General features: G+C 67.8%; 57 protein-coding genes and 2 pseudogenes (1 of these 59 running past the window's edge). 30 read left to right on the forward strand and 29 right to left on the reverse strand.

Annotated elements, in window-relative coordinates; genetic code table 11:
- The coding region (locus ACIHFD_RS58820) for a universal stress protein (protein ID WP_397374370.1) at window positions 1-456 on the forward strand (456 nt) is incomplete at its 5' end.
- Window positions 457-489: 33 nt separating this feature from the next.
- Here ACIHFD_RS58820 and ACIHFD_RS58825 read toward each other — a convergent pair.
- A complete protein-coding gene (locus ACIHFD_RS58825; RefSeq protein WP_397374371.1) occupies window positions 490-1371 on the reverse strand; it encodes a universal stress protein in 882 nt (293 codons plus the stop codon).
- A 413-nt stretch (window positions 1372-1784) separates the two neighbouring features.
- Here ACIHFD_RS58825 and ACIHFD_RS58830 point away from each other — a divergent pair, with 413 nt between their 5' ends.
- Together ACIHFD_RS58830 and ACIHFD_RS58835 are read left to right on the forward strand one after the other, a co-directional pair.
- Window positions 1785-2636, forward strand: a complete 852-nt coding sequence (locus ACIHFD_RS58830) for a universal stress protein (RefSeq protein WP_397374434.1) — start codon at window positions 1785-1787, stop codon at window positions 2634-2636.
- Between the two features lie 543 nt (window positions 2637-3179).
- Window positions 3180-3467 carry an SHOCT domain-containing protein gene (locus tag ACIHFD_RS58835; RefSeq protein WP_397374372.1) on the forward strand — a complete coding sequence of 96 codons (288 nt, stop codon included), beginning with the start codon at window positions 3180-3182 and terminating at the stop codon, window positions 3465-3467.
- A gap of 63 nt (window positions 3468-3530) precedes the next feature.
- On the opposite strand, the gene ACIHFD_RS58840 is transcribed toward ACIHFD_RS58835, so the two are convergent.
- Window positions 3531-6083, reverse strand: a complete 2553-nt coding sequence (locus ACIHFD_RS58840; RefSeq protein ID WP_397374373.1) for a cation-translocating P-type ATPase — start codon at window positions 6081-6083, stop codon at window positions 3531-3533.
- Between the two features lie 219 nt (window positions 6084-6302).
- Window positions 6303-7640 (reverse strand): phosphoribosyltransferase family protein, encoded by a 1338-nt coding sequence (locus ACIHFD_RS58845; protein ID WP_397374435.1) that lies wholly within the window; start codon window positions 7638-7640, stop codon window positions 6303-6305.
- A gap of 335 nt (window positions 7641-7975) precedes the next feature.
- On the opposite strand from ACIHFD_RS58845, the gene ACIHFD_RS58850 reads away from it, so the two are divergent.
- The 8 genes from ACIHFD_RS58850 to ACIHFD_RS58885 all read left to right on the forward strand — a co-directional run bounded on the left by ACIHFD_RS58850 (window position 7976) and on the right by ACIHFD_RS58885 (window position 14153).
- Window positions 7976-8362, forward strand: coding sequence for an anti-sigma factor antagonist (locus ACIHFD_RS58850; RefSeq protein WP_397374374.1), 387 nt, complete (start codon window positions 7976-7978; stop codon window positions 8360-8362).
- A gap of 863 nt (window positions 8363-9225) precedes the next feature.
- Window positions 9226-10563 (forward strand): RtcB family protein, encoded by a 1338-nt coding sequence (locus tag ACIHFD_RS58855; RefSeq protein WP_397374375.1) that lies wholly within the window; start codon window positions 9226-9228, stop codon window positions 10561-10563.
- Window positions 10564-10566: 3 nt separating this feature from the next.
- Window positions 10567-10968, forward strand: coding sequence for an archease (locus tag ACIHFD_RS58860; RefSeq protein WP_397374376.1), 402 nt, complete (start codon window positions 10567-10569; stop codon window positions 10966-10968).
- A 90-nt stretch (window positions 10969-11058) separates the two neighbouring features.
- On the forward strand, window positions 11059-11253 hold the full coding sequence (locus ACIHFD_RS58865; protein WP_318787210.1) for a DUF1918 domain-containing protein: 195 nt from the start codon (window positions 11059-11061) through the stop codon (window positions 11251-11253).
- A gap of 136 nt (window positions 11254-11389) precedes the next feature.
- Window positions 11390-11824 carry a CBS domain-containing protein gene (locus ACIHFD_RS58870; protein ID WP_350737732.1) on the forward strand — a complete coding sequence of 145 codons (435 nt, stop codon included), beginning with the start codon at window positions 11390-11392 and terminating at the stop codon, window positions 11822-11824.
- Between the two features lie 25 nt (window positions 11825-11849).
- Window positions 11850-12803 carry a ribose-phosphate diphosphokinase gene (locus ACIHFD_RS58875; protein WP_397374377.1) on the forward strand — a complete coding sequence of 318 codons (954 nt, stop codon included), beginning with the start codon at window positions 11850-11852 and terminating at the stop codon, window positions 12801-12803.
- Window positions 12804-12841: 38 nt separating this feature from the next.
- A complete protein-coding gene (locus ACIHFD_RS58880; protein ID WP_397374378.1) occupies window positions 12842-13285 on the forward strand; it encodes a DUF2267 domain-containing protein in 444 nt (147 codons plus the stop codon).
- A gap of 4 nt (window positions 13286-13289) precedes the next feature.
- Window positions 13290-14153 carry a universal stress protein gene (locus tag ACIHFD_RS58885; protein ID WP_397374380.1) on the forward strand — a complete coding sequence of 288 codons (864 nt, stop codon included), beginning with the start codon at window positions 13290-13292 and terminating at the stop codon, window positions 14151-14153.
- Between the two features lie 649 nt (window positions 14154-14802).
- Here ACIHFD_RS58885 and ACIHFD_RS58890 read toward each other — a convergent pair.
- Window positions 14803-15666: an MOSC domain-containing protein gene (locus tag ACIHFD_RS58890; protein ID WP_397374381.1), complete on the reverse strand. Its 864-nt coding sequence runs from the start codon at window positions 15664-15666 to the stop codon at window positions 14803-14805.
- A 19-nt stretch (window positions 15667-15685) separates the two neighbouring features.
- On the reverse strand, window positions 15686-16105 hold the full coding sequence (locus tag ACIHFD_RS58895) for a group 1 truncated hemoglobin (protein WP_397374382.1): 420 nt from the start codon (window positions 16103-16105) through the stop codon (window positions 15686-15688).
- 585 nt (window positions 16106-16690) lie between these two features.
- Here ACIHFD_RS58895 and ACIHFD_RS58900 point away from each other — a divergent pair.
- Window positions 16691-17656: a CDP-diacylglycerol diphosphatase gene (locus ACIHFD_RS58900; protein WP_397374383.1), complete on the forward strand. Its 966-nt coding sequence runs from the start codon at window positions 16691-16693 to the stop codon at window positions 17654-17656.
- A gap of 90 nt (window positions 17657-17746) precedes the next feature.
- Here ACIHFD_RS58900 and ACIHFD_RS58905 read toward each other — a convergent pair.
- Window positions 17747-17905 (reverse strand): annotated as a pseudogene (locus tag ACIHFD_RS58905) (transposase); the annotation flags it as partial.
- A 697-nt stretch (window positions 17906-18602) separates the two neighbouring features.
- On the opposite strand from ACIHFD_RS58905, the gene ACIHFD_RS58910 reads away from it, so the two are divergent.
- Window positions 18603-19490 carry a universal stress protein gene (locus ACIHFD_RS58910; protein ID WP_397374384.1) on the forward strand — a complete coding sequence of 296 codons (888 nt, stop codon included), beginning with the start codon at window positions 18603-18605 and terminating at the stop codon, window positions 19488-19490.
- A gap of 39 nt (window positions 19491-19529) precedes the next feature.
- On the opposite strand, the gene ACIHFD_RS58915 is transcribed toward ACIHFD_RS58910, so the two are convergent.
- A complete protein-coding gene (locus tag ACIHFD_RS58915; RefSeq protein ID WP_397374385.1) occupies window positions 19530-20111 on the reverse strand; it encodes a hypothetical protein in 582 nt (193 codons plus the stop codon).
- Window positions 20112-20364: 253 nt separating this feature from the next.
- Here ACIHFD_RS58915 and ACIHFD_RS58920 point away from each other — a divergent pair, with 253 nt between their 5' ends.
- Window positions 20365-21216 (forward strand): universal stress protein, encoded by an 852-nt coding sequence (locus tag ACIHFD_RS58920; protein ID WP_397374386.1) that lies wholly within the window; start codon window positions 20365-20367, stop codon window positions 21214-21216.
- Here ACIHFD_RS58920 and ACIHFD_RS58925 read toward each other — a convergent pair.
- Both ACIHFD_RS58925 and ACIHFD_RS58930 read right to left on the reverse strand, forming a co-directional pair.
- Window positions 21201-21671, reverse strand: coding sequence for a fructose 1,6-bisphosphatase (locus ACIHFD_RS58925; protein ID WP_397374387.1), 471 nt, complete (start codon window positions 21669-21671; stop codon window positions 21201-21203). The genes ACIHFD_RS58920 and ACIHFD_RS58925 overlap by 16 nt on opposite strands.
- On the reverse strand, window positions 21586-22329 hold the full coding sequence (locus ACIHFD_RS58930) for a fructose 1,6-bisphosphatase (RefSeq protein ID WP_397374388.1): 744 nt from the start codon (window positions 22327-22329) through the stop codon (window positions 21586-21588). Before ACIHFD_RS58930 ends, ACIHFD_RS58925 begins: the two co-directional genes overlap by 86 nt.
- Before the next feature lie 229 nt (window positions 22330-22558).
- Between ACIHFD_RS58930 and pdhA the strand changes: the two genes are divergently transcribed.
- From pdhA to ACIHFD_RS58950, 4 genes are read left to right on the forward strand one after another with little or no spacing between them, the layout of a single operon-like run.
- A complete protein-coding gene (pdhA, locus tag ACIHFD_RS58935; protein WP_397374389.1) occupies window positions 22559-23563 on the forward strand; it encodes a pyruvate dehydrogenase (acetyl-transferring) E1 component subunit alpha in 1005 nt (334 codons plus the stop codon).
- Window positions 23560-24537 carry an alpha-ketoacid dehydrogenase subunit beta gene (locus ACIHFD_RS58940; protein WP_397374390.1) on the forward strand — a complete coding sequence of 326 codons (978 nt, stop codon included), beginning with the start codon at window positions 23560-23562 and terminating at the stop codon, window positions 24535-24537. Before pdhA ends, ACIHFD_RS58940 begins: the two co-directional genes overlap by 4 nt.
- Entirely contained in the window at window positions 24534-25895 is a 1362-nt protein-coding gene (locus ACIHFD_RS58945; protein ID WP_397374391.1) for a 2-oxo acid dehydrogenase subunit E2, read from the forward strand. Before ACIHFD_RS58940 ends, ACIHFD_RS58945 begins: the two co-directional genes overlap by 4 nt.
- Entirely contained in the window at window positions 25892-26143 is a 252-nt protein-coding gene (locus ACIHFD_RS58950) for an acyl carrier protein (protein WP_397374392.1), read from the forward strand. The genes ACIHFD_RS58945 and ACIHFD_RS58950 overlap by 4 nt, the downstream gene beginning before the upstream one ends.
- Window positions 26144-26151: 8 nt before the next feature.
- Here the strand turns inward: ACIHFD_RS58950 and acsA are convergent, their stop codons facing one another.
- Window positions 26152-27930 (reverse strand): acetate--CoA ligase, encoded by a 1779-nt coding sequence (gene acsA / locus ACIHFD_RS58955; protein ID WP_397374393.1) that lies wholly within the window; start codon window positions 27928-27930, stop codon window positions 26152-26154.
- A gap of 144 nt (window positions 27931-28074) precedes the next feature.
- Here acsA and ACIHFD_RS58960 point away from each other — a divergent pair, with 144 nt between their 5' ends.
- Entirely contained in the window at window positions 28075-28500 is a 426-nt protein-coding gene (locus tag ACIHFD_RS58960; protein ID WP_397374394.1) for an Hsp20/alpha crystallin family protein, read from the forward strand.
- A 185-nt stretch (window positions 28501-28685) separates the two neighbouring features.
- Here the strand turns inward: ACIHFD_RS58960 and ACIHFD_RS58965 are convergent, their stop codons facing one another.
- Entirely contained in the window at window positions 28686-30002 is a 1317-nt protein-coding gene (locus tag ACIHFD_RS58965) for a nicotinate phosphoribosyltransferase (RefSeq protein WP_397374395.1), read from the reverse strand.
- Window positions 30003-30213: 211 nt separating this feature from the next.
- Here ACIHFD_RS58965 and ACIHFD_RS58970 point away from each other — a divergent pair, with 211 nt between their 5' ends.
- Window positions 30214-30774 carry a CBS domain-containing protein gene (locus ACIHFD_RS58970; protein WP_397374396.1) on the forward strand — a complete coding sequence of 187 codons (561 nt, stop codon included), beginning with the start codon at window positions 30214-30216 and terminating at the stop codon, window positions 30772-30774.
- Here ACIHFD_RS58970 and ACIHFD_RS58975 read toward each other — a convergent pair.
- From ACIHFD_RS58975 to ACIHFD_RS58990, 4 genes and pseudogenes are all read right to left on the reverse strand, one after another.
- Window positions 30709-30864, reverse strand: a pseudogene (locus tag ACIHFD_RS58975) (PadR family transcriptional regulator); the annotation flags it as partial. The gene ACIHFD_RS58970 and the pseudogene ACIHFD_RS58975 sit on opposite strands and share 66 nt — an antisense overlap.
- 182 nt (window positions 30865-31046) lie before the next feature.
- A complete protein-coding gene (locus ACIHFD_RS58980; RefSeq protein WP_397374397.1) occupies window positions 31047-33674 on the reverse strand; it encodes a heavy metal translocating P-type ATPase in 2628 nt (875 codons plus the stop codon).
- On the reverse strand, window positions 33671-33931 hold the full coding sequence (locus ACIHFD_RS58985) for a hypothetical protein (protein ID WP_397374398.1): 261 nt from the start codon (window positions 33929-33931) through the stop codon (window positions 33671-33673). The genes ACIHFD_RS58980 and ACIHFD_RS58985 overlap by 4 nt, the downstream gene beginning before the upstream one ends.
- A complete protein-coding gene (locus ACIHFD_RS58990; RefSeq protein WP_397374399.1) occupies window positions 33909-34130 on the reverse strand; it encodes an SHOCT domain-containing protein in 222 nt (73 codons plus the stop codon). The genes ACIHFD_RS58985 and ACIHFD_RS58990 overlap by 23 nt, the downstream gene beginning before the upstream one ends.
- A gap of 439 nt (window positions 34131-34569) precedes the next feature.
- On the opposite strand from ACIHFD_RS58990, the gene ACIHFD_RS58995 reads away from it, so the two are divergent.
- On the forward strand, window positions 34570-35301 hold the full coding sequence (locus tag ACIHFD_RS58995) for a DUF305 domain-containing protein (protein WP_397374400.1): 732 nt from the start codon (window positions 34570-34572) through the stop codon (window positions 35299-35301).
- A gap of 1 nt (window position 35302) precedes the next feature.
- Here ACIHFD_RS58995 and ACIHFD_RS59000 read toward each other — a convergent pair whose 3' ends face one another.
- Together ACIHFD_RS59000 and ACIHFD_RS59005 are read right to left on the reverse strand one after the other, a co-directional pair.
- Complete coding sequence (locus ACIHFD_RS59000; RefSeq protein ID WP_397374401.1) at window positions 35303-35743, reverse strand: RtcB family protein; 441 nt, start codon at window positions 35741-35743, stop codon at window positions 35303-35305.
- 173 nt (window positions 35744-35916) lie between these two features.
- Window positions 35917-37254 (reverse strand): phosphoribosyltransferase family protein, encoded by a 1338-nt coding sequence (locus tag ACIHFD_RS59005; protein WP_397374402.1) that lies wholly within the window; start codon window positions 37252-37254, stop codon window positions 35917-35919.
- 1063 nt (window positions 37255-38317) lie between these two features.
- Between ACIHFD_RS59005 and ACIHFD_RS59010 the strand changes: the two genes are divergently transcribed.
- Complete coding sequence (locus ACIHFD_RS59010; protein ID WP_397374403.1) at window positions 38318-38602, forward strand: DUF1540 domain-containing protein; 285 nt, start codon at window positions 38318-38320, stop codon at window positions 38600-38602.
- Between the two features lie 208 nt (window positions 38603-38810).
- On the opposite strand, the gene ACIHFD_RS59015 is transcribed toward ACIHFD_RS59010, so the two are convergent.
- Entirely contained in the window at window positions 38811-39116 is a 306-nt protein-coding gene (locus tag ACIHFD_RS59015; RefSeq protein ID WP_397374404.1) for a Glu/Leu/Phe/Val dehydrogenase dimerization domain-containing protein, read from the reverse strand.
- 344 nt (window positions 39117-39460) lie between these two features.
- On the opposite strand from ACIHFD_RS59015, the gene ACIHFD_RS59020 reads away from it, so the two are divergent.
- From ACIHFD_RS59020 to ACIHFD_RS59050, 7 genes are all read left to right on the forward strand, one after another.
- Entirely contained in the window at window positions 39461-40150 is a 690-nt protein-coding gene (locus ACIHFD_RS59020) for a CBS domain-containing protein (RefSeq protein WP_397374405.1), read from the forward strand.
- Window positions 40151-40167: 17 nt separating this feature from the next.
- Window positions 40168-41547, forward strand: a complete 1380-nt coding sequence (locus ACIHFD_RS59025; protein ID WP_397374406.1) for an MBL fold metallo-hydrolase RNA specificity domain-containing protein — start codon at window positions 40168-40170, stop codon at window positions 41545-41547.
- Between the two features lie 231 nt (window positions 41548-41778).
- Window positions 41779-42114, forward strand: a complete 336-nt coding sequence (locus tag ACIHFD_RS59030) for a hypothetical protein (RefSeq protein ID WP_397374407.1) — start codon at window positions 41779-41781, stop codon at window positions 42112-42114.
- A gap of 87 nt (window positions 42115-42201) precedes the next feature.
- A complete protein-coding gene (locus tag ACIHFD_RS59035; protein ID WP_397374408.1) occupies window positions 42202-42546 on the forward strand; it encodes a hypothetical protein in 345 nt (114 codons plus the stop codon).
- Window positions 42515-43321 (forward strand): sigma 54 modulation/S30EA ribosomal C-terminal domain-containing protein, encoded by an 807-nt coding sequence (locus ACIHFD_RS59040; RefSeq protein WP_397374409.1) that lies wholly within the window; start codon window positions 42515-42517, stop codon window positions 43319-43321. Before ACIHFD_RS59035 ends, ACIHFD_RS59040 begins: the two co-directional genes overlap by 32 nt.
- Window positions 43322-43731: 410 nt before the next feature.
- On the forward strand, window positions 43732-44412 hold the full coding sequence (locus ACIHFD_RS59045; RefSeq protein WP_397374410.1) for a CBS domain-containing protein: 681 nt from the start codon (window positions 43732-43734) through the stop codon (window positions 44410-44412).
- Window positions 44413-44480: 68 nt separating this feature from the next.
- Complete coding sequence (locus ACIHFD_RS59050) at window positions 44481-44957, forward strand: pyridoxamine 5'-phosphate oxidase family protein (RefSeq protein WP_397374411.1); 477 nt, start codon at window positions 44481-44483, stop codon at window positions 44955-44957.
- On the opposite strand, the gene ACIHFD_RS59055 is transcribed toward ACIHFD_RS59050, so the two are convergent.
- The 10 genes from ACIHFD_RS59055 to ACIHFD_RS59100 are packed head-to-tail and all read right to left on the reverse strand — an operon-like array spanning window position 44905 to window position 53244.
- A complete protein-coding gene (locus tag ACIHFD_RS59055; protein ID WP_397374412.1) occupies window positions 44905-45546 on the reverse strand; it encodes a V-type ATP synthase subunit D in 642 nt (213 codons plus the stop codon). The two genes, ACIHFD_RS59050 and ACIHFD_RS59055, sit on opposite strands and share 53 nt — an antisense overlap.
- Window positions 45543-46916, reverse strand: a complete 1374-nt coding sequence (locus tag ACIHFD_RS59060; protein ID WP_397374413.1) for a V-type ATP synthase subunit B — start codon at window positions 46914-46916, stop codon at window positions 45543-45545. Before ACIHFD_RS59060 ends, ACIHFD_RS59055 begins: the two co-directional genes overlap by 4 nt.
- On the reverse strand, window positions 46913-48589 hold the full coding sequence (locus tag ACIHFD_RS59065; RefSeq protein WP_397374414.1) for a V-type ATP synthase subunit A: 1677 nt from the start codon (window positions 48587-48589) through the stop codon (window positions 46913-46915). The genes ACIHFD_RS59060 and ACIHFD_RS59065 overlap by 4 nt, the downstream gene beginning before the upstream one ends.
- On the reverse strand, window positions 48577-49080 hold the full coding sequence (locus tag ACIHFD_RS59070; RefSeq protein WP_397374436.1) for a V-type ATP synthase subunit E family protein: 504 nt from the start codon (window positions 49078-49080) through the stop codon (window positions 48577-48579). The genes ACIHFD_RS59065 and ACIHFD_RS59070 overlap by 13 nt, the downstream gene beginning before the upstream one ends.
- A gap of 5 nt (window positions 49081-49085) precedes the next feature.
- Entirely contained in the window at window positions 49086-49298 is a 213-nt protein-coding gene (locus ACIHFD_RS59075; RefSeq protein WP_397374415.1) for a V-type ATP synthase subunit F, read from the reverse strand.
- 6 nt (window positions 49299-49304) lie between these two features.
- A complete protein-coding gene (locus tag ACIHFD_RS59080; RefSeq protein ID WP_397374416.1) occupies window positions 49305-49646 on the reverse strand; it encodes an ATP synthase subunit C in 342 nt (113 codons plus the stop codon).
- Window positions 49631-50896 (reverse strand): V-type ATPase 116kDa subunit family protein, encoded by a 1266-nt coding sequence (locus ACIHFD_RS59085; protein WP_397374417.1) that lies wholly within the window; start codon window positions 50894-50896, stop codon window positions 49631-49633. The genes ACIHFD_RS59080 and ACIHFD_RS59085 overlap by 16 nt, the downstream gene beginning before the upstream one ends.
- Window positions 50897-50930: 34 nt before the next feature.
- Window positions 50931-51809 (reverse strand): hypothetical protein, encoded by an 879-nt coding sequence (locus tag ACIHFD_RS59090; RefSeq protein ID WP_397374418.1) that lies wholly within the window; start codon window positions 51807-51809, stop codon window positions 50931-50933.
- A complete protein-coding gene (locus ACIHFD_RS59095; RefSeq protein ID WP_397374419.1) occupies window positions 51806-52240 on the reverse strand; it encodes a hypothetical protein in 435 nt (144 codons plus the stop codon). The genes ACIHFD_RS59090 and ACIHFD_RS59095 overlap by 4 nt, the downstream gene beginning before the upstream one ends.
- Before the next feature lie 59 nt (window positions 52241-52299).
- Window positions 52300-53244: a universal stress protein gene (locus ACIHFD_RS59100; RefSeq protein WP_397374420.1), complete on the reverse strand. Its 945-nt coding sequence runs from the start codon at window positions 53242-53244 to the stop codon at window positions 52300-52302.
- A 184-nt stretch (window positions 53245-53428) separates the two neighbouring features.
- On the opposite strand from ACIHFD_RS59100, the gene ACIHFD_RS59105 reads away from it, so the two are divergent.
- Window positions 53429-53698: a DUF1876 domain-containing protein gene (locus ACIHFD_RS59105; protein WP_397374421.1), complete on the forward strand. Its 270-nt coding sequence runs from the start codon at window positions 53429-53431 to the stop codon at window positions 53696-53698.
- An 11-nt stretch (window positions 53699-53709) separates the two neighbouring features.
- Here ACIHFD_RS59105 and ACIHFD_RS59110 read toward each other — a convergent pair whose 3' ends face one another.
- Window positions 53710-54779: the 3' portion of an AAA family ATPase gene (locus ACIHFD_RS59110; protein ID WP_397374422.1), read on the reverse strand. The gene runs 352 nt beyond the window's last position; only the last 1070 of its 1422 coding nucleotides appear in the window; its start codon lies off the right edge, out of view; it ends in the stop codon at window positions 53710-53712.

A 54779-nucleotide genomic window follows, 5' to 3' on the forward strand; every position in this document is an offset into this window, starting at 1 on the left:
AACGGCCTCGCAGGTCCAAGCGAGTACGACGTCAGCGGGCGACGCACCCCAAGTTTCACTTATCCGAGGGCGCCACGAAGTGGCATGGGGTCTTTGGAGGAGGCCGCGCTCCACGGCGCTGCTGTGATCGCCATCTGTTGCTGGCGAGATGACGGGCCGCCGGCCGGGCCGGACTGGCAGCCGTTCGTCGATTCCCATGCGATCCGAAGAGGGGCGGAGGTTCGTTTCCACGAAGTGACGTCCCATCTGACTGCCAAACACCCGAGGGTTCCTGCCACTACAGAATTCGTGGCCGAGCGACCGGAGAAAGCTCTGATCGACGCGACGAAGGGCGCGGCCCTACTCGTGCTCGGCAACCGGGGGAACGATTCGCCCCCTTGTCTTCTGCTGGGACCGGTCACTCAGATCGCGCTGGCCGAAGCCCGATGCCCGGTGGCGGTGACCCCGCCGCCTTGATTTCCGCCGCAACTGGGTGATGTTCCCGCCCGACTATGGACCGCCCGGGGAGAATGAGCGCACCCCGTGACGTGAGGTCCAAGATCCGCTGCTTGTCGGTGGTTGCCATGAGTGAACCGCTGCTACCGAGCAGCGAGCGTGGAACAAGACGCCGCGGCTGACCGAGCTGAACAGCCGCGATCCGAGAGTGCCGAGTCCGTGCGAGCCCACCACCAGTAGGTCCGCCTGTTCGGACGCATCGACCAATGCGTCCACGGGCTGCTCGGATCGAACGTCCTCCATTACCGTCACCTGGGTGTACGGCTTGCGGAGCGCTTCCAGCCGATCGTGGACAATCTGGTGGACCTCGTCCATGTCATAGGCGGCCTCCGGTGCGAGGGCATGCACAGCCCTCAGCGTGGCGCCGCGCAGCCTCGCCTGCTCGAAGGCGTAGGCCAGCGCGGGCTCGCACACCAATGAGGTGTTCACCCCGACCACGACCTCCTCGTACGCAGGTCTCAGCTCGCCGCTCACCACGACAACCGGGCAGGTGGCCTGGCCGGCCAGATCAACGCTGACCGAGCCTGGCAGCAGGCCATTGAACCCACCCAGCCCACACCTGCCGACCACGATCTCGGCCGCGTCCTTCGCCAGCTCGCGCAGGGCCGGGGCAGCCGCGCCCTCAGCCTCCTGTGTGGTGACCTCTACCGCAGGGCAGCACTCCTGGACGAGGGCTTCCGCTTCGCGCAGGATCCTTTGCCCTCTACCGAGCAACTCGTCGGCCAGGTCGGGATTGGTGTTCTTGCCGATCTGACTTGTGGAAGGGTCCATGGCATGCACGATCCTTAGCGGTAGGCGCATCCGGAAGGCGTCGCCGATTGCCCACTTCACAGCGGTCCGCGACGCCGCCGAGCCGTCCACTCCTACGATGATCATCGCGTCTGCTCCTTCGCTCACACCTCCATCGGACCGGCCGCCGGTTCGCGATTGCAGAGCTGGAAGTCAGTCCGGCCAGGGCCGAAAGCCCTCGCCACGTTGTGCGACGGAGTAGTGCTCACGGTTACTGTGCCGAGGGCTACGTAAAGGTCGAGAACTCTGTGACCGTCTGGCACCCGTCACAGGTCCTCATCCGGCTCTATTTCTTCCACGAGATCTTGTATGGATCGATTTCCCACAAAGGGACCAAAGGGCGCGATTTTAGGACCTTTGCCTCACGTCTACGGTCTGGACGCCTCCCAAGCTGAAAGGGACAGAAACGCATCATCCCCTCGAGGGGATTCAGCACCGGAGTGCCGATCGGGGCTGTTGCTCGACTGGCAAGCCTTCCGGCGGATCTCAGGAGGTGTGCCATGATCATAGTTGGGGTCGACGGATCGCAGGCAGGCATGGAGGCCGTCAGCTGGGCGGTGAGAGAGGCCGCACTTCGCCACGTACCGCTCATCGTGGCCCACGCCATGCCCCGATGGATCTGCGAGACCAAAAACGGCCGCCTTGCTGAGGTGGCCACGTGGATGCGCGAAGGCTGCGAGACCGTGCTCGCCGGGGGCAAGTCGCGGGCAGTCCATGAACAGCCGACGGCCGAGGTGAAAACCCTCGTGCTGCCAGGGGATCCGCGTCTGGCCTTGATAGAGGCATCGCAGGACGCCGAACTCCTGGTGGTCGGCAGTCATGGACTCGGAGGCGTACGCGGCATGCTGGTCGGCTCGGTGGCCTACGGCGTCGCCGGCCACGCCGCGTGTGACGTCGTCGTGGTACGCGCGTTGCCGTCGCTCCCCCATGGTGAGGTCGTGGCAGGCGTCGACGGCTCGACCCGATCCCGTGCGGTGCTGGACTTCGCATTCGCCGAGGCGGAGCTGCGAAAGGCGCGGTTGCGTGCCGTACACGCATGGGCCTGGCCACGACTGGGCGGCTTCGCACCCGCGGACCCCGAGAGCGAGCAGAAAGAGTTGCTCGTGCTCAAGGAAGCGCTCGCCGGTCACCAGGGACAACATCCGGACGTCGAGATGATCGCGGAGAACGTGCATGGGCATCCCGTTGAAGTTCTGCGCCAGGCTGCGACCGGAGCCGACCTGCTCGTGGTCGGGTCACGCGGGCACGGAACGCTCACCGGGATGGTCCTCGGGTCAGTGAGTCACGCGCTCCTGCACCATTCGCCATGTCCGCTGGTCGTGGTTCGGGACAGCGGCGGCGGCCAGTGGTGATCGGTCAAGTGTCATGCGTCTCTTCACATGTCCCGTCTGGCTGCACGGTCCATGTCATGGTGTCGCTTGCCTCAGGCGCCTCATACAGTATCCGCCTCGTATGCGACCGGCCATCTGCTCGGCTCCGGCGGATGTGCCGCCCAGCCAGACGGCCGAGGTAGAAGAGAACAACCGCAGAGCACGACGTTCGGAACGTCTGCAGAGAGAACTGGAGGCGTGTTCGTAGACCGGCACGAGATAGGGGTGCTGTTCCAGCCGGAGTTGAGGCTCGCGACGTGATCTGCCCGCCCCTCAACGCCATGGCGGTCGACGTGTCTGGGTGGGCTCAGTCGGTCTTCCTGTACTCCGGTCGAAGGTGACTGCTGACCCGCGATGTCATCACATTGGTCATGCTCGGCCTGGGCATGATCGTCCTTCAGGAGCTTTCACGTGGGTTGAAAGAAAGGCCGAAAGCCTCTCCTGACCTGGGACGTTGGCCGCTATCCGAGCGACGCCGCACGCCGCCACTGTGAAGCATGAAGGGCACTGCGTGAGGAGGACCTTATGGGTATGACGCTTTCCGCCATCGATCCTTGGGACGGCTGGGATCACATGGGGGGCGCTGGATGGGGATGGCTGTGGAGCGGTTTCATGATGCTGTTCTGGCTCGCTCTCATTGCACTGGTTGTCTGGCTGGTCGTCCGGGCTGCTACGGAGCGGCGGCAGAGCTCTCCCGTCGAGCGTTCCGGCGCCGAACGGGCCCGGGATGTGCTGGCCGAGCGGTACGCACGTGGCGAGATCTCCACTGAGGAGTACCAGGACAGGCTCAGCCATCTCGGCGGAGCATCCTAGGCCCCGGATAGCAGGAGCGGCGAACGTCGGCCATGGCACACCTGGTCGATCACCGTGTTGTGATCAATGGGCATGGGCGGCTTTGTCCGTGGGGTGGGTGGGTCGTTGAGGGCGGGGCGGGTGCAGGATCCGGTCGAGGCGGACGGCGGCGTAGCCGAGGACCGACAGTGCGCCGACGATGAGCAGGTCGCCAAGGGCCAGCGGTTGGGTGCCGAGCAGCTCTTGGAGCGGTGGGAGGTACAGCCCGGAGAGTTGCAGGACGAGCGCACCGGCGACGGCGAGCAGGAGCATCGGATTGGCCGGCGTGCCCGGCCGGGTACGGGAGCCGAGCGCGACACCGAGCTGGGTGGCGCCGAGGGCGAAGAAGGCCATGCTCTGCCAGGGGCGACCGGTCTGGTGGGCCCAGACGGCCACTCCGAGCGTGACGGCGGTCAGGACGACGGCGATGCGGATCAGGCGCTGCCACAGTCCCGCGCCCAGGATGCTCTGGCTGGGCGGCCGCGGTGGGTCGGCCATGGCTCCCGGTATGGCGGGCTCGCCGCCGAGGGCCACGCCGGGCAGCCCGTGCGTGAGCAGGTTGATCCACAGGATCTGGGCGGGAAGCAGAGGGAGTGCGAGCCCGGCGAACGGTCCCAGCAACATCACCGCGATCTCGGCTGCCCCACCGGACAGGCCGTAGACCAGGAAGCGGCGGATATTGGCGTAGACGCGGCGGCCCTCCTCGACGGCCGCGATGACGGTGTCCAGGTTGTCGTCGGCGAGTACGAGGTCGGCTGCCTGGCGGGCGACCTCGGTGCCGCGTTCGCCCATGGCGACACCTATGTCGGCGCGTCGGAGCGCTGGGCCGTCGTTGACGCCGTCACCGGTCATAGCGAGTGTTTGTCCGTCGGAGCGGAGGTCTTGGATGATCTGCAGCTTCTGCTCGGGCGTGGCCCGGGCGTACACGCTTACCTTGGCATGGCCTGTCGTCCCGGGATCGCGGAGATCCACCACCGGATCACCGGCATTGATGATGCCCAGATCGGTGGCGATGGCCCGGGCGGTCCCCGGATGATCACCGGTGATGAGGAGCGGCCTGATGCCGGCCTGCTTGCAGGCGGCAATCGCGGCGGCCGCGGCCGGGCGCGGCGGGTCCAGGATCGCGACCAGCCCGAGCAACGACAACCCGTTCTCCGGCGCGGTTTCCGGAACGGCGGGCAGATTGCGGCTCGCGACCGCCAGGACTCGGTAACCGTCCCGGGCTAGTTGCTCGGCGCGTTCGGCGGCGCGGGCCAGGAGCGTCGGATCGTCGGTCAGGACGCTCGAGCTGAGGAGCACATCGGGTGCGCCCTTGCAGATCACGCGGCTATGCCCGCCGGGCAGGCGATGCACGGTGCCCATGCGCTTGCGTTCGCTGTCGAAAGGGCGCTCGGTCACCCGTGGGAATCGCTCCTGCAGGTGCTTGCAGTCCAGACCGAGCTTGGCGGCGGCGGCGAGCAGGGCCGCCTCGGTGGGATCGCCCAGCGCCGTCCAGTCCGCGCGAGGGTCTTGGGGTGGTGACAATCTGGCGTCGTTGCACAGTACGGCCGCCGTCAGCAGGTCGTTGAGGGTCTCGATGCCGAGGGAGTCGTCGCGCACGATCTGGCCGTCGGGTGCGTATCCGGATCCGGTGATCGTGGCCTCTCCCGTAGGAGTCCATAGGCGCCGGGCGACCATCCGGCCCTCGGTGAGGGTACCGGTCTTGTCGGTGGCGAGCACGGTCACCGCGCCGAGGGTCTCCACGGCGGGCAGCCTGCGGACGAGCGCGTTGCGCGCGGCCATCCGGCGAGCTCCCAAGGCCAGGCTCAGGGTCACGACCGCGGGCAGCGACTCGGGTACGGCCGCGACCACCAGGCTGATCGCGGTCACTACCATCAGTTCGGCCGGTTGCCCGTGGACCAGTCCCAGGGCCAGCACCAGCGCGGACAGCGCAACCGCGACGCCGGCCAGCAGGCGGCCGACCCCCACCAGGCGCCGCTGCAATGGCGTCAGGCCGGCCCCCTTGACCATCATGGACGCGATCCGGCCGCTCGCGCTCGCCGTCCCCACGGCGGTGGCCATCGCTCGGCCACGTCCCCGTACCACGACGGTGCCGGAGGAGACCGGGTCGTCGTCGGTCTTGTCCACCGGCACCGACTCTCCCGTCAAGGACGACTCGTCCACGAGCAATGCCGCCGACTCCACCACCGTGGCGTCGGCCACGATGATGTCGCCTTCGGCCAGGACCAGCAGGTCTCCCACGACGACATCGGCCGCCGGGACCTCCGTCTGGGAGCCGTCGCGGATCACGCGTGCTACCGGCGCCGTGAGCTGTGACAACGCCGTGATGGCCCGGTCGGCGCGGACCTCTTGCGCTACGCCGACGAAGGTGTTGACGACGATCACGAGCATGATCACGGCCATGTCGGTCCAGTCGCCGGTGGCGATGGTCAATACCGCCGCCACGAGCAGGACAATGATCAGCGGATCGCGAAGCTGGGCGGCGACCCGCCGCCACAGCGGGACGGGTGGCTTCTGCGGGAGCAGGTTGAGGCCATCCCGCTCCAGGCGCACTGCCGCCTCCGCAGACGACAGTCCGGAGTGTGTGGGGATCACCACGTCTTCCTCCTTGATCCGCGGTCGGCCAAGGTGCCGCATCGTCTCGCCTACCTGTTTTCGCAGGAAACGAACCCGGAGCCCAGGGACGAAGGTCCCGACCGGCAAGGCCGGACGGCAGCCTTGGCAGGCCGCTTACGCCGAGAAGCTCATACGCCACAAACCGGCAGGATCAGCGCTTTCCGTCATGGAGCGCCAAGGCGAAGGGACTGCTCACCACTCTCATCCCACGCGCGTCCTGCTGAAATGGTCGGTGAACCAGTCGCATGCCAGGCCGCCGACGGTCTCCAGCGCTCCGGGCCCTTCGAACAAGTGTGTGGCATCAGTGACGACCTGCAGGTCATTCTCACACTGCAACCGCACCTGCGTCGCCCGATTGAGGCCGAGCACCAGTTCGTCACGATCGCCCACGATCAACAGCGTCGCCGCTCGCACCGCCGACAACCGCGGCCCGGCCAGATCTGGCCGTCCACCTCGTGAGACAACGGCGGCCACCTGGTTGCCCGGCTCCGCGGCGGCCCACAGTGCGGCCGCCGCTCCAGTGCCGGCTCCCAAATAGCCGACCAGCAGTCCCGCAGCCCGAGGCTGCCCCCTCAGCCAGTTCGTCACCTGCGTGAGCCTTCCGGCCAACAACTCGATGTCGAACACGTTGCCACGGTCATACTCCTCCTCGACCGTGAGCAGGTCGAAGAGCAAGGTACCCAGACCCGCACGGTTGAGTACCGAAGCCACGTACCGGTTACGAGGACTGTGCCGGCTGCTACCACTACCGTGCACGAAGATCACTATCCCTTCGGCCTCCTCCGGAATGACGAGCTGCCCCGGCAGCCGGACATGACCCGCATTTACTGTCACCTCGTCGGCAGGTTCCGGCGGATCAGATCTTGCCACTCGCCCCTTTCCAGGCACCGTGCCCTCGGCGGTAGGCGGTGCGGCCCGCTGCAGCAGTTCGACCACCTGCTCGTCGGTGTTCTGGGTGAAGTCGTTGTACCAGGAGCCAATGGCCCACAGAGTGGAAGGCGTCTCCAAGCAGGTCACCTCGTCGGCGTCCTCGCGCAGACCCTCAAGCGTGTCCGGCGTTCCGACAGGGACTGCCAAGATCACTCGCGCGGCCCCGCGCGCACGAGCCACCTGGCAGGCGGCCCGAGCGGTGCTACCCGTGGCGATCCCATCGTCCACCACGACGACCGTACGGCCCGCAAGGGCGACCGGTGCGCGATCGCCGCGAAAGCGGCGAGCACGGCGCGACACCTCTGCCTGCTCGCGCTTCTCCACTTCGGACATCTCCTCATGCGTCACCTCCGCCAATCGGACGACATCCGAATTGATCACGCGTATGCCGCCCTCTCCTACCGCGCCGAATCCCAGCTCGGGCTGGAAAGGCACTCCCAGCTTTCGGACCACGATCACATCCAGCGGCGCGCTCAAGGCCCGAGCCACCTCGAAGGCCACCGGCATGCCACCTCTGGGCAGCCCGAGGACGACCACGTTCTCATCGGTGATGAGTCCAGCCAGCCGTTCGGCCAGACGAACGCCCGCATCATGACGATCAACAAACATCAAGCCTTACACCTCCGCAAAGCCCACAGCGGTTGATCACCTTGCCTAGCCACATCCGCCTCAATCACATATCGTCACTATTCATTACATTTTGTAGTATCACCAGGCTAATCGTCCTGAATCCCGCGTTACCTTCCTAGGTTCGTCAAGGACGCAAGTGCGGCCGACGCCACTCCGGCAGCACCAGTTGGGAGGCCTGACGCCGTTACCGGCCGCCCCTTGGTAACGGCTTCGTGGCAGGCGTGGCGTCCAGGCGGAGGGAGCTCAGCACGGACTAGATCATGCTGCCCACAAGGCATCCGGCCTTTACCCGCGGAAGTTCTATCGTGGAGAGTATGGGTGGGATCACCCTTAGGCGGCAGTACCTGGCTGGGGTCACCATCATCATGGTCAGCGGGGAGCTCGACCTGGCAACTGCCGATGAGCTGGAGGAGTTCGTACGCCGAGTCCGCCGGGCCGGCGATGAGGTCGTCATGGGCCTGGCCGGCACCTCCTTCATGGACTGCACCGGGTTGAACGCGTTGCTGCACCTTCGGCAGGAGATCGGCCGTGATGGCGGCACCCTTCGGCTGGTCGGCCTACAGCGTGAGCCCATTCGTGTCCTGCGGCTCAGCGGAATGGACCGGTGGTTGCCGACGCACGACAGCCTTGAGCAGGCGCTCACCGCGGCCACTGGGCGCAGGCACCGGGGCACGCCAGGCGGCCTCATCGGCAGCACCTAACGCCCCTCACGTCGCGGTGGTGCCACGGCTGGCCACATCGAGAAGGCACCTCGCTCTGATCCCTCCAGGAACCTCAGCTGCACTTTCCGGTGGCGTGGTGGCGAAAGCGGGCTCTACCGATGTCGGCGTCCCGGCCCTGGCCAGGGGGACGCATCCGCCATGCGATCATTCAACGCCCCTTGCTGAGAACCCGGCCATGTGAACTGGCGCCGAGGCGCTTCTCGGAGGGAAGCGCCAGGCGTTCGACCCGCAGCACCTTGCCAACGACCTCTCCGTCGATGGACTCCTCTTCGATCAGAATCGCGGCGAGCCGGTCGAGTGCACCGTGACTCGTGCACGGCCACCGCGTGGCGCTCCTCCGGAAGCAGGGCGTTTGACGTCTCCCAGCGGCCGAGCAGCACCCGATCGCGTGCCGTGTCCAGGTCCGCGGCGGTGATACGCATAGTCATCGCTCCGGCCCCTCCAGCAGCTCCGCGCTTCTCTGTGATGTTCAGCCAAATGTCCAGGTCATGGCAGGGCCGAAGGGCCCAAAGACAAAGGCTGAACGGTCCTGCCCCAGCCCGCTCCAGAAGGAGCGGAGGCGTCAGAGCGTCTGCGTCGAGAAGCGCCGCCCAGCCTCGGTATGGCCCCCACCGAGCCGTCTGCGCCGACCAGATCAGGCCGAACGGGCCGGGGATAAAGGTCTTTCGCCCCTGAGGGGATCAGCCGGCGGGAGGGAGGATGGACATTGCCCGCGAGGCGGGCGAGGGAGTCACTCGCTCCGCGGGGCCTGACAGGTTTGTGTCCTGAGACCCTCATGAGGAGCCCGGATGGAGCTCGTCGAGGAAACCTCCCATCGATTCCGCGTCGACAGGCATGGGGCCATGCGAGTGCCCGGAATCGTGTTCGCCTCCCGCGCGCTGCTGCCTGAGGACGAGGCGCTCCAGCAGGTGATCAACGTGGCTGCCCTGCCAGGGATCGTCGGCGCCTCGTACGGGATGCCCGATCTGCATTGGGGGTACGGCTTCCCGATCGGCGGTGTGGCGGCCACCGACGTGGCGGCGGGTGGTGTCGTCTCGCCTGGTGGGGTCGGGTTCGACATCTCCTGTGGGGTGCGGTTGCTGGCCGCGGACGTGGACAGCGAAGGGCTGCGCCGCGACCGGCTGATGGATCTCCTCGACGTCACGATCCCGCGGGGCCCGAGCAGGGACGCGGTCTGGCACTCGCCCGGCCGTGCCCGGCTCGAGAACATCCTGTACGGCGGCGCCCGCTACGCCGTCGAGCAGGGCCACGGCGTCGCCCGCGATCTGGAGCGCTGCGAGGACCGCGGAGCGGTCGCCGACGCCGACGCCACTCACGTGAGCACGCGGGCCATGGAACGCGGCCAGGGCCAGGTGGGAAGCCTGGGCTCGGGCAACCACTTCCTGGAAGTGCAGGCGGTCGACCAGGTCTACGACGAGAAGGCGGCAGCAGCCTTCGGGCTGCGTGCCGGCCAGGCGTGCGTGATGATCCACTGCGGATCGCGCGGGCTCGGGCACCAGATATGCACCGACCACGTCCGCGCGATGGAGGCGGCCATGCCCCGATATGGCATCGAGGTTCCGGATCGGCAGCTCGCCTGTGCGCCGGTCGGCGCGCCCGAGGGCCGGGCGTACCTGGGGGCGATGGCTGCTGCCGCCAACTATGGCCGGGCCAACCGTCAGCTGCTCGGCCAGGCGGTGAGGCGCGCGTTCGCCGAGGTCACAGGCGCGGAACTGGAGTTGGTGTACGACGTCTCGCACAATCTCGCCAAGATCGAGAAGCACGACGGCAGGCTGCTGTGCGTGCACCGCAAGGGCGCCACCCTCGCCCTGCCGCCCGGCCATCCAGATCTGCCCGCCGACCTGGCGGCCGTCGGGCAGCCGGTGCTGATCCCCGGGACCATGGGCACGGCATCGTACGTGCTGGTCGGCGTCCCCGGCGGCAAGGCGTTCCACTCCACCTGCCACGGCGCGGGCCGTACCCAGAGCCGCCACCGGGCGGCGCGCTCCATCAGCGGCCGTGAACTGCGCGACCGGCTGGAGGCCCGCGGCATCGCCGTACGCGGCTCCACCTGGCGCGGCCTGGCCGAGGAGACCCCGGCCGCGTACAAGGACGTCGACGAGGTGGTGACCGCCACCGAGTGCGCGGGATTGTGCCGCAAGGTGGCCAGGCTGGTGCCGCTGGGCGTGGTCAAGGGGTGAAAGATGACCCGCGGGCACCGTACGCTGCCGCACACGGCCGACACCCGCATCCAGGCCTGGGCGCCGACGATCATGGAGTGCATCGCCGAGGCGGTCCTCGCCATGAGCGACAGCTTCCTGGACACGGCAGGTGGGGTCGCGTGCACCGAGCAGCGCGTGCACCTCGCGCCGGGCCGCCCGGAAGACCGGCTCGTCGCCGCGCTCGAGGAGGTGATCTACCGGATGGACACCACCGGTCAGGTTCCCATCCGCGCCACGCCGGAGGAGGACGGGCTGCTGCTGGCGACGGCATGGGTCGAGACGATGGCGCAGACCGGGGCGGTTCCCAAGGCGGCCACCCTGCACCGGCTGGCTTTCGAGCAGCGCGGAGACCAATGGATGTGCACGGTCACCCTTGACGTGTGACCGCCGGCCGACGCGCGGGTCCTGCCTCCGGAGTCGGCATGCCGAATGTGGGAAGAGCGTCCCTTGAGGGGAGAGGACCAACGGAGGTGCATGATGAAGGCTGTCGTTGGAGACAAGCTGGTCATCGAGGGCCGTCACGAAAGTGATCCGCGCCGGATCGGCGTCATCACCGAGGTGGAGCACACGGACGGCTCGCCACCTTACATGGTGCACTGGTTCGACTCAGAGCACGACACCCTGGTGTTCCCAGGGCCCGATGCGAGGGTCGAGCACGTGAACGCATGAGGCATCCCCAAGAGACGCGGGCTCTGCCGTTCGCCGAACGATTCTTTACATCTTCCGGCGGCACGCCTGCCCATGCTCGGACCAGCACGGGTAGGGGCAGATGAGAGCGCTTCGTACCCTGTTGGGGAGGCGAGCGATGGATATAGGCGAAACCGGAGTGAAAGCCCGGGACGTGATGCACGAGGGGGTCCAGTGCATCGGCGAACACGAAAGTTTGCGCGTCGCCTCGCAGATGATGTGCGATCTCGGCGTCGGCGCGCTGCCCATCTGCGGGGACGACGACCGGCTCAAGGGCATCGTCACTGACCGGGACATCGTGGTCCAGTGCTGCGCCCACGGTGGGGACATCGACCAGACCACCGCCGGGGAGCTGGCTCGTGGGCTGGTATGGGTGGATGCCGATGCCAGCATCGAGGAGGCGCTGTTCAAGATGGAGCAGAACCACGTCAAGCGCCTGCCCGTGATCGAAAGTCACCGCCTTGCCGGCATCATCAGCGAGGCCGATCTCGCGAAAGAACTGCCCGACAACAAGCTTGCCGAGTTCGTTCATCGCGTTTACGCACTCGACTGACACGCCGGCCTGATGGTGGTCAGCGATGAGTCTGCAGATCGTGGCGGGAACGGCCAACCGTGCACTGGCCGATTCCGTCGCCGAGGCCCAGGGCAACGAGTCGGCCCCGGTGACGGTGGAGCGGTTCCCGGACGGTGAGCTACGGCCCGCCGTGGATGGACTGCGGGGCGCGGACGTCTACCTGGTCCAGCCCACGGGCCCGCCGGTCAACGACTACGTGATGGAGTTGCTATTGCTGGTCGATGCCTGTCGGCGAGCAGGTGCAGCACGGATCACCGCGGTCGTGCCGTACTTCGGGTATGCCCGTCAGGACCGTCGTGGCCGGGCCGGACAGGCCATCGGGGTTTGCGTTGTCGCCGAGGCGCTTGCTTCGGTCGGGACGTGGCGCCTGATCGTGGTCGATCCGCAGACGGTCGCGCTGGAGGCCATCTGCGCCGTCGAAGTGGAGATGCTGACCGCCGTGCCGTTGCTCGCCCGGGAACTTGGTACGGGATCACTTGGTGAACAGGAGTTGCTGGACGAGGTCGTGGTGGTCGCGCCCGACCTGGGCGCGGTCAAGCTGGCCGAGCATTACGGCGCGTTGCTGTCGCGTCCCGTGGCGGTGGTGCGCAAGACCCGGCTCAGCGGGAGGAGGGTGGTCGCCGAGGAACTGGTGGGAGACGTCCGCGATCGTCCGGTGGTCATCGTCGACGACATGATCAGTACGGGTGCCACGATCGAGGCCGCGGCGGAGGTGGTCTCCGCCCACGGCGCGGCGCCGGAGATCGTCGTGGCCGCGACTCACGGCTTGTTCGTGGAGGCAGCGGCGGAGCGTCTCGATCGTGCCGGGATCCATCGGGTGCTGGTCACCGACACCGTTGCCCGGCCGCCTACGCCACCGATGCGGCTTGGGGTGTGCTCGGTGGCCCCGCTACCGGCCGATGCCATCGGACGGCTCCATCACGATGAGCCGCTGGACGACCTACTTGCCCGGAGCTGACGGTTTTATGGCGGCGGGCCTGCACAGGGAGGGGAACAATGCCGCACACACGAGTACAGAGCATCGAGCACACTGTCCAGACCACCAACCGATGGCTGGGCGATCTGGCTGACGCGATCGGCACCGAGGACCGGGACTTCACCCAGCGGGTGTTGAAGGCCTGGCTGCACGCGGTCAGGGACGGTTTGACCGTGGACAGCGCGGCCCACTTGGCCGCGCAACTGCCCGATCTGCTCCGTGGGGTGTACTACGCCGGCTGGGACCCCAGTCGCGTACCGATCCGCAGGGGCCGGGAGCAGTTCATCGAGTACTTCGCACGCTCAGCCCGCGTCGCGCTCAGGGATGTGCCCCAGTTCGCTGCCACTGTCACGGAATTCCTGTGCGGGGAACTCTCGGAGGCGTCGGTTACGCACGTGCTCGACCGGCTCCCTCGGGACGTACGTACCGTGTTGCAACCCACCGGGACGGCCGGAGGAGGTTGATCGCATGTCCGAGCCGATCATCGTAGGGGTGGACGGTTCACGGGGAGCGCTGGCCGCGGTGCTGTGGGCGGCCGACGACGCCGCTCGACGCGGCTGCGACCTGCGGATCATCCATGTCGAGGAGCCGCTGGTCTACGGCGGGCAGGCATATGAGCGCTCGCCCGACGACCCGGTACGCAAGGACGGCGAACGGCTGCTGGCAGAGGCCGCCGCGCTGGCGGCCGAGTCCCACGACCACCTCCATGTGAGCACCGAACTGCTCTACGGGGACACCACCGACCTGTTGCGCGCGCAGGCCGGCGAGGGCGCGGCCATCGTGGTGGGCAGTCGCGGGCTGGGCGGGTTCGCCGGGCTCCTGATGGGCTCGGTGGGGCTGGGCCTTGCCGGGCACGCGCCCGGGGCAGTGATCGTGGTCCGCGGCACACCCAGCGTGGTGCAGGGCGAGATCGTGGCCGGTCTGGACCCCGAGGACGCCGTGCACCCGGCCATCGATTACGCCTTCGAGGAGGCGCAGGCCCGCGGGGCTCGGCTGTGGGTCGTACATGCTTGGGATCTGCCGTCGAGCAGGGTGGTCGCGAGCTTCCCGCCCGATCTCGAATTCATCGCCCAAGCGCGGCAAAAGCGTGTTCATGACGTTCTGTCGCCATGGGCGAAGCGGTATCCCCGCGTAGAGGTGACCGAGTCGGTCTTCCGTGGAAATCCCATCGCGGCGCTGTGCGAGACTTCCGCTCGTGCCGACCTGGTCGTCGTGGGCTCGCGGGGCCGGGGGGTGATCCGCTCAGCCATGCTCGGCTCGGTCAGCCACGGTGTCCTGCACTACGCCTCCTGCCCGGTCGCCGTCGTACGGCCACGTGTCCGAGCCGACTGAATCCCTTCGGGAACGACCCGGAAGATGTCATTGCTTTGCTCGATTGCTTTGCTCGGTGACCAGGAGCCCTGGAGTACTCCCGATCTTGTAGACACCCTCCCACCACGGACGGGCACCAGGGAAGAGTGGGAGTAGCAAGCAGACGGAAGTACTCCAGTCGCGGTGGCGCAGCTTGCTGTGGACACGGTGGAGTTGTTGAGAAATCCACAGCTCTTGGTTGTCGAGATCGATGTTGTTCCAGGTCAACCCAAGGACCTCCCCGCGGCGCAGGCCCAGGACCAACATGAGGACAAGACGAAGACCGCGTACAGCGGCTCGTCTACACTGCGAAGGCGCTCGAATAAGGCCCGACCTCCATCGACGCGCTAAACCGTGTGCTTGCGCCTCTGGGTGGTCATCTTGGGCAGCCTGGTCAGGGAGACGACGTTCTTGGAGATCCTCACGTAGGGCGTGCGCGCGAGCGGAACACCCGACAGGCGCTCTGGATGGTGCCTCGTGACAGGTACTCCTCGCAGCAGTCGCCGGTGGAGCAACAGCGACGCCGAAGTCGAGCGCCTGGTCGGCAACGGCGTCACCGTCCTGCACGAGAGGACGGCAGGGGCCGAGCCGGTAGCACGCCATCGCCGACCCCGAGGGCACGAACTCTGCCTCAGCTGATCGAGCCCGTCACGGGCTCCAGCCTGATGGCATCACCGCGCCGGACCTGTCCGCCCCTCAGAACAGAGGCGTACACGCCGACGTTGACCTCGTGGGTCTGGGCGGCCGTGCGCAGGATGCCGGAGTCCTTGGGCAGATCGTCCTGGGCCAGCGTGATCATCACGCATCTGGGACAGGGGCCGGTCACGGCCAGGCGCACCTCGTCCCCGAGGCGCAGCGTCTGTCCGATCCAGGCATCCTCCACGAAATCCTTCACCGGGCTGGACATCTCCACGACCACATTAGGCCGGAACCGCCGGACCTCGAATCGGCCCTGAGGATAGAGCTCACGCAGCCGGTTGAGGGTCGCGGTGGTCAGCACGTGGACGACGGCGCAGTCGAAGAACGTGCCTTCCGGCAGCTCGAAGTCGGTGACAGTGTCCTGGAAGTCGAGGCCTTCGATGCTCGGCCAGTACTCCTCGGCCTGCCGCGCCCGACCCGCCCCTTGGGCCTCGGCTGCCGCCTCGAGCGTCACCTCGCGTTCGAGGGCACGTGAAAGGGCCTCATTTATGCCCGCTTCGTCACTGGCGAGGATGGTGCCGTCCGGCAGGGTGACGCGTACGGCAGGCATCTTCGCGCCGCTACGGGGAGGCTCGACGAACGCGGCACGGTACTGGAGCAGCTGCGGCCACTTGCCAGGGTTCTTCGCGCTGGCCACCTTCCCGTCAGAGGTGTCCAGCAGGGCGTACGCGCGATCTCCCCGTAGGCCGCGTTCACCGACCTCGGCGGCGTTGAGCTCTTCTCCCATCATCGACTTGACGGGATAGCGCCAGAGGGAGACGACCTCTCCGATGATCTCTTGCGCTGGCTGCGGCATGACCGGCTCCTGCGTGTCTCTACGGATTGGGCAAGCCTGCTCCAGGCGCAGGCATCATGACTATGGCGTCCTTGGTGCTCTCAACGATGGCGACGATCTCGCTCTCCTCCGCGGAGGGCACCTGATACTTCGCCAACGACTGGCGCAGGTCATCCACGAAGGACTCCCACTCGTCCTCAGTGATGGCCAGGTGGCGATGGGAATCCCCCATGGTCCGTCCCGAGTACTGTTGCGGGCCGCCCGCTGCCGCGCAGACCATCTCCGTGACGAGAAACTTGAAGCCTGCCGGAGAGACTCGATGGTGCGCCTCGTCCACGGCGGGATTCTTGTTCAGCCGCGGATCGCTCATGACCCGGTCGATCAAGTCGTCGACAACCGTGGCGATGTTGTAGACGCCTCCGAGCCGGTCGTACAGCGACGGACCCTGGGCAGGCTGCATGGGCCCTCCCGTTGCGTTCGCAATGAAGATTCGTCCACTCTGGGCTGGACGACCGGACTTTAGTCTTGATGTCCGGTTTCGGCCGAGTCAACCGGCCACGGCAACAGTTGACCGGCACCATGGCGTGTCGGGAGAACACATGGCCACAAGGAGACCTACGCATAAGATCCACTCACGGCCCCTACGCCATCGGGGTGACTTAAACCGCTCCCAGGACGCCGCCCTTGGCAACACGTCGAGGCGCCGCCTCCAGCCGAGTCGGCCGCTCATTGCCGCCGCCCCGGGCCGCCGTCGCGACAGCGCCGACGTGAACGTCGGGCGCCCTGCCCCTCCCGACGAGAAGCGGCGTTGGAGGGACAAATTGTTGGCCTTTTGACGACCGGCACCGGGCACGCCGCAAGGGCGGAACATCCAGGGCTTCCAATGGCGCAGAGGGCAGCGTGTCGTTCTTTGCTTCCGAAAACTAAAGCCTCGCGCCGGGAGGTTTCGTCGACTGATCGAAAAGGGGAGCATCCTGGTTCGAGCGCACGCTTTCCCGTCGACGGGACAGGCGCGCAGCGAAAAGCACTGTTCGGCTCTCGACCCGTGAGCGCCTTTGACCGCGTCCGCGAGCCCGGACCGCAATTCCCGCGCGACAGATTCGTGCGGACATTATTGGGGGTATCCATGCCTGAGAACGAGCTGACGGACAACGCCGAGAGCGGGTTGTCACGACGCCGTTTCGTGCACTTTTCCGGCCTGGCCGGCGCGAGCGTCGTCCTCGGCAGGCCCGACCCGGCCGCGGCCAAGCCGCCGCCGGTGCCGGAGCCGCCGACTCTCCCCGGCGGGCCCGACCCGGCCGTGTGCGGCAGCCCGACGAGCAACGACCCCCTCTGGCGCGACATGCTGCAGTGCCACAGCACCAACAGCTGCCTGCAGAATGGCACCGACTACGTCGTGATGCCCGGCACCGGGCAGGGTTTCGAGAACTTCATCTTGGTGCCCACCCAACGCGTCAACGGGATCGAGTGCCCCTGGATCTGCGAGAGCCAGGCGCCGAACTACTGGGACGCCGCGAACTACTTCTCCACCAGGCCGCCGACCGTGGTGACGGCACCTGTCGGGCTAGGGATCAACTCGCAGCGAGCCCGGATGTTCGACCAGCTGCACATTCACATGGGCGAGGCGCGAGGGATCTCCAAAGGGGATCTCGAGGCCAACCAGGCGCGCGCCGGCAAAAACTTGACCGAGTGGGCGGACTCGCGGGTGTCGGTCCGGGGTGTAAACGAGCAGGGCGCGACCATACCGCACACCTACCGCGTGCTCATCTGGCCGGGATTCAGCCACGACAATCTCTTCGACATGCTCCGGACCATGCTCGTGCACGCCCTGGGCCAGGGCGCGACGATCATCGACGCCCAGGAGCAGATGCGGTTCCAGACGCTGATCGTGATACCTCGCAATGCCGGCGGCTATTTCATCGTGAACAGCGAGCTCCAACTGAGGGATCCGAGCATGCGCAATCTCACGGGGACCAACACCTGCGACCCGCTGCTTCACCTGACTTCCTGAGGGATGCCCTCGTGACATTCGGACGGGGTCGGCTACGCCGCGGTCTCATGTCGTGAGCGGGCAAGGTTCTCGCGCGTGGAGCACGGTAGCTCACCAGATCATGGCTTCGTGGTGTTCGGGCTTGCGTTCGTAGATCCGGACGAGTCGGCGGTAGCGGGCCAGCCAGGCGAATGTTCGTTCTGCCACCCACCTGCGAGGCAGGGCGGCGAAGCCGCGCAGGCAGTCGGAGCGCTTGACGATGCTGATGGTCAGGCATAGCACGTCGCGAGCCCAGGCCAGCAGGCGTCTGTCGGCGAGCCACGTTGGGCCTTGAGCCGGGAAACAACCTGATCATCGGCTCTACCAATGCCCAGCGGTATCCGAAGCACGCAGCGCATGACAAAGACCTGTGAGGCGCTCTCCCTTCGCCGGTATGGTCCGGGTCAGGTGGCTAGGGGTCGCCGGTCAGTCTTTCGACTTTTCGGCCTCTCAGCCCTTCCTTTGATCCTCTATCGAGGCTCTCAGGTCGGACTCCCTCGCTCGTCTCACAGGCCTAAAACCAACCTCCCGCCGTCCGGTTCGTCGTGCTAGGGACGAAAGTCCTGCTCTTTGAGGGCCAACGGCCCTAGCACGGCGGGACATACGCGTCAAAGCCCGCGGCTGGCCGAGAACGCCTCCGGGATGGTAATGCACCCGCCGATCTGGGCATCAGGGCTAGCGATCCGGGCTTTCCGGAGAGGACTCCCACATTGCCTTCTCCAATCTCGAGGGGGATCGCCGTCTGCACATGGACGACCCTTCCGTTCCCTCATTGGCGGGTGCGCTCATTCATAGACTCCCCCGACCCCGGGCCGTGACAGCAGAGCCGTCCGTCCCTGGCGGATGGGTCTTTCGTCCCATGCGCTGGGCGACCAGGCCGGGAAGCACATGGAGAGACGCACAATCCGGCCGTCCCCAGTGCGATCGGATGAGGGATGCGGCACGCCGTCGAGACGGGGCAGGGGAATGGCAAGGAGCCTGGGAGGATATCGTGATCGTGGTTGGTGTGGACGGTTCGCAGGCGAGCCTCATGGCGGTGGAATGGGCTGCGCACGAGGCCGCCATGCGAGGTGTCGCGGTACATCTCGTACATGTCATACCGGCCCTGGATCTGCCCGCCGGTGCCGCCTCCGAGGAGGTTCGGCAATGTGTCCACAAGCACGCCCTGTTCGTGCTGGAGGACGCTCTGCAGCATGTACGGACGGGCGAAGCGCAAACACAGATCCTGACCGGTGATCCCCGGCTCGGGCTGATCAAGGCCTCCAAGGACGCGGAGCTCCTGGTCGTGGGAAGCCACGGAACGGGCGGATTCTGGCAGCAGTTGGCCGGCTCGGTGGCGCTCGGCACCCCTGGCCAGGCCACCTGCCCAGTGGTCGTGGCGCGACCTCTCCCCGAACATCCGCGCAACGAGGTGGTCGTCGGCGTGGACGGCTCATCCGGCGCCGAGACCGCGATGGAGTTCGCCTACGCAGAAGCCTCTCTACGCGGCGCCGAACTGTACGCGGTCCACGCCTGGAACCCGGTGAGCGGCGGCCAGACTACGGGCCTCGTAGGAGAACCGGACGCTCATCGGCAACTCCTGGAGGCAGCGATCGCGGATTTCCGCGATCGCCGTCCAGCGGTCAAGCTGGTGCCGCGGCTGGTCCGCGGGCATCCCGTCGACGTTCTGCTGAGGGCGTCCGCGGAGGCCGGTCTGCTGGTGGTGGGGTCACGTGGGCACGGCCCTGTCAGCGCGTTCTTCGGATCGGTCAGCCATGCCCTCGTCCAGTACGCCAAGGGCCCGCTGGTCGTGATCGCCGTGGCGGGCAAAACCTGATCTTCGGCTCTCGCTGTACGCCGAGTGAGATGTAACGGGCTACCCGTCAGGTTTGCGGCGACGCCACCGCGCGCATGCCTCCGCCCAGGAGGCATCCCACGCCGCGTACCGGCGTCTGTCGAGCGCCGCTCTGAAGACCCGGAAGGCCAACGACAGCGTGGCCGCCGATCCCACGACGACCAGGAAGGCCGCGACCAGGGCGCCCGTTAGTGTTTCCGCGTGGCTCGTCGGAGGAGTGGTCAACTCGCCGTGACCGTCGATCCATACCTTTACGGACGTACCCGCTCTGGTGCCCGCGGGCACAGCCACCTCGCCCATCTTCCGCTCACCGGACGGAGCCGTCCACCGCGCAGGAGCGCGTGATCCCGGCTCCGCGCCATCCCCCGAAGGAAGAATGTACGGCGCATCCCGGACCAGGGTCGCCGCCACCGACTGGCGGATGCCCGGGCCGGCTTGCTCGGCCTGCAGGCCTCTGTCATAGACCGACCGTCCCACGACGACGGCCGGCCAGACGCTGAACAGCAGCAGAACCAACGTGACGACCACACCTGCCGCTTCCAGCCGATCGGAGCGACGACGGAGCGCATTGCGCCCCAGCCAGTACCGGCGCGCGCGAAGCATCACCCACTGACCCCCGAGCCTCATCACGTACCTCCCCCCATCCTTCAGCCTGCGGCGGAGGCAGCGGTTCACGACAGGGGCATACGACCCGGCCTCAGCGGGGCCTTGGACCTTCTCTCTCCACAGGGCTCGGCTCACCGGAGGCGAACGACTCCGGATGAGCGGCCAGCCTTGAGGATCTTTGCCGTGGTTTTGCCACACTTCGGGCAGAGGGCCGGTACGACGTCCTCAACGGCCAGCGAAAGGCGCAACCATGAACGACGTCATTGTCGTGGGGACTGACGACTCGCCGGGCGCCGATGCCGCCATCGCGTGGGCGGCTGTCGACGCCGCACGCAAAGGGCTTCGGCTTGAGCTCGTGCATGTGATCGAACACGGCTCATACGATCTCCCGCGTTACCCGATCCCTGGCCTGATGGAGAGCCTCAGGGAGGCCGCCGAGGCGATGCTGGAGAAGAAGGCCCAGACTGTCACGGCCCGCTGGCCCGGCATCGAGGTCGCCACCACAGTGAAGATCGGATCGCCGGTGGCGGAGCTGCGGGCGCAGGCGAAACCGGCCGCCGAACTGGTGGTCGGCTCGCGCGGCCGGGGCAGATTCGCGAGCGCGTTGCTCGGCTCGGTGAGCCTGCGGGTGGCGGGCCATGCCCCCGGCACGGTCGTCGTCGTACGCTCGGTCGAGGCTGACCATGGGCGGCTCTTGGTCGGCCTGGACGAGACCGACTCCTCCGAGCCCGCCCTGGCCCACGCCTTCGCCGAAGCGTCCCTGCGCGGAGTGCCGCTGCGCGTCCTCTACGCCTACGCCGTCCCCATTCACGCGGCCACGCTCGACCTGGACCGGCTACAACGAGCCCAGTACGACTTTGTCCACGATCGGCTCACCCCTTGGCGGGCCAGACACCCTGAGGTCGACGCGATCGTGGACATCACCTCCGTGCATCCGGTCGCGGCACTCACTGAGGCGTCCAAAGACGCGGACCTGCTCGTGGTGGGCACTCGCAGGCATGGGATAGCCGTGCTCGGCTCCGTCAGCCACGGCGTGCTGCACCACGCTCACTGCCCGGTGGCCGTGGTCCGCCGCCGTGGCGACGATCAACCTGGCCGCTGACCTGCTGTGGCCAGCTCGGTCGTCATGGGAGTCCAGCGGCCGGCGAGCCTCTCCCTGAGGACCGTCATCGTGGTGTACTCCAGGTCGTCCAGCGGCAGCCGGTGCGGCTCGAACGGACCATGGCGGCGGAAGTAGTCCATCTCTTCGTTCGCCTGCTCGCGCGCCCGGTCGAAGGCCGGGTCGGCGAACAGCTCGCGCGGACCGATCAGCTTGCTGTCGTGGATCTGGAAGCCCAACGCCACCACGCGCGGTGGACCGTCGAAACGCGACGGGTGTGCGTCATCGCTGGGGACGGGCATGAGCGGTGCGTGGTGCGAGCCGCGCATGCAGCCGGCGACCCCGTAGGCGAACGTGAACGGCTCCAGCACCTCACCCACGGCAGGCAGCCCTGACTGGCAGCGAACGATCATCACGGGATCGTCCTTGCCGACATACTTGCCCGCGATGAGCGACAACCGCTGGGTGCTGGTAGCGGCCGCGGTCTCGCCGAGCGTCTTGGAACGGACGGTGTGGATCACAATAGCGAGCCGGGGCGCCGATGTACATGAGCATCTCGTACAGCTCGGCGGGGCAGTCGAAGATGATGCGCTTCTCCTCGTACAGGTCGTAGACCTCGAAGGTGAAACCGGCGTGCATCTTCTGATCGATGACAAGCCCAGCGGTGTTGAACGGGTCGGCGAAGATCTTGTACAGCGGCAGGTTCCACGCTCCGGGCTCGGTCTTGTCGGCCAGGAAGCAGATCACCGGCTCCGAAGGGCGTTCCTCGAACTCGAGCTCGGCATAGCCGGGCCCCATGCCGCGTAGGTTGCCGGAGAAGGCGTCCGACAGCAAATCCTGGCCAGCGCCGTAGAGACCGAGTTCCTTGGCGATGTGCGTCGTAGCCTGGAAGGTGTCCCAGGCGAAGGAGTGGATGAGATCCGCGTCGGGACCGTAGGTGTGGGTCATGATGAGCGAGACGTCGTCGCCGCAACTGGCCACGTGGCCGTCGATGAGCAGCCCTGACTCGATGGCTCGGGTCATTTCACGACGAGCCTCGGCCATCATGTCCGGATGCACGGCCGAGTGACCGACGAACCCTCCGGTGTCGGCCTTGATGATACTGAGAGTGATCACCTTGATCGCCTCCTGATGATTCCTTCTCTCAGTCTTTGTTTGTGGCAATTTGTCCGGTTAGAGGATTTGGTCCCTCGCCGTGCGGGACTTTCGTATCGGGTCATAGGCGGGCCACGTGGGGATGGTTATCGCCGTACGGGGAACTGGGGTTTGTGAAGTACTCATGACGCCGTTCTGAGCAGGCCGTATCACCTGGGCGGTCTGGGTCATGAGAGGCGAGGGAAGACTCATGGGACGCAAGGGCAGAACGGGGACCGATCAGCACAGCGAGTTGCTGCGCCAGATGCTGCGCATCCGCCGGTTCGAGGAACGCTGCGTCGAGCTTTACAGCAGCGAGAAGATCCGCGGGTTCATGCACCTGTACATCGGCGAGGAGGCCGTGGCCGCCGGGGTCTGCCAGGCCCTGGCCCCGGACGACGTGGTCGTGTCGACGTACCGGGAGCACGGGCACGCGCTTGCCCGCGGGGTGCCGGCCACGGCGATCATGGCCGAGATGTACGGCAAGGCCGCGGGATGCAGCAGGGGGCGGGGCGGCTCCATGCACCTCTTCGACACCGCCCACGGCTTCTACGGCGGGAACGCGATCGTCGGCGGCGGCCTTCCCCTCGCGGTCGGGCTCGCCCTGGCCGACAAATTCCACGGGCGCGACCGTGTGACCACGTGCTTCTTCGGCGACGGGGCGATGGCCGAAGGCGAGTTCCACGAGTGCCTCAACCTGGCCGCGCTCTGGGGGCTGCCGGTGCTGTTCGCCTGCGAGAACAACCTGTACGCGATGGGTACCGCACTGGCGAAGACACACGCCCAGACCGACCTGGCGCTGCGCGCCGCGGGCTACGGCGTCGTGGCCTGGCCGGTGGACGGCATGGACGCACCGGCGGTCGCCGAGGCAGCGGCCAGAGCCGCGGAGTCGATCCGGGCAGGTGCGGGTCCGCACTTCCTGGAGCTGCGCACCTATCGCTTCCGTGCGCACTCGATGTACGACCCGGAGCGCTACCGAGACAAGGCCGAGGTCGAGGAGTGGAAGAAACGTGATCCGATCGAAGCGCTCATCGCACGGATGACGGCGGCGCAGGAGCTCACCGGCGACGATCTCGCTCTGCTCGAGAAGGAGGTGGCCGAAGAGATCGATCAGGCCGTCGCCTTCGCTGAGCAGGCGCCGGTCGAGCAACAGGAGGACCTCACCAGGTTCGTCTACAGCGAGATCCCGACGAGGCGCCCGGAGGTGACGTCTTGACCGAGGGCACGACCACCTACCGCGAGGCCATGAGAGAGGCGATCCGCGAGGCGATGCGCCGCGATGAGCGCGTCTTCCTCATGGGCGAGGACGTCGGAGCCTACGGCGGTTGCTTTGCCGTGAGCCTGGGCCTGCTGGAGGAGTTCGGCCCCGAACGAATCCGGGACACCCCGTTGTCCGAGGCGGCCTTCGTCGGCGCTGGGATCGGGGCGGCACTTGGCGGGATGCGGCCGATCGTGGAGGTCATGACGGTCAACTTCTCGCTGCTGGCCCTTGACCAGATCCTCAACAACGCCGCGACGCTCCTGCATATGTCCGGTGGGCAGCTCAACGTCCCGTTGGTGATCCGGATGACCACCGGAGCCGGAAGGCAACTGGCCGCGCAGCATTCGCACAGCCTGGAGGGCTGGTATGCCCACATCCCCGGCCTGAAGATCCTCGCCCCCGCGACCTTGGAGGACGCCCGCGGCATGCTCTGGCCGGCGCTGGAGGACCCCGATCCTGTTCTGATCTTCGAGCACGGCTCGCTGTACAACCTGTCGGGGGTGCCGCGCCCCGGGCCGGTGGACATCTCCCATGCGGCACTGAGACGGTCCGGCGAACACGTCACGCTGATCGGCTACGGCGGCACAGCGGGAAAGACGCTGTCGGCGGCCGATGTCCTGGCCGCCGAGGGCATCGAGGCAGACGTGATCGACCTGCGCACCCTGCGTCCCCTCGACGACGCCACTCTCATGGAGTCGGTCAGCCGGACCCACCGCGTCGTCATCGTGGACGAGGGCTGGCGCTCGAGCAGTCTGTCGGCGGAGATCAGCGCCCGCATCGTAGAACAGGCCTTCTACCAGCTCGACGCGCCGATCGCGCGGGTGTGCACCGCCGAGATCCCCATCCCCTACGCGCGCCATCTGGAAGAGGCCGCCATTCCCCAGGTGCCCGCGATCGTCGCGGCGGCGCAAGAGGTGATCGCCGCATGACGGGCGAACCGGCGGAGTTCCGGATGCCCTCGCTCGGCGCCGACATGGAGTCGGGCAGCGTCGCCGAATGGCTGATCCATCCCGGAGACCTCGTCCGCAAGGGCGACGTCATCGCGGTCATCGACACCGACAAAGCCCTGATCGAGGTCGAGTCATTCCATGCGGGTGTGGTGGACAGCCTGCTGGTGGACGTCGGAGAGCGGGTCCCAATCGGTACGCCCCTCGCCCTCATCGCCGGCACCGCGGCCCCGGCCGAGCCTCGTGTCGCCGCCGAGCCGAGACCGGCCGTCCGGAAACGGCCGCCGGCACGGGCCAGGGGGAAGCGGCCGCGTCCGGAGCCCGCAGCCAAGGTTTCGGAACCAGTCCCGCAACTCACGCCGCCCGTCACGTCCCCGATCGTGCGCCACCTCGCCGAGAAGCGGGGGCTCGACCTGACGGCCGTGCACGGCACCGGCCCGGGCGGACGGGTGACCCGGGCGGACGTCGAACGCGCCGAGCCCCGGGCGAGGGCTTCGCCCCTCGCCCGCAGGATCGCCTTGGACCTCGGCATCGACCTCGGCTCCGTCCAGGGCACGGGCCGCTCAGGGACGATTCGCGCCGATGACGTCCGCGAGGCGGCGGCGCGAGCCGGCGTACCGCAGGAAGCGCCAGCCGTAGAGGCGGCTCCAGTCGGAGAGCCTGGGATGGAAGACCGCCGGGACGCGATGCGCCAGGCGATCGCACGTGCGATGGCCAGGTCGAAACGGGAGATCCCGCATTACTACCTGAGCACGACCGTGGACATGAGCGCCGCGTTGGAGTGGCTACGCCAACGTAACCGCAACTTGCCGGTCTCCCAGCGACTGCTGCCCGCGGTTCTGCTCCTCAAGGCCGCCGCACGCGCCGCCGAGGAGATCCCGCAGCTCAACGGCTTCTGGGTCGACGACGCCTTCGTTTCCGGCGAATCGGTGAACCTGGGTGTGGCGATCTCGCTCAAGGGCGGCGGCCTGATCGCGCCCGCCCTGCACGATGTCACCGGCCGCGATCTCGGCGATCTCATGGCCGGGTTGAAGGACCTGGTGGCACGATCGCGTGCCGGCCGGCTGCGCGGCTCGGAGATGACCGAGGCCACCATCACCGTCACCAACCTCGGCAACCAGGGCGTGGAGGCCGTTCACGGTGTCATCTACCCCCCGCAGGTGGCTCTTGTCGGCTTCGGCAAGATTCTCGACCGTCCCTGGGCGGTCGACGGGCTGCTCGGGGTTCGGCCGGTGGTCACCGTCACGCTCGCGGCCGATCATCGTGCCACTGACGGCTTCACCGGGGGCCGGTTCCTCACCGCCGTCGACCGGCTGCTCAACCATCCGGAGGTGCTATGACACCGCAGGAGGCGCGTGAGCTCATCGAGCGCGCGCTGGCCCAGGTGGCGCCGGAATCGGACCTTACGGCGCTTCCGCCGGACGCCGACTTCCGCGACGCCCTCGAACTGGACTCGCTGGATTTCCTCAGCTTCGTCGAAGCGCTGAGCGATGCCAGCGATTACCGCATCGAAGAGGACGACTACCCCGCGCTTACCAGCGTGGCGGAAGGGGCTGAATTCCTGGCTGCCCGCACCGGACCTGGATGACGCGGCGTTCACTGGGCGGGGTGCTCCAGCGTCGAGATGTCGCCCTCGGGAAGGCCGAGATCACGGGCCTTCAGGAGACGGCGCATGACCTTGCCGCTACGGGTGTGCGGCAGGTTCTGATCGAAGGCGATCTCCTTCGGTGCGACCGCGCCCAGCCTGCGGCGGCCGAAGGCGACCAGTTCGCGCCGGAGCGCCTCGGCGGGCTCGTAGCCGGAGTTCAGCGTGACGAACGCCTTCACCAGTTCGCCCGCCACCGGGTCGGGCCTGCCTATCACTCCGGCCTCGGCGACGGCAGGATGCTCCATCAGCACCGATTCCACCTCGAACGGCCCGATGAGGTGACCTGCCGACTTGATCACGTCGTCGGCGCGCGCCACGAACCAGAAATACCCGTCCTGATCTCTGCGGGCGATGTCGCCGGACAGATACCAGCCTCCAGCGAACGCCTTGGCGTACCGCTCGGGCTCGCCCAGGTAACCGCGGAACATCGAGGGCCAGCCAGGTCGCAGCGCGAGCTCCCCGTCGACATCGGGATCCTCGATCACCCGTACCTGACCGTCGACGACGCGGGCGCGACCGTCCTCACCTCGCTCCAGCAGCGCCGCCTCGATCCCGGGCAGGGGACGCCCCATGGAGCCCGGCTTGATGTCCATCGAGGCATAGTTGCTGATCATGATGGCGCCGGTCTCCGTCTGCCACCAGTTGTCATGGACCGGCAGGCCGAGCGTCCGCAGACCCCAGACCGTCACTTCGGGGTTGAGCGGTTCACCGACGCTGGCGATGAACCGCAGCCGGGACAGATCGTACTCACGGGGCAGGGCATCGCCGCTGCGCATGAGCATGCGCAGGGCGGTCGGGGCGGTGTACCAGACGGTCACCCGCTGGTCCCGTAGCACGCGATACCAGCGGCGGGCGTCGAATTCCCCCGCGTCCACGACGAGGGTGAGCCCGAGGCTGAGGGGCGCAATCACGCCATAAGACATACCGGTGACCCAGCCGGGATCGGCGGTGCACCAGAAGACGTCCGACGGTCGCAGGTCGAGGGCGTAGACCGCGGTCACGTGGTGGGCGAGCACGGCCTGGTGCACGTGCACCGCGCCTTTGGGCTTGCCTGTGGTGCCGCTGGTGAAGTGGAGCAGCGCCATGTCCTCCGGGTCGGTGGGCGGTATCTCGAAATCCTCGCCGGCGCCCGCCATCAGGTCGTTCAGGAGCAAGGTGCCTTCAGGCGCGGGCCCGCCACCGGTCACCAGCACGTGTTTCAGGCCCGGCAGGGACTCTCGAACGGCCGCGATCTTCCGCGCGTACAGCTCAGGGGTGGTGACCAGCACACGCCCGTCCCCGAGACGCAGCCGCTCGCGAATCGGTTCGGGGCCGAACGCGGAGAACAGCGGGGAGAGCACGCCGACGTTCTTGAGCGTCCCCAGCACCGTCACGTAGAGCTCGGGCGTCCTGCCGAGGAGGGTGAACACTCTCTCACCCTTGCCGACGCCCAGGCCGCGCAGCACGTTGGCGAAGCGGTTCGTCGCGACATGAAGATCCCGGTAGGTCAGATCGACGATCTGATCATCTTTGCTCACACACCGCAGCGCCACGTGGTCGCGCCGAGGCCCATCCAGGTGGCGGTCGACGGCCTCGTACGCGATGTTCAGCCCCCGGCCACCGGGCAGCCCGCAGAGGAAGGCCCGCTGAGCCGTCTCCCAGGAAAACGTGCGGCATTCCTTCCCATAGTCGGCCAGGTTGGGCGCGGCAGTCTGGCGGCCGGCTTTGTGGATGAGATCCCACGTCATCACGAATCCCCTCCCATCGGCTGGACCGCACCGGCGACACGGCGGGCCGAAAGACCCCGGCACCCAGGACCTCCGCCCCTGCACCGAAGCCTCTACAAATGGGATTAATACCCATATAGCACCCGAAAGGACATGGAGGTATCCATGGACACGCTGATGCGTAGGGAGCGCTTCCTACCCGATCTGTTCGACTGGTTCGAAGAGCCGCTGGCCGCTATGCGGTCGCGCACATGGCAGTCCATGCGGTTCGAGGACTACGTCAGGGATGGCAGGTACGTTCTCCGCGTCGAACTGCCAGGGATCGATCCCGAGAAGGATGTCGAGATCGACTTGACCAATGGGGTCCTCACCATCCACGCGGAGCGGCGCGAGGAGCACCGGGAGCAGTACCGCACCGAATTCCGGTACGGGGCCTTCACCCGCTCCATCTCGCTGCCTCAGGGAGCAGACGAGAACGACGTCAAGGCCGTCTACGACCAGGGGATCCTCGAAGTGAGCGTGGGGCTGGCCGAAAAGAGGCCAGAAGGACGGCACATCCCCATCGAGGGAGCCACCCAGCCGAAGGAGTGATCAGCCCAGGACGACGAACGACCAGGCCGATGGCGTCGCCGTGTAACCACGCGACCCATCGGTCTTGATCGTGCCCGGGACAGAACATCGTCATGACGTAGGACGGCGGTGATGCCGATGCGGCGAGGCTCGCCCTACTGGGCGCTAGGCACTTCACGAGCTCGGAAAGCCGGCTCTGCTGTGCTCTACGCCGCGGCGAGTGCTGCTCGCACCTGAGTGCACAGCCGGGTAAGGGAGGGGCTCTGACGCACCGGGGGCGGTACGGGCTCATGCAGTGCGCGGGCGGCTTCGGGAAGCCGGGCCAGAGCGGCGGCGCACCGCTTCGACACTTCGGCCAGCGGTTCGGCAGGCGTGAGCCGATGCCCTTCACGCATCACGGCAACGAGCAGCGGCACATGGCCTGGAGGTGCCTTCTCGGAGCGCAGTCCCACGACATCGGCGTATAGACCGCGAAAAACCTGCTTCTTGCCTGGAGCAGTGATCTTGCCAGGCGACAGCTTCATCACCGGGCAATCGTCGTACTCGACCAGTTTGTAGGCGCTATCGAGATATGGAGCATCAGCGGATACGCCCACTTTGGTGCCCACGGCGTAGGCGTCGATGGGGGCGTTCTGGGCGACGAGGTCGGCAATGGCGTATTCGTCAAGGCCGCCGCTGGCCAGGATGCGGGCTTCTTGCAGACCGCTCCCGTCGAGCAGCTGCCGGGCCTTCCGGGCAAGCTGGGCCAGGTCGCCCGAGTCGAGCCGGACGCCGACCGTGCCCGGCAGACGTAGCCGTCTGACCACGTCGATGACAGCTCGTACTCCCGCCACAGTGTCGTAAGTGTCGACGAGGAAGGTGGTTATGCCGCCGTGATCGAGGGCGAAGGTCTCGAAGGCGGTCCGTTCGTCGCCGAACGCCTCGATGTACGAGTGCGCCATGGTGCCCACGGCCTGCAGGCCGTATCTACGCGCCGCCTCGACATTGCTGGTGGCCGAGAAGCCTGCGATGGCGGTCGTACGGGCCACGGCCATCGCGGCATCGATTCCCTGCGTGCGGCGGAAGGCGAAATCGATCAGGTCGGCGCCACCGGCGGCGAGGACACAGCGCGCCGCCTTGGTGGCCACACTGGTCTGGAAGGTCATGTGGTTGAGCAAAACGGTCTCGACCAGCTGCGCTTCGGCGATCGGCGCCGTCACCTCCAGCAGCGGCTCCCCCGCGTACACGACCTGCCCCTCCGGCATCGCCCACACGTCCCCGGTGAAGCGCAGTTTCCTGAACAACTCCACGGTCTCCGGCGGAAGCTTCTCGACATCGGCAAGGTAGGCAAGATCGTCCCGGTCGAAGGAGAACGACTCCAAGAAGTCGAGGCACGCGGCCAGCCCCGCAGTGACCAGGAACCCGCGGCTTGGCGGCAGCTTGCGTGCGAAGAGGCTGAAGGTGGCCTGGCCGGTCATGTCGTGGCGCAGGTAGCTTGCGGCCATCTTGAGCTCGTACAGATCCGTCAGCAGAGCACCGCTCATAGCGCAAGTATCTGTCCGGCAGCCGGTGTGAACAGCGGCCGATCGGCCTGGTCAGGCGGGTCGAAAGTCCCGGATAGGACTCAGAGTGTCGCGATGGCCATCACCGCTCGGGACTTCCGGCCCTGTTTCCCGCCCTTCGCCTGGAGCTGTGATGAAAGCGACTTGGAAGTACGAGGTGTGCTCGTACGGAGCAGGAGGGAGCTGACCGGCCATGAGCATGACCGATGAGGACGTGATGACGAACAAGGTTGTCTCCGTCACCGCCGCCACCCCGTTCAAGGAGCTCGCCGAAACGCTCGTCAGCAACGGCGTCAGCGCCGTTCCGGTCCTGGACGACGACAACCACGTGATCGGCGTGGTCTCCGAAGCCGACCTGCTGTGCAAAGAGGAGTTTCGCGAGCAGTTCTACGGTGAGGGCTACCGCCCGCCGCTGCGCACCCGGCTGCGCCATCCCAAGAGCCGCCAGAAGGCAAGGGGCGACACCGCCGCCAACCTGATGACCAGTCCCGCCGTCACCGTCCCGCTTGAGGCAGTCCCACGCCCAGGGGCTCAGACAGTCCCCGGCGGCCGGTCCGCTTCGGGCAGCACCTCACGCGCCAGCTCCAGCAACGCCCTGCGGTCCTCGGCCAGCGCCGCCACCCCCGCCTCGGTAGACCCGCCGCACCCGGCCCTGAACCACCTCCTGCCGCGAGGACAGCAATCCGTCGGCTTCCAGCCGGTGCAGCGTCGGATACAGCGTGCCGGGACTGATCGCATAGCCGTGCCGCTTTAGCTCCTCGGTCATCCACGCCCCGTGAATGTCCTGCTCGGCGGCATGGTGCAGGATGTGCAGCCGCACCGCCCCGCGCTGGAACTCCCTCATCCCCGCCCCCTATCCCCATTCGGGTCCCAGCACATGACGAAACCGATATCGGCCACCGATGCTAGGCCTCCCCCATGGAACGGCGCGGTCACCCGTTGTTTGAGCAGTGCAGGGCCGGGCGAGCAGCGAGCTGGGCGCACATGCGGCCCACAGACGTACTGTCACATTTGCATCGCGTCCGACTACCGTGATCGGTCTCGTTCGACGGACCCGGTGGCGGTGTCGACCTGCATGCCACAGGCCGGATCGGCTGCCTGCTCCGGTTCGCTCCCGGTCTCGACGGTGGCGGCCAGACCGGCCGGGATCTGCGGCGTAGGGGGCAGGCCCGGCGGGGTGAAGCGGCGCAGCCGGTTGGCGTTGCCGACGACCGACAGTGAGGACAGGGCCATCGCGCCGGCGGCGATGATGGGCGAGAGCCGCAGTCCCAGGAACGGATACAGGACGCCAGCCGCGATGGGAATGCCGACCACGTTGTAGACGAAGGCCAGGAACAGGTTCTGGCGGATGTTGCGCATGGTGGCGCGGGAAAGCCGGACTGCGGTGACGATGCCCTCCAGTGCCCCGGAGATCAGGGTGACATCCGATGCCTCGATCGCTACGTCGGTGCCGGTGCCGATGGCGAAGCCGACGTCGGCCTGGGCGAGGGCGGGCGCGTCGTTGACGCCGTCGCCCACCATGCCGACCCGGCGGCCCTCGCCCTGCAGCCGGGCGATCTCGGCGGCCTTGTGCGCGGGGAGCACCTCGGCCAGCACACGGGTGATGCCGACCTGGCGGGCGATGGCCTCGGCGGTGCGCCGGTTGTCGCCGGTGATCATCACGACGTTCAGGCCGAGCCACTGGAGCGCGGCCACGGCGTCGCGGGAGTCACCCTTGACGGTGTCGGCGACGCCGAGCACCCCGGCGGGCTCGCCACCGACGGCGACCATGATCGGGCTCCGGCCCGCTGCGGCGAGCCGGTCCGTGGTCGCCTCCAGAGGCGCCACCTCGACTCCTTCGGCGGACAGCAGTCGGTGGCCACCGATCAGCACGCGGTGGCCCTCAACGGTGGCGAAGACGCCTTGGCCGGTCACCGACCCAAAGACGGAGGGGTCGGTCAGAACCAGACCGCGTTCGGCCGCTCCGGTGACCACCGCTTGGCCGAGCGGGTGCTCGGAGACGCGTTCGGCGGAGGCGGCCAATCGGAGCAGGTCGTTCTCGGTCCGGGTGCCGGCGGGGAGCACGTCGGTCAAGGCGGGCCGGCCGCAGGTGATGGTGCCGGTCTTGTCCAGGACGATCGTGTCGAGCCGGTGCGCGCTCTCCAGCGCGGCGGCGTCGCGGATCAGGATGCCGGCTTGGGCCCCCTTGCCGGTGCCCACCATAATCGACAGCGGGGTGGCCAGGCCGAGCGCGCAGGGGCAGGCGATGATGAGCACCGCGACCGCCGCCACCAGGGCGAGCGTGAACGCGGGTGCCGGCCCGGCGACGTACCAGAGCGCGAACGTGACCACGGCGATGGCCATGACCGCCGGGACGAAGTAGCCGGACACCAGGTCGGCCAGGCGCTGAATGGGCGCCCTGGACGCCTGCGCCGCCTGCACCAGGCGGATGATCTGGGCCAGCACCGTCTGGGCGCCGACCTTCTCGGCTCGGAAAGCGAAGGCGCCGGTCTGGTTGACGGTCGCGCCCACCACCCGGTCGCCGGGCTCCTTCTCCACCGGGATGGACTCGCCGGTGACCATGGACTCATCCAGCGTCGAGCGACCCTGGACGATCACGCCGTCCACCGGAACCTTTTCGCCAGGCCGGACGATCACCAGGTCGCCGGGCAGGACCTCGGCGATGGGGATCTCCCGTTCGGCGCCGTCGCGGCGCACGCGGGCGGTCCTGGCCTGCAGCCCGATCAGCTTGCGGATCGCCTCGCCGGTGCCGGCCTTGGCGCGGGCCTCCAGCAGGCGGCCGAGCAGGATCAGCGTCAGGATGACGCCGACGGCCTCGTAGTAGACGTCCCGCAGCGCCGGCGGCAGCAGCCCTGGGGCGACGGTGGCCAGCAGGCTGTAGCTGTAGGCGGCACTCGTGCCGAGCGTGATGAGACTGTTCATCTCGGCCGCCCGGTGGCGCAGGCTCAGCCAGCCCACCCGGTGGATGGGCCATCCGGTGTAAAACATCACCGGTGTGATCAGCACCAACTGCACCCAGCGCTCCAACAGGAACGCCGGCACCCAGGCGGCGCCGAAGAACTCGTGCGCCATCACCGCCAGCGCCACCGGTGCGGTCAGCACCGTGCCGATCAGCACCCGGCGCGACAGGTCCCGGATCTCCGCCCGCCGCTCGGCCGCCTCGGCATCGTCTCCGCCTTCCGCATTCGCGAGGTTCGGTACGCCGACACGTTTCCGGTCCGCGGTGTTCTCGGAGTGCGGGTTCACGGTCGTCTCACCATGTGCGGGCTGATCGTCGGTGCCGGGTTCGACGATCAGGTGGCCGCGCACCATGTTCATGCCACACGCGAAGCCGTACTCGCCGGCCTCGGACGGGGTCAACTCGACAGCGGTGCGCTGGAACGCGGGCAGCACCCGGTCGACCCCGAAGTCAGGGAAGACCACGTGCGAGGTGCACTCACCGCCTTCCCGGCGGTCGAAAACCAGGCGCAGCGGAACACCCTGGCGGGCGCGGATGACGTCGGGCGAATACCCGCCCTTGATGGTGACCTCGATCTCCTGCACTCCCTCGTGCAGGTCCGCGAGATGGCTCTTTCTCGGGCCGAAGAAGTGCCAGGCGATGAAGGCGAGCAGCCCCGCTGAAACCGCGATGACCATCCAGTCGGATGCGGTCATGACGCATCGGTTCCCTTCACGTTCCGGGCTTGGCCGTCCTCAGGCATCGGGTCGCGCTCAAGCGTCTGGTGGCGCTGGCGGCCGGCCTGCTCGCCGCCCATGGACCGCATCGTCATCGGGCACGCCAGAACAAGTGCCGCCAGGAGGACCGTGGTCACCGGCGCGCCGGCGAACAGCACCATGTGGTCGCATCGCCTGGCCCCGTCCCGGACGTTGATCACAGGCGTTCCGCGGTCAGCCGCGAACCGGGTGGTCATGCTGGCCCCGCAGGGTGTCCAGCCGGGAGTGGTAGTCGTCTGTGTCGATCTCGCCTCGTGCGTAGCGCTGCGCCAGCAACTCCTCCGCCGTCGGCAGCGGGGCAGCGGGCCCCGTGCTGGTGGTCCTGCCCACGTGACGGGCGGCCAGCGCGATCGCCGTGATCACCAATCCCCAGAACACCACGGTGCCCAGTCCCATGAGTGCATATCCCCAGCCACCCATGCCATTGTCGCCCCACCACATCATCGTCATCACCTCGGATGCGTTCGGTTCCTTCATCCTGTGCGGGCGACCGATCGTGGACACAGAGACCTTCGTCCCTGATCCGAGAGCAATTAGTCGGAAAACGCCGAGGCCTGAGCCGAAGCAATACACAAACGACGACGGGTGACGCGTTCTCGTGGGCGCGCCGGGGTAGCCCCGGCCGATCCTGCGGTGTCGCCCACCTCGTCGGCGCCAGACGGACGTGGACCGCCTTGAGCCCCTGGGAGCGGTGCTCGCGTCAGCGGAGCGCGCGGCTCCGGGCAGGCAGTCCGGTCAGGGGCCGGCGGACCTCCCATCGGCCGGTCAGAGCAGTGAGGCTACCGTGGGTGTAGGTGTCGGATCGGCGTTAGGGGGACGCATGAAGCGACGCTCTATGAAGACCGGAATCGCCGCGGGGGCATTGCTGGCCGCCATCACCGCAGTCTCGGGGGCCACAGCGGCGGCCATGACGTCTCCGCCGATGCCGTCCCCAAGTCCTTCTCCTACGGGTATGCAGCCGACCTGCCCGGGCATGGGGCGAATGCATCCCATCACCAGCGAGTACGACTACCTGTCGCAGATGGTGCCGCACCACGAGGATGCCATTACCGCGGCGCGGCAACTGCAGCGTTCCGAGCGGCCCGAGATGCGACGGCTCGGGCAGTCGATCGTCACGACGCAGACTGCCGAGGTCGGCAAGATGAGGGGTTGGCTGGAGCGGTGGTACCGGCAGAGCCCGACGCCGAGCCCGAGCGCGACCACGATGCCCGACCTGTCGGCGCTTTCGGGAGATCAGCTCGACAAGACGTTCCTGCAGCACATGATCCCACACCACATGATGGCGATCATGATGTCGCAGCAGCTCCTCATGCACGGTGAGGCGCAGCATTCCGAGGTCGCCGGCTTCGCCCGCACGGTGCGTAACGACCAGTGGGCGGAGGTCCGCACGATGCGGCGATACCTGGTCCAGTGGTTCGGAGAACAGAACATGCCCTGTATCTCGCAAGTGCCTGGCATGCCCGGTATGACGCCAGGGCCTCACATGCCGGACATGACGCCGGGCCCGCAAATGCCGGGAACGCCCGGCCAGTCGACGCCCACGGAGCCCTCGCCGACGGGCACCTGATTCAGCGGACGCCCTGCAATCGCAGGAAGCCAACGACCGCGCTCCAGATCCCACGCCACAGCGTGGCCCTGCTCGACCGCGTACCGGGCGCCGCCGTACAGGACCTTTCCAGCTGTGTCCGCCCAGCCAGGTGCCAGACGGCCTCACGCGCGGCACCCTGCGGGATGACGTGATCGAGGCGATCCAGGAGCCGGTGGTTCATCCGAGTCGCCAGCCGGTCGCGATCGATGTCGGCCGCGAGCAGGTGCACTCCGCAGGAGATGTCGAAACCGGCCCCACCCGGGGAGACCACATCGCCGATCGGGAATCCGTATCCCCAGTGCAGGTCAGGCCTTGCGTAGGAGGCACGGACGATACCTGGCAGGGCGGCCACGTTGACGATCTGCTGCAGCGCCTGGTCCTCCGGAAGCAGTTCTCGGGAGGCCAGTATGACGCCGGGCACACGCATCGACCCGTACCGCTCGATGCGGAAGCGATAGGGCGTCTCCTCAACGAGTTGTATTGCGTGCCCCACTTTCGCCCCAATGGCGCAGATGCGATGAGGCTCTTCTCAAGAGCCATGTGTGCATGGCCCAGGCCCTGGCCCGGCGCTGGCGGAGACAGCGCCGGAAGCTCTCATCCCACGCGCGTCCTGCTGAAATGGTCGGTGAACCAGTTTCGTGCCAGGTCGGCGACGGCTTCCAGAGCCCCGGGCTCTTCAAACAGGTGTGTGGCATCAGGGATGCTCTCGAGCCGGTTCTCACAGGTCAACCGCTCTTGTGCTGCCTGATTGAGCTCGATCACCACTTCGTCGCAGCTACCCACGATCAGCAGCGTCGCCGCCCGCACCGCCGCCAGTCGCGCTCCGGCCAGATCTGGCCGTCCGCCTCGTGAGACAACGGCGGCCACCCGGCTGCCCGGTTCCGCCGCAGCCCACAGTGCGGCCGCCGCTCCGGTGCTGGCTCCGAAATAGCCGATCGGTAGCACCGCGGCCCAAGGCTGATCACTGAGCCAGTTCGTCACCTGCGCGAGCCTTCCGGCCAGCAGCTCGATGTCGAACACGTTGCCGCGGTCGTACTCCTCCTCGACCGTGAGCAGGTCGAAGAGCAAAGTACCCAGACCCGCACGGTTGAGTACCGAGGCCACGTAACGGTTACGAGGACTGTGCCGACTGCTACCACTACCGTGCACGAAGATCACTATCCCTTCGGCCCCCTGCGGAATGACGAGCTGCCCCGGCAGCCGGACGGGACCGGCACCCACCGTCACCTCGTCGGCAGGCTCCGGCGGATCAGATTTCACCGCCCGCTCTTTCCCGGGCACTGCGCCCTTGGCGGCTGGAGGTGCGGCCCGCTGCAGCAGCTCGACCACCCGTTCGTCGGCGCTCTGGGTGAAATCGACGTACCAGGTGCCAATGCCCCAAAGAACGGTAGGTGTCTCCAAACAGATCACCTCGTCGGCGTCCTCACGCAGGCTCGCGATCGTGTCCGGCGTTCCGACGGGGACCGCCAAGATCACTCGTGCGGCCCCGCGTGCACGGGCCACCTGGCAGGCGGCGCGAGCGCTGCTGCCCGTGGCGATCCCGTCGTCCACCACGACGACCGTACGGCCCGCAAGGGCGACCGGTGCGCGACCGCCGCGAAAGCGGCGAACACGGCGCAGCACCTCGGCCCGCTCGCGCTCCTCCACCTCGGACATCTCCTCGCGCGTCACATCCACCAACCGGACGACATCCGCATTGATCACACGCACGCCACCCTCTCCGACGGCACCGAATCCCAGCTCGGGCTGGAAAGGCACTCCCAGCTTTCGGACCACGATCACATCCAGCGGCGCACCCAACGCCTGGGCCACCTCGAAGGCCACCGGCATGCCACCTCTGGGCAGCCCGAGGACGACCACATCCTCATCGGTGACGAGTCCAGCCAGCCGTTGGCCCAGACGAACACCCGCATCATGACGATCAACGAACATGACGCCTCACACCTCCCCAAGCCCTCTGCAGCGGTGAAGGAACACCCCTTTCCACCATCTGGGGGTAGGAGAGTGCGGAGGTAGGGCCTAAGGTCCCTTTCCATGAATCCGCGCTGAGCCGTGGCCGCCACTACCTGCCCGCTTGGACGACTCGGCTCATCGCCCTCGCCGACGACGGCGGCTTGTAGCCGGTCGGCGCGGAACACCTCAAGAGCCATGTGAGGATCGTTGGCGTGCCTGAGCGTCACCGAATCGAGGGGTTATCGCTTGGCCGGCCGAAAAGCCCTCGTCGGCATGGCGGATGGTCGGTAAGGCAGCAGACCACGAGATGCCCGAGCAAGAGTGGCCATCCATCGCCGAACCTGTGCGAATCTTCGCCGTGGAGCGAGCTCCACCGGTCGGCATACCGGCCGGGCCCTGCCCGTGGAACGACTCGTAGACATCGATCAGCACTCGCCGCTGCCGTTTGCTGAGGGTGGCTGCCCGAGGACCGTAGATCCCAGGGCACTCGCGTCCCTCGGCAGTGGAATCTGTCTACTTCCTCTTGTCTCGCGCACACTGCCCTACGACGTGCACAAAGTTCGGCTGCCGCGCGCAAGAACCCCGCCTGGGGAGATGAGCGAGATCAAGCCCAGGCGAGGCCGTCGCCTCCTGCCCGGGTCAAAACTGGATATGCCTCTGCCGAACCCTCGCCATGATGCTTCACATCGGCGGCCCCGAACCGCATGCTGACATCTGCGGCCTTCAACAGACCCACAGGAAGGCCGACCGGCACGATCCAGAAGCACCTTCGCCGGTTTCCTCTGGACGGTAGCCGAGGGTGGGTCCAACCGGGGACGGCACTCGGGGGGATGTCGTCCCCGCACGGCAGCCCCAGACCCACCCCTGGCACGACGACCCGCTCCACATGTGGCCGGAACTGCGCGACCACCGTCAATGTCAAGACTTCACCATGCTCGATGACAGCACAGAGTCAACCCTCGGAAACCGGGGCAGCATCACTGAGCGGCTCTTAGGAGCCGCCCACTGGCCTCGGCCTTACGCCACGTTCGGGGGACTATCGATGGAGATGCCTGTTGTCAACACATGCCAAGCGGAAGCATGCGCGTACAACACCGACCGCCGCTGCCACGCACTGGCCATCACCATAGGTGACGTCCGTCATGCTCACTGCGACACCTTCTTCAGCGCTCCGGCCAAAGGAGGCGATCCCACCGCCGTAGGCCACGTCGGCGCATGCAAGATGTCCGATTGTCAGCACAACAGTCAGTTTGAATGCAAGGCCCCCAACATCACGGTCGGTTACGTGGAGAACGCGGCGGACTGCCTCACCTACTCGCCCGCCTGAGCAGCAGCTCGGGCCGAGCGAGACAGCGCCAGCGAAGACTCGAGCGAACCCGCCGGCGACGTCATCGATGATGTCTTCCGGGACTCTCCGGCCGCGTCACGTACGGCGGCGGAACCGCCCGATGCTGCGTGAGCGCGTGGTGCGATCGCCCGGATGACCGAGGCAAGGTCAGGAAGTCGAACCCTCCCTATCTGGATGTCAAGAACGGCTATCGTGAGGGCACGCCGACGAGGGAACGATGCGGAAGCCAAAGCCTTGCGCCTGATGAGCCGCTCAATTCCCAGCATGATCCCGGCCTTCCTCCACCGTATGGCAGGCCCGCGACCGCGTTCTTCAGGGTCATCGCCCTGGCCAGGCGGACCGCCTCGGCCGGCTCCACCGAACGGGGTGAGCCGCACCCCACCCAGCGCCTGTCCACCACCATGACCGCTTGCATTCGTGGCATGGGGCGCAGATCTACCACCGTCACCGGCCCAAGATTGTCGGCCGCCCATCTGGTATGGATTTCATGCATGACAGTCGCTTCCTTCCCTGGTCCGTTCTCACGTCATCGGCTGCTCTGGCACGGCGCCTCATAAGCGACTGCCTGCGATAAGCGATGATCGTTCGGCTCACGCGAAGGCGGACGTCATAGTCGGGCTACTTCATGTCGAAGGCCGCGTCACCGGGCGTGACCTAGGCCAGCTAGTAAGCCCTGTACCGACGACCTCACATTCCCCAGCGGGCCAGGGGCCGCTGGGGACGGTCGCTGAAGCACGCCTGACGAACGGCTTCACTATGCGGGACCTCCGCCCCTGCCTGCGAGGACGCGTCCCGAGCTGGGATGAGGGCAGGGATGTCTCGAAGGGAGGAGCGGCCATGCGAGTCAAAGTTCAGGACATCATGACCACCGAGGTCGCCTCGGTCAACGGCAGCACGCCGTTCAAGGACATCGCCGAAGTGCTCATAGCGCACGGCGTCAGCGCCGTGCCGGTGGTTGATGCTGAGAACCACGTTCTGGGTGTGGTCTCTGAGGCGGATCTGCTGCGCAAGGAGGAGTTTCGCGAAGCTTACTACGCGGAGGGCTACAAACCACCGCTGCGCGCCCGCCTGCGCCACCGCCTGTCCGAAGAAGGACCCGACCTCCAGCGCAAGGCCACTGGGAACACGGCAGCGCAGCTGATGACCGCGCCCGCCGTGACCGTGCCCGCCACCGCCTCGGCCGTGATGGCCGCCCGCCGGATGGACGAGCACGGCATCAAACGCCTGATCGTCGTCGACGACGACGGCACGCTGCAAGGCGTCGTCAGCCGACGCGACCTGCTCAAAGCGTTCGTGCGCGCCGACGCCGACATCGCGCACGAGCTCCGCGAGGACGTCCTGAATCGCTCGCTACTGGTGGAGACCGCGGACGTCAACGTCGAGGTGCATCAGGGAGTGGTGACGCTGAGCGGCTGTATGGACCGCCGCAGCCGGGCGCTGCTCGCCGTACGGCTGATCGCACGCGTTGACGGAGTGGTCGATGTGATCGACCAACTCCAGTGGAAACACGACGACGCACAGGCATGACAAGCGGGAGGAGCGGTATGGGGTCGCCGAAGCTGACCTTCCTCGGCGGCGTCGGCACCGTGACGGGGAGCAAGTCCCTGCTCGAACTGCCCGACGGGAACCGTGTGCTGCTCGACTGCGGGCTGTTCCAGGGCCAGCGGGAGCTGCGGCGCAGGAACTGGGCCACGTTCCCGGTCCCGGCGGCGTCCGTGTCGGCGGTGGTGCTCAGTCACGCGCATTTGGATCACTGCGGTTATCTGCCCGCGCTGGTGCGGCAGGGTTTCAGCGGTACGGTCCGCACCACGCAGGACACGGCGCGGCTGGCGGCGATCGTGCTGCGCGACAGCGCCCGGCTGATGGCCGACGAGGCCGAACACGCCAACGCCTACGGCTGGTCCAGTCACCGTCCGGCCCTGCCGCTTTACAACGAGAAGGACGTCGAGAAGACCCTGGAGCTGTTCGTACCCCTGGCGCACGAGGAGCCTGCCGAACTGGACGGCATCGGGCTCCGCCTGCACCGGGCCGGGCACATCCTCGGCTCCTCGTGGAGCGAGATCACCCTGCCCGCAGGCGCGACGCTGGTCCACACCGGAGATCTGGGTCGCGCCGCCCATCCGCTGCTCCAGCCACCGGAGCCGCTCCAGGGGGCCGACATCCTGCTCGTCGAGTCGACATACGGCAACCGCCGCCACGACGACTCCCGCACGCTGTGGAACCTGGCCGTGGCCATCAACCGGACGGTGCGCCGCGGCGGTTCGGTCCTCATCCCCGCCTTCGCCGTCGACCGTACCGAGGTCATCGTCTACCGGCTGCACGAGCTGCGGCAGAAGGGCATGATCGCCAAGGTTCCGGTCTACGTGGACAGCCCCATGGGACTGGCCGCCCGTGACGTGTACCTGCAGGCGATCGCCGCCGGCTCGCCAGAGTTTCGGCCCGGGCTCACCCGCGATGTCCTGGACCCTGGCTGGCTGCGGGAGCTGCGCACCGTCGAAGAGTCGATGAGCGTCAACGAACCCGACCAGCCGTCGATCATCATCTCAGCTTCCGGCATGGCCACCGGCGGCCGAGTCCTGCATCACCTACGCCACCTGCTGCCGGACCCGCGCATGACCGTGCTCATCGTGGGCTTCGCCGCGCTCGGCACCCGCTCACGAGCCCTCGCGGACGGCGCCACCGCACTCAAGATCCACGGCCGCTACGTGTCCGTACGAGCCGAGATCGTGAACCTGCCGGGATTCTCCGTACACTCCGACGCCGACGAGACCATCGCGTGGTTGCGCACCACCCACCGGCCGCCCCAGGTGACCTACGTCATCCACGGCGAGCCTGACGCGGCCGCCACGCTGCGGGGCAGGATCCACGATGAGCTCGGCTGGCACGCGATCGTCCCCGCTCCGGACGAGCACGTTCTGCTCTAAGTCTTTCTGGTCTGGCGGATCAAGAAGAACCAAGTGCCGTGATCGGCAATGCGAGCGCAGACAGAAGCCGCCGAAGAACACCTTGTGATGATCGCGGCCCATATTCCCGGCATCCCCCTTATTGCCTCCTCGGCGCCACAGGGAAAGGCGAAGAGCGTTGTGACGAAACGACAATAATTGCATCTGTTAAATTGCAGATATGTTTGACTTTGTGTGTTTTGTCGGATATATGTGCTGATCGCGATGCTTTCCAAGGGTTCCACGGATGCGCATCTGGGCCTGGGTGACAAGAGCAGTGCCGCGCCCGTTCGCCTCATGTATGGCGCCCCCGCAGTGGAAGTGGTGCGAGCCGAGATTTGGCGATGGGCTGCTGCGCGGCAAGCTGTGCCGCGCAGCAGCCACTCGGCCGTGTATCGGCCGTCTTGGCGGTTCCGCCGGGCATTGCGTGTGGTCCTGGTCGACCGGCGCGATGGCCTGGCGATGCAGATGCCTGTGCGTATCGAATGTTCCGAAGACGCCGTTCAAGCGGCCAAGCGCGGAGCGGGCGATCGTCGACTGCAGACGTGAATGCGGGAGACCTCGGGGCACCGGAGCGGTCCTTGTCGATGGGGACCATGGACCTGCCACCGAAGGACGTAAGCCCCTGTGATACAAATGCCGACCCTGGCAAGGGTAGGAAAGGAGAACGCTTCCTGGGAGATGGTCCTGATGCCTCAACCCAAGCCCGATGCGGTTCCCGCAACCGAGGAGACGCATCCGCTCGAGCTCGAACTGAACCTTGTCAAGGTTCGGGTCAGCAAAGCCGAAAAGCAGATCCAAGCGTTGGCCGAAGCCACTCTCGCTCTCGCGCACGGTCTGGAAGCCAGACCGATGGAGGAGCCCGGGCAAGTGCACCCCGAGCAGGCCGCGCGGCTCGCCCACGAACTTCTGCTTGCTGTCGGCTTCATCAGAAGGGACGTGACACAGCATGAGCAATCGACACGCCTCCGTGACGCTTGACCCCCGCGAGGTGCAGGTGGAAACACGCGGCGCCATTTCGCCCGGTGCGGTCGACGATGCCCGCGTGGTGGTGGCGGCAGCGACATCGTTCGCCCACGAGCCGGTGCTCTTTGCCCGGGTCAAGCTCAGTGCCACGGCCGATCCAGTTGTGTTCTGTCCGTGCACCGCGCAGGCGAACATCAACGTCAGCGGGCAGTTCGTCCGTGCTCAGGCGGTCGCCGAGTCCATGGACCAAGCCATCCGGCTGCTCGGCGACCGGCTCCGAGTCCGGTTGCGCCATGCTGGCAGGGACGGGGAGAACCTGCGTGGGCGACGCCCGGAGGACGTCGACCACGAGTGGCGGCGCTCCAGTCCTCACCGTCGCCCGCTGCCCTACTCCCCCCGGATCGGAGGAGAACGCGAGATCGTCCGGCACAAGGCCTACGAGCTGACTTGGGCTACGCCCGATGAGGCGGCCTTCGACATGGAACAGTTCGACTACGACTTCTACCTGTTCACCGAGGCGGAGACCGGCCAGGACAGCGTCATCTACCACAGCCGGGACGGTTACCGGCTCGCACAGATCGCCCCCATGCCCCACAAACTCGGCCCGGTGTCGATCCCACTCACGGTCAGCCCTGTTCCAGCACCCGTCCTCTCCGTCAGTGAAGCGGTCGAGCGTCTGGAAACCACCGGTATGCCGTTCGTCTTCTTCGCCGACGCCAGCACTGGGCGGGGCAGCCTCGCCTACCATCGTTACGGCGGCCACTACGGCCTCATCATGCCCAGCAGGTGATCAGCCGGGCCTCCTCGACGCTGGTCACGCCTGCTGTCGGAAGGTCTACCGGCTACAGAGATCGGTCACGAACTCGCCACTGCGCACTCCGATGCACAAGCAGCCGGAGCCTTTCAAAGGTCGCCCTGCTACCTGGCCACGCCAGCCAGTCCTTCCGTGAATACCTGTGCGACCGCCTGAGCAATCGAGGCACGTGGCCAGGCCCGCAGTGACCAGGAACCTGCGGCTTGGCGGCAGCTTGCGCGCGTCGAAAGTCCCAGCAAGGGCTCCGGTGTCGCGATGGTCATGGACGCTGGTCACCACCCCTAGGGACTTCTGGCCCTGTTTCCCGCCTTCGCCTGGAGCTGTGATGAAAGCAACCGGGAAGTACGAGGCGTCTTCGTACAGGAGCAGGAAAGAGTTGACCGGCCATGAGCATGACCGTTGAGGACGTGATGACGAGCAAGGTCGTCTCCGTCACCGCCGCCACCCCGTTCAAGGAGCTCGCCGAAATGCTCGTCAGCAACGGCGTCAGCGCCGTTCCGGTTCTGGACGACGACAACCACGTGATCGGCGTGGTCTCCGAAGCCGACCTGCTGTGCAAAGAGGAGTTTCGCGAGCAGTTCTACCACGAGGGCTACCGCCCGCCGCTGCGCACCCGGCTGCTCCATCCCAAGAGCCGTCAGAAGGCGAGGGGCGACACCGCCGCCGACCTGATGACCAGTCCCGCCGTCACCGTCCCTCTTGAGGCGTCGGCGGTGGCGGCCGCTCGCATCATGGAGGCCCACGGTGTCAAACGACTGCCGGTCATCGATTACAACGGCCGGCTGCAGGGCATTGTCAGCCGCTGCGACCTCGTCAAGCTGTTCCTGCGTGGCGACGAGGAGATCGCCGCCGAGGTCCGCGACGACATCCTTGGCCGCACCCTGTGGTTCGACACCTCCGGCGTGACCGTCTCGGTGAACGAAGGCGTGGTCACGTTGTCCGGCCGGCTGGAACGCCGCGCCGAGGCCGCCATTGCCGTCCGCGTGGTCGGAAACGTCAACGGCGTCATCAGCGTGGCCGACGAACTGGCCTGGAAGATCGACGACTCCGCGTGGCAGGCCGAATAGCCATGCCCGGTGCGCGACTTCCTGGCGCGGGCCAGCGGGAATACGAGACATTTTCACCTCCCACGCGGATGATCCCGAGCGGGGATGTTGAGGGTACGCAACTCAACTCGTTCGGGCTTGAGGAGCTCTCTCCGGAAGAGTGCCTGAGCCTGCTGTCCACGGCACCGATCGGGCGGATCGTGTTCACCGACAACGCCCTTCCAGCCGTGCAGCCGGTCAACTTCCATCTCGACGGCCATTCCATCGTGATCCGGACCTCGATCGGGTCGAAGCTGGCGATCGCCACCCGGCACGCCGTAGTTGCCTTCGAGGTCGACCAGTTCGATCCCGAACTCCGTACCGGCTGGTCTGTCACCACAGTGGGACGTGCGCGGGCCGTGACCGACCTGGAGGAGATCAACCGCCTGATGGCGCTGCCATTGACGGCCTGGGCGCCGGGGAGCCGGGACCACTACATCGTGGTCGATGCCGAGCAGGTGTCCGGCCGCCGCATCATCGATGGTCACGGTTCAGACGGTCCGGTAGCTGTGGTCTGGAGCCGCTGATGCGGCGTGCGCGGTCGGTGTCGGCTCGCTCCATCTCGTCCAGCGACAGTTCGACGGCGGCCAGCAACTCCTCCAGCAGGGGAAGGAGGCGATCTTTGAGTGCGCGGATCCTGCGGTTCGTCGAAGCTGTCTCGGCCGTCATGATTCGTGCGCCCTCCGCGGCGATCGCGTGTTCCAGCCCGGCGAGCAAGGCAGCGCGGTAGGCGTGTCTGGCGGGGACGAGAGCGGTAGTGATCGGAAGGGGAACCGCCGCGTCGAGGTCGGGGAGCATGCAGGAGACCCGGGCCGGATAGCTCGTTCCCACGGCGTCGGCCCAGTGCACCTGCACCTCGGCGAGGCGGGCGGCGGCCGCCAGGCGTACAGCGCGCTGGCCACCGAGGCGGGTCACGCGGAGGAGCCACTCGTCGGCGGCCCGGCATGCGTCGGACCATTCAGCCTGGGTCCGTGCCGCGTTCTTGGCGAGCCGGTCCTGTTCCCGCCGCAAGATCCGCAGCTTCCTGTCGAGTACGTCGAGCCCGTGCCGGACCGCGGTCAAGCGGCGGCGGAGCCACATCCGCCCCGCCCGGCCAGGCGGGATCCGTAGTCTCATGGCGCTCCCTTGTATCCGGCTTCCAGTGCTTCCTCGCTGAGCATCGACAGTTCGTTTCTCGGCAGCGCGGAGACCACGTGCCAGGCCCGCTCGAAGGTCTCCTCCAGAGTGCGGGCCTCGTCGGGCCTCTGGGCCAGCAGGCGTGTCCGGAAGGCCTCGGCCATGGCCAGGTAGCGGCGGTCGGCCGGACTCAGCGCACTCTCCCCCACCAGGTCGGCGAGCTCACCGGCCTGCCGGGCGCGAGACAGCCCTGCCTGGATCTGCGCGGCCAGGTCCAGATGCTCGGGCCGGGTCCGTCCCGCGCCGACTCCCGCGCGCATCATGCGGGAGAGGGACGACAGCGGGTCGATGTGCGGGTACGAGGTCACCTCGCGGCTCAGCAGGATCTGGCCTTCGGTGATGTATCCGGTGAGGTCGGGCACTGGATGGGTGATGTCTCCGGCGGGCATGCTCAGCACGGGCAGCACGGTGATGGAGCCGGGTTGTCCCCGGATGCGGCCGCACCGCTCGTAGATGGAGGCCAGGTCGCTGTAGAGGTAGCCGGGGTAGGCCCGGCGGGCCGGAATTTCGCCGCGGGCGGCGGAGACCTCGCGCAGGGCTTCGCAGTAGCTCGTCATGTCGGCCAGCACGACGAGAACGTGACGCCGCAGGACGAACGCCAGATGCTCGGCGACGGTCAGCGCTATCCGCGGCGTGAGCAGCCGTTCGATCACGGGGTCGTCGGCGAGGTTGAGCAGCAGCGTCAGCTCCGCAGCCGACGAACGCCTCTCCAGGATGTCGCGCACCGTGCCCGCGTCACCGTGGGTCAGCCCCATGGCGGCGAAGATGACGCTGAACGGCGTGCCACCGGCGTGGGCCTGGGCGGCCACCTGGGCGGCGAGCTCCAGGTGGGGCAGGCCGCTTTCGGCGAAGACGGCGATCTTCTGGCCGCGGACCAGGGTGGTCAGCGCGTCGATGGCGGAGACGCCGGTGATCACGGGTTCGGCGGGAGGTTCTCGCACCGTGGGATTCATCGGGAAGCCGGCCACCAGGGCGCTGTGGTCGCCGAAGATCGGAGGACCGCCGTCCAGTGGCCGGCCGCGCCCGTTGCAGACGCGCCCCTGCCATCCGGCGCCGACCGGGATGCGCAGCGGGCTTCCGGTGAAGGTGACCCGGGTCGTCTCCGCCCTGAGCCCTCCGGTGCCCTCGAGGACCTGCACGACGGCGAGGTCCCGGTCGACGTCCAGGACCAAGCCGTGCCTGCGCTCGCCGGACTCCAGCACGATCGTGGCGTACTCGTCCCAGCCGACGTTGTGGATTCCCTGGACGACGATGAGGGGCCCGCGTAGCTCCGCCACGCCGGTGTGCTCGACCGGAGCCCACGCGGTCACCGCAGCGTCTCCAGATCGTTCAGCACGATGTCGCGCCGTGCCGCGATCTCCTCCTCCGGCGCCTCTTTGGCACGCAGGATGGGAGAGAAGTCGCGAGCTTCGACCGCGGCGGCGGGCGCGCCGTGCTCGACCAGGTCCTGGCAGCGCGCCAGGATCGCCAGGAGCGCGTCGGCGATGAGGGCGGTCCGTTCGGGCCGGCAGTACGCGTCCAGCCTGCTCAGCGAGCTCTGCCGCAGGAAGCCCTCCCGCAGCAGGCGCCCGGCCAGCAGGCCGATCCGCTCGCGGGCGGGCAGAGCGCCTGCTCCGACCAGCTCGGCCAGCGCGGTCAACCGGTCGGCCTCAGCCAGCAGACCGCCCACGCGCGCGCGGCGGGCCGCGTTCTCGGGAGCGCCTCGCGTCAAGGCATCGGCGTCGCGGGAGAAGGATTCGCGCCAGGAGATCGCCGGATAGTGCCGTGCGTAGGCGAGATCGCGGTCCAGGGCCCACAGCGTCCGCACGAACCGCTCCGTGTGCGCCGTGACGGGTTCGGTCAGATCGCCGCCCGGGGGCGAGACGGCACCGATGATCGTCACCGACCCGGTGGCGCCGCCCAGCGTGACGACCCGACCGGCTCGCTCGTAGAACGCCGCCAGGGCGGAGGCGAGGTCCGCCGGATAGCCCTCCTCAGCCGGGAGGGTCCCGCTGCGGGAGGCGAATTCCCGGCGGGCCTCGGCCCAGCGTGAGGTCGAGTCGGCGATGACCACCGCGGCGTAGCCCATGTCGCGGAAATGTTCGGCGACAGTGACTCCCGTGTAGATGCTGGTCTCGCGCGCCATCATCGGCATGTTGGAGGTGTTGGCGATCACCACCGTCCGGTCGGACAGCCGCCCGCCGGTACGCGGGTCCGGCAACTCGGCCAGCTCGGCAACGACATCCGCCATCTCGTTGCCGCGCTCCCCGCAGCCGATGTAGATCACCACATCGGCGTCGCACCACTTGGCGATCTGCTGGAGGAGCACGGTCTTGCCCGTGCCGAACCCTCCGGGCACAGCCGCGGTGCCCCCGAGGCACACGGGCAGGAGCAGGTCGATGACCCGCTGCCCCGTGACCAGCGGCACCGTCTCCTCCAGCCGCGACGCGTACGGCAGCGCGCGACGCACCGGCTGCCGGCGGGTCAGCCGGACCTCGGTTCCGCCGACGACGGCGACCGCGGCATCGTGTGGATAGCGGCCCGTCTGCCGGATGGCGGAGACCTCGCCTCCCGGCGACAGGACCAGGTAGGCCAGCGAGCCTGCGCCTTCGACGCGCCCGATGGCCGTGCCCGGCGGCGCCTTTCGTCCCTGCTCGACGAGCGGCGTGAACCGCCATGAGCGAGCGACGGATGCGAGCGTGGGCGAGGCCGGGTCCAGCCAAGGGCCCGCGCCGGTGAGCGGCCGGAGCAGGCCGTCGTAGACCGCGCCCAGCAGATGAGGCCCCAGCACGGCCGAGACGGGAGATCCGCCCCGGTCGACGGGATCTCCAGGGGCCAGGCCTCCCGTGTACTCATATGCCTGCACTGTGGCGCGGCCACCTCTCAGCGTGACGATCTCACCCGGCAGCTTGTGGGGTCCGAGCAGGACCAGCTCGAACATGGCCGCGCCGGCGAGGTCCTCGACTTCGACCAAGGGGCCGTTGACCCGGGTCACGGTGCCCACAGCCGCTCCACCTCCGCTCCGAGCGCGTCCACGGCTCGTACGGCCAGCGCGCTGAGCGTGCAGTCGACGCGCCGGCCGTGCCCCTCTGCCAGCACGCCCCCGTCAGGCTGCTCCTTGACGGTCAGGTCCGCTCCCCCGGCGGCGCGGGCCAGGGCGCTCAGCCGATCGAGAAGCCTGGGGTAGCAGGGATCGTCACGCAGGGCCCTGACCGCGGCGGCCGACTGTGCGCGCAGTTCGTCCAGGGCCTCCCGTCGAGCGGCGAGTTCCATGCCGCGGGCTCGGCGCTCAGCGTGGATCCGTTCGGTGACCGCATCCGCCTTGGCCTGGGCGGCTCCGTCGGCACGGGCGTCGGCGAGGATGGTCCGGGCCTCCTGGCGGGCAGCCGTGATCAGCTCGGCGGCCTCTTCCTCAGCTCTGGCCGTGATCGCCCGGGCGTCGATCTGGGCCTGCCTGGACAGGGCTTCGGTCAGCGGCGCCAGCGCATCCCGCATGGTCGTCACGGCGGCATCACCACCGTCAGCCGCTCACCGGCCTTCTCGCTGACGGCCTCGGCCGCCTCCGGAGTGAGGATCACCACGGCGACGTCGTCACCGAGGGAGGCCCACGCCGCACGAGCGGCGTCGGGGGTTTCGGCCGGAAGGACGACCGCTCCGGCGAGCCGGAAGCCCGCCACGCGGACGGTCTCACCGATGACGGCGACGGTCGCCATGGCCGGTCAAGCCCGTCCGATGAGGATGATGCCGATGACGAGCCCGTAGATGGCGATCCCTTCCGCCAGGCCCACGATGACGATGGCCCGTCCGAACAGCTCGGGCCTCTCGCTCATCGCGGCGAGCGCAGCCGCTCCGGTGTAGGCGACGGCGATGCCCGCGCCGATCGCCGAGCTGGCGACCGCGATGGCCGCGCCGAGCAGGGCCGCCCAGTTGCCGCCGGCCGGGTCGACGGTCGCCGTTCCTTGAGCGGAGCCCGCGGTCACGGCGCAGATGAGGAGGATGATCGCGGCGAGCGCGATGGCCGCGTTGAGTGCGTGCAGTCCTCGTTTCACCCAGACGAACATGGGGCGGCCTCCTTGGACGTCGGCGGCAGGTGCCAGGGGCGGAAGGGCCGTCCCTCGGCTTGGAAGACCCTGGAGAACAGCTCGTAGTACTCCAGACGGAGCGCCTGGACACCGGCCACGAGCCCCTCGATCGTCAGCGCCAGCACGTTGCCCAGCAGGAATATCGCCGCTGCGGCGACGGGGGTGGCGGCCCACAGCCCGGTGGTCGCGCTCCAGACGATCGAGCCGATGGCGGCGTGGGTGAGGCCGAAGGCGGCGAGGCGGGCGAAGGAGGCGACGTTGGCGCCCAGCCGGACGACCGCGTCGAAGAGCTGGATCATCGCTTGGGCGGTTCCGCTCGCGCCGCCTCCCGCTCCGGCGTAGAACCCGGTGAAAGCCAAGCCCAGGCCCACCACTGCGATCACGCTGCCGGCGGCGGCCAGCCAAGCGAGCCTCGCGTACCACCCGAGCAAGGCGAGCGCCAGCCCGAAGAACAGTGCTGAACCTGCGACCCCTGCCGGAGAGTACAGCGCGGCCGGCCAGCCGCCCTCCCGCCACCGGTTCACGACGCCCAGCAGGTAGGCGGCGGCGAGCAGCAGCGCACCGCCCGCCAGAGCAGCAGCGAGGAGGGCGATCGGGTCGGCCAGCGGCCGGACCCAGAGCACGGGGACGACGCCTGTGGGGCCGAAGAACTCGCCGTAGAGCAGGCCGAAGACCATGCTCGCCAGTCCCGCGCCGACGACGAACGGCCACGCCCGATGGAGGCGGGACAGCCATCGCGGGCGCTTACGATACAGCCCGACCGCCGCAACGAGCAGCAGCAAACCGTGCCCGACGTCGCCGAACATCATGCCGAACATCAGGACGTACGCGCCGACCGCCAGCGGGGTCGGGTCGATGTCGGCGTACGGCGTCGTCCCGTAGGTGTTGACGAGCGGGGCCAGGTTGCCGTGCAGCCCTTCGGAGCGCAGCAGGGACGGGGCCTCTTTGCCCCGGGGGCGGGCGAGCGGCACCACGGCCCCGCCTTCGGGTGCCACCTGGCCCGCGAGTTCGGAGACGACTTTGGCGGGCATCCAGCCGGCGAGCGCTGCCACCTCACCACGGACGACGGCGGTCTTCGAGACCGCCTGCAGCTGGGCATCAGGGGGTGTGGACAGCTCGATGACCCCGGCTGTGCCCACGATCCTCAGCACGTCGTCCAGCGAGCAGACGGGGGCGACGATCGCCACCCGCTCCATGCGGACGGGTCGCAGCGCCTCTCGCCAGCTCATGGCGCCAGTCCCCGATCGGGTGAGCGCATCACGGTCACCGCCATGCGGCCTGTTCCAGGGCGGCGCGCACCCGCCTGGCGTCCGCCGCCAGGACGGCGACCGCGCCGAGGGCCGGTCCTGCCGTGAATCCCGCCCCGGCCAGGAGGTCGCGCCCGTCGTCTTCCACGCGCTGCCACCAGCGCTCCTCACCTCGCCAGAGCTCACGCGGATCCTCGATCTCGTGGAGCACCCAGCGTGCCGCCGTGGGAAGCCGCTCGGCCATCTCGCGTATCGAGGACGCGTCAAGCGCGCCTTGCCCGACGAGCACGCGGCAGCGTTCGGCCAGCCTGGCACCTTCTGCCTGATGCGTACGGGCGAGCAGCAGCGCGGTCGCTCCCAAAGCCCACGGCCTGGCCTGCGGAACGGTCTCGATGACCCGTTCGGCCCAGGCCAGGCGCATGCTCAATTGGATCTCACGAGGGCTTGCACCGCCCGGGTCTCCCCACGGGGAAGCGGCCAGGGCCGCCCGTACCTCGCTAAGGGATCCGCACAACCGCAGTCTCTGCCACGCGGTGCCCAGCGAGCCCAAAGCGAACTCGGGTTCTGCCTCGCCTCCCGTAAGTCGGCAGATCAGCTCGTCCACGTTGGCAAGCTCGAACCAGCGCGCCAGCCCGCGGACCATCTGCCCGCCCTCCCGTGGCAGCCAACCGGCCAGAACGCGCAGATGCCACAGCAGAGTCGCCAGGACCGCCCACTGGGCCTCCGCCAGGCTGTGCCCACGCCGCACGTCATGTCCATACGGCGTGTCGCCCAGCAGAGCCACCGCCTCGCGTACGGACCCGCACGCCGCGATGCGCCGAGCACACGCCGTCCCCGCCCTCCGCCGGACGAGAGCCCTGGCACGTGTCGCCCCCGCGACCCACGAAGCGGTCATGGCCGGTCATCGGCCAAGGACCTGACCATATCGGTCACCCGGGCCACCATCTCCGGCATCCGGCCGGCCGAGCGCGTGCGGACACCCTCAGCGGCGGCTGAGGCCTCCCGCAGGAACTCCGCAACCGCCTGAGCGTGGCTCTGACGGGCAAGAGCCGATGACCGTGCACGCTCCGCATCCGCCTCCGCGTGGGCCGAGGCGACGATGGCCGCAGCCTGATCGTGAGCGCGCGCCCGCATGCAGTCGGCACGGCGCTGGGCGTGTTCTCGCTCGTTCACGCACGCGGCCTGGCAGTCGGTGAGCGCCGAAAAGACCGGCGCCAGTTCCTCGGCTTGGTCGGCCACATAGTCGGCGGGGACACCTGCGGGTGCCGCGGCCCCGGGCACGCCGGAGGGACGGAATCGTGCCAGGAAATCGCCCAGCCGGACCATCACTCACCTCCCCACGTCCCCTCACCTTGGGTAATGCCCCCGGCAAAGCCAAAAGTCGGTCAGTTCACGGCCGAATGTCCGCCAACCGACGGGTCAGCACACGGGGGTGGTGTCACAGCGACGGGACATCCGGCTGCTGCGAGCGCAGCCTGGGTGACCGGCCCCACGAGCGTCGTGGGCGTCGAGCCGATGCCACGACTCCCCAGAACCAGGAGCGTCGCGTCCCGCGCTGCGTCGATAACGGCGCGTTCGGGGCGCCCGGCTACGAACTCCGTCGTGACCGGCACGTCCGGGTACCGGCAGATCAGCGCTGCGACCGCGCCCCGGAAGCAGGCTTCCGCGTTGACCCGGAGCGCTCTGCGATCCACGAAGGGCAGACCGTCCTGCCCGGACAAATCACCGGCATCCTGCCAGCAGCACACCACCGTCACCGAGCCGTCACGCAGCTCCGCCTCCTCGAAGGCGAACTCCAGGGCTCCCTGCCCAGCGGGAGACCCGTCGGCACCGACCACGATCCGCGCCTTGCCCTCCCTCTCCGGCACTTTTCCAGGACCGACGATGACGACAGGCCTGACGCTGTGCGCAGGCACCTGTACGGCCGCCGATCCCACCCGCAGTTCTTCGAAGCCGCCTTGCCCCCGCGATCCGAGCACCGCCAGCTCGGCGTTGCGCGCCGCCTGCAGGAGTACCGCCGTAGCTACGCCCTTCCCCAACAAGGGCCGGACATCGAGAGCAGGCGCCAGTTCTCGCACGCGACGTATGCCTTCCTCCACCACAGCGGTGCCGGTGGCCCTCAACTGGCCCAGAACCTCTTTGTCGACGGGACGCCGAAGATAAGGCCAATGCCAGGCATGGCACACCGCCAGGGGAAGCTTGCGCAATTGCGCTTCCTCCACCGCCCAGCGCAGCGCTTGCTCGCTGCCCGGCGATTCGTCATAGCCGACAACGATGACCCGCTCTTCCGCCCTGACCACTGGGACCTCTGTTTCGGACCACGTCGACATGGTGAACGCCTTTCCCGCCGAGGACGTACAAGACCCGGCAGACGGCCAAACCTTGGGAAAGGAAGATCAACACGTCCGAGGGAGCCCCTGATCAGGGGCCTTCGTCCAGCCGGATCGCGGACCTTCGCCTCTGCCGTTCGTCGCGAGAAGCCGATGAGATGGAGCCGTGAAGGAGGTTGCGATCATGGAAGCCAAGCAGTGGACCGTGCAGGTCTACATCAGCGAGGAAGGCGACAACACCTGCGCACGAGCCGTACTGACCACCAGGGACGGCACAGGGCTGACCGGCACCGGTCGCGCCCACCGCAACCCTGCGGATCCGTCAGTGCCCGAGATCGGAGACGAGTTGGCGGCTTCGCGGGCGTTGGCCGATCTGGCCGGGAAGCTCGCCGTCGTCACGCAACGAGACATCGCTGAGATCGCCAGTTCCCCGGCCCCGGGCCGCTCATGGTGAACCGGCCGCTTTTAGTCAGGTTCCATTTGAGGTCTCTGGAAACGCCAGCGCATGTTGAGCTCAGGGGGATGAACGGCGCTCAGCGCGCGCATCAGTGCCTGTTCCAGGGGGATGCCCGTGTCGATTTCGATCGCGTCCGGCCACGGCGACATGGCCGGGGCAGACGACGGTGTCTCACGGGTGGCGAGCCGTGTGGCGGCGAGTTGCGGCATGACAGTGCACAGCAGTGAGACCCGATTACTCGAGGTCCGGTCGGCCGCCTGCGTGGCCATCGCGCGATATTGCTCATCGGCCCAGGAAGCGTCCAGAACGACCGACTCGCCCTGGCCGAGCAATCGCTCGGCACGCGAAACTAGTTCGGCATAGACCTCGGATTCGGGCGGAACGTCCGAGCTGCGCAGCAAGGTGAAGCCGAGCCGGTCGGCCAGCGCGCGGGCCAGGGTCGTCTTCCCGCTCGCGACCGGGCCTCCGACCAGGACCAGCGTGACGGTGGCGGCGTGCAGATGGCGCAGCGCCAGCTCCGCGAGCCGCCGCGCCTCCCACGCGGCGTCCACGTCACCCTGCGAATGGCGCACACAGGCGTTCTCGGCTCGAACAAAGGCCCGGTACGCGACATAGTGGTGCCACAGGGCCGTGGGTGCCTGATCGCCGCTGAATTCGACGTACCACCGCAAAAATAGGTCGGCCAGCCGCGGCGCGCCCAGCCATTCCAGGTCCATGGCGAGAAAGGCGGAGTCGTCCAGCCCGTCGAGGAAACGCAGCCGCTCGTCATAGTCCAGGCAGCTGAGGATTCGCGGCCCGTCGTCGAGGCAGAAGATGTCCTCGGCCACCAGGTCGCCGTGGCCCTCGACGATGCGGCCCTCAGCTGTTCGCGCCTCGAACAGGGAGCTCCTGCCGTCCAGGAAACGCAGCACGAGGCGCTCGATCTCATCCAGCATGGCCGGCTCGATCGTGGCGCCGGCAATGCCGCGTACCCGCTCGACGGCAGCCGTCCATCGAGATCTTATGCCGCATTCCTGATCGATCTGCGAGCCGCGTCGGGCCTTCGTATGCAGCTCGGCGAGCTGCCGGGCGACCGCGC

This window comes from Nonomuraea sp. NPDC051941 (assembly GCF_044593615.1).

Excerpts from the sequence above, each read along its gene's own strand:
- ACIHFD_RS58825 (WP_397374371.1), bottom strand. The coding sequence starts at position 1,371 with ATGATCATCGTAGGAGTGGACGGCTCGGCGGCGTCGCGGACCGCTGTG.
- ACIHFD_RS58830 (WP_397374434.1), top strand. The coding sequence starts at position 1,785 with ATGATCATAGTTGGGGTCGACGGATCGCAGGCAGGCATGGAGGCCGTC.
- ACIHFD_RS58835 (WP_397374372.1), top strand. The coding sequence starts at position 3,180 with ATGGGTATGACGCTTTCCGCCATCGATCCTTGGGACGGCTGGGATCAC.
- ACIHFD_RS58845 (WP_397374435.1), bottom strand. The coding sequence starts at position 7,640 with ATGTTTGTTGATCGTCATGATGCGGGCGTTCGTCTGGCCGAACGGCTG.
- ACIHFD_RS58850 (WP_397374374.1), top strand. The coding sequence starts at position 7,976 with ATGGGTGGGATCACCCTTAGGCGGCAGTACCTGGCTGGGGTCACCATC.
- ACIHFD_RS58855 (WP_397374375.1), top strand. The coding sequence starts at position 9,226 with ATGCGAGTGCCCGGAATCGTGTTCGCCTCCCGCGCGCTGCTGCCTGAG.
- ACIHFD_RS58860 (WP_397374376.1), top strand. The coding sequence starts at position 10,567 with ATGACCCGCGGGCACCGTACGCTGCCGCACACGGCCGACACCCGCATC.
- ACIHFD_RS58865 (WP_318787210.1), top strand. The coding sequence starts at position 11,059 with ATGATGAAGGCTGTCGTTGGAGACAAGCTGGTCATCGAGGGCCGTCAC.
- ACIHFD_RS58870 (WP_350737732.1), top strand. The coding sequence starts at position 11,390 with ATGGATATAGGCGAAACCGGAGTGAAAGCCCGGGACGTGATGCACGAG.
- ACIHFD_RS58875 (WP_397374377.1), top strand. The coding sequence starts at position 11,850 with ATGAGTCTGCAGATCGTGGCGGGAACGGCCAACCGTGCACTGGCCGAT.
- ACIHFD_RS58880 (WP_397374378.1), top strand. The coding sequence starts at position 12,842 with ATGCCGCACACACGAGTACAGAGCATCGAGCACACTGTCCAGACCACC.
- ACIHFD_RS58885 (WP_397374380.1), top strand. The coding sequence starts at position 13,290 with ATGTCCGAGCCGATCATCGTAGGGGTGGACGGTTCACGGGGAGCGCTG.
- ACIHFD_RS58890 (WP_397374381.1), bottom strand. The coding sequence starts at position 15,666 with ATGCCGCAGCCAGCGCAAGAGATCATCGGAGAGGTCGTCTCCCTCTGG.
- ACIHFD_RS58895 (WP_397374382.1), bottom strand. The coding sequence starts at position 16,105 with ATGCAGCCTGCCCAGGGTCCGTCGCTGTACGACCGGCTCGGAGGCGTC.
- ACIHFD_RS58910 (WP_397374384.1), top strand. The coding sequence starts at position 18,603 with ATGAGGGATGCGGCACGCCGTCGAGACGGGGCAGGGGAATGGCAAGGA.
- ACIHFD_RS58915 (WP_397374385.1), bottom strand. The coding sequence starts at position 20,111 with ATGCTTCGCGCGCGCCGGTACTGGCTGGGGCGCAATGCGCTCCGTCGT.
- ACIHFD_RS58920 (WP_397374386.1), top strand. The coding sequence starts at position 20,365 with ATGAACGACGTCATTGTCGTGGGGACTGACGACTCGCCGGGCGCCGAT.
- pdhA (WP_397374389.1), top strand. The coding sequence starts at position 22,559 with ATGGGACGCAAGGGCAGAACGGGGACCGATCAGCACAGCGAGTTGCTG.
- ACIHFD_RS58945 (WP_397374391.1), top strand. The coding sequence starts at position 24,534 with ATGACGGGCGAACCGGCGGAGTTCCGGATGCCCTCGCTCGGCGCCGAC.
- ACIHFD_RS58950 (WP_397374392.1), top strand. The coding sequence starts at position 25,892 with ATGACACCGCAGGAGGCGCGTGAGCTCATCGAGCGCGCGCTGGCCCAG.
- acsA (WP_397374393.1), bottom strand. The coding sequence starts at position 27,930 with ATGACGTGGGATCTCATCCACAAAGCCGGCCGCCAGACTGCCGCGCCC.
- ACIHFD_RS58960 (WP_397374394.1), top strand. The coding sequence starts at position 28,075 with ATGGACACGCTGATGCGTAGGGAGCGCTTCCTACCCGATCTGTTCGAC.
- ACIHFD_RS58965 (WP_397374395.1), bottom strand. The coding sequence starts at position 30,002 with ATGAGCGGTGCTCTGCTGACGGATCTGTACGAGCTCAAGATGGCCGCA.
- ACIHFD_RS58970 (WP_397374396.1), top strand. The coding sequence starts at position 30,214 with ATGAGCATGACCGATGAGGACGTGATGACGAACAAGGTTGTCTCCGTC.
- ACIHFD_RS58980 (WP_397374397.1), bottom strand. The coding sequence starts at position 33,674 with ATGACCGCATCCGACTGGATGGTCATCGCGGTTTCAGCGGGGCTGCTC.
- ACIHFD_RS58985 (WP_397374398.1), bottom strand. The coding sequence starts at position 33,931 with ATGACCACCCGGTTCGCGGCTGACCGCGGAACGCCTGTGATCAACGTC.
- ACIHFD_RS58990 (WP_397374399.1), bottom strand. The coding sequence starts at position 34,130 with ATGGGACTGGGCACCGTGGTGTTCTGGGGATTGGTGATCACGGCGATC.
- ACIHFD_RS58995 (WP_397374400.1), top strand. The coding sequence starts at position 34,570 with ATGAAGACCGGAATCGCCGCGGGGGCATTGCTGGCCGCCATCACCGCA.
- ACIHFD_RS59005 (WP_397374402.1), bottom strand. The coding sequence starts at position 37,254 with ATGTTCGTTGATCGTCATGATGCGGGTGTTCGTCTGGGCCAACGGCTG.
- ACIHFD_RS59010 (WP_397374403.1), top strand. The coding sequence starts at position 38,318 with ATGGAGATGCCTGTTGTCAACACATGCCAAGCGGAAGCATGCGCGTAC.
- ACIHFD_RS59015 (WP_397374404.1), bottom strand. The coding sequence starts at position 39,116 with ATGCATGAAATCCATACCAGATGGGCGGCCGACAATCTTGGGCCGGTG.
- ACIHFD_RS59020 (WP_397374405.1), top strand. The coding sequence starts at position 39,461 with ATGCGAGTCAAAGTTCAGGACATCATGACCACCGAGGTCGCCTCGGTC.
- ACIHFD_RS59025 (WP_397374406.1), top strand. The coding sequence starts at position 40,168 with ATGGGGTCGCCGAAGCTGACCTTCCTCGGCGGCGTCGGCACCGTGACG.
- ACIHFD_RS59035 (WP_397374408.1), top strand. The coding sequence starts at position 42,202 with ATGCCGACCCTGGCAAGGGTAGGAAAGGAGAACGCTTCCTGGGAGATG.
- ACIHFD_RS59040 (WP_397374409.1), top strand. The coding sequence starts at position 42,515 with ATGAGCAATCGACACGCCTCCGTGACGCTTGACCCCCGCGAGGTGCAG.
- ACIHFD_RS59045 (WP_397374410.1), top strand. The coding sequence starts at position 43,732 with ATGAGCATGACCGTTGAGGACGTGATGACGAGCAAGGTCGTCTCCGTC.
- ACIHFD_RS59050 (WP_397374411.1), top strand. The coding sequence starts at position 44,481 with ATGATCCCGAGCGGGGATGTTGAGGGTACGCAACTCAACTCGTTCGGG.
- ACIHFD_RS59055 (WP_397374412.1), bottom strand. The coding sequence starts at position 45,546 with ATGAGACTACGGATCCCGCCTGGCCGGGCGGGGCGGATGTGGCTCCGC.
- ACIHFD_RS59070 (WP_397374436.1), bottom strand. The coding sequence starts at position 49,080 with ATGCGGGATGCGCTGGCGCCGCTGACCGAAGCCCTGTCCAGGCAGGCC.
- ACIHFD_RS59075 (WP_397374415.1), bottom strand. The coding sequence starts at position 49,298 with ATGGCGACCGTCGCCGTCATCGGTGAGACCGTCCGCGTGGCGGGCTTC.
- ACIHFD_RS59080 (WP_397374416.1), bottom strand. The coding sequence starts at position 49,646 with ATGTTCGTCTGGGTGAAACGAGGACTGCACGCACTCAACGCGGCCATC.
- ACIHFD_RS59085 (WP_397374417.1), bottom strand. The coding sequence starts at position 50,896 with ATGAGCTGGCGAGAGGCGCTGCGACCCGTCCGCATGGAGCGGGTGGCG.
- ACIHFD_RS59090 (WP_397374418.1), bottom strand. The coding sequence starts at position 51,809 with ATGACCGCTTCGTGGGTCGCGGGGGCGACACGTGCCAGGGCTCTCGTC.
- ACIHFD_RS59095 (WP_397374419.1), bottom strand. The coding sequence starts at position 52,240 with ATGGTCCGGCTGGGCGATTTCCTGGCACGATTCCGTCCCTCCGGCGTG.
- ACIHFD_RS59100 (WP_397374420.1), bottom strand. The coding sequence starts at position 53,244 with ATGTCGACGTGGTCCGAAACAGAGGTCCCAGTGGTCAGGGCGGAAGAG.
- ACIHFD_RS59105 (WP_397374421.1), top strand. The coding sequence starts at position 53,429 with ATGGAAGCCAAGCAGTGGACCGTGCAGGTCTACATCAGCGAGGAAGGC.